Genomic DNA, 54,131 nt, shown 5'->3' with positions numbered 1-54,131 from the left:
TCGTGCAGTCGTTCGAGACGGGCAACCTGCGCGAGCTCGACCGCCTGACGAAGGTCGACCTCGCGCAGCTCGTCAGCAGCTCCGGAGCCCCCTACGACCTCGTCGCCGCGGGCGACCCGCGCACCTACGCCGACCTGGTCACGCGCACCGGCCTGCGCGAGATCGCACGGTACGCCGACGGCGTCGGGCTCGAGAAGAACGTCATGATCCCGCGGCGTGCCGACGGGACGCTCGGCGCACCGACGTCGGTCATCCGCGACGCGCACCGCGCGGGGCTGGAGGTCCACGGATGGACCTTCCGGGCGGAGAACCAGTTCCTGCCCGCGGAGCACCGCTCGAGCGCCGACCCGACCGCCCACGGGGACCTCGCCGGCGAGGTCCAGGTCTTCCTCGACGCGGGCATGGACGGGTTCTTCACCGACCAGCCCGACCTCGGGGTCGCTGCCGTGCACGACCGCTGACACCCCCGCAGGTCCGTCCTTCGCCGCCCTTTCACACGTCCTCCTGCTGGTTCGGCGCACGCATCCACGCCGCACCCTTTACCCTCAGACCGTGCCAACGACCGCCCCCGCCTCGTCGTCCCCGCGCTCGCGGCCCCGCGCGCCGCAGACGACGCACTCCCGGAAGGGCGGGGAGGACAAGCCCTCCGGCGGCCCGCACCACGCGCGCGCCCTGCGCTCGCACCGCGTCGCGCGGGCCGTCGGGCTCGTCCTCACCGGGGCGCTCGTGTTCGTCGCTGTGGGTGCCGGAGCCGTGTACCTCGACCTCAAGTCGAAGATCACCGTGAGCGACGTGTCGGGCCTCGTCGTCGGAGGACCGACGGTCGAGCCGCCCAAGGACCCGTCCGACCCGTTCGCCGGCAAGTCGCTCAACATCCTCGTCATGGGCACGGACTACCGCGACGCGGAGAACGCCGCGATCGCGGGCGAGGAGGAGGGCATGCGGTCGGACACGACGTTCATCGTGCACGTGTCCGGCGACCGCACGCGCATGGAGGTCGTCTCCATCCCGCGCGACTCGCTCGTCGACCTCCCGGCGTGCAACCTCCCCGACGGGTCGATGTCGTCCCCGCGGCGCAACACGATGTTCAACGAGGCCTTCCAGATCGGGTCGGGCGGGGTCGACGACATGACGTATGCCGCCGCGTGCACGATCACCGCGGTGCAGGACCTGACCGGCGTGCCGATCACCAACCACGTCGTCGTCAAGATGACCGGGGTCATCGGCGTCGTCGACGCGATCAACGGTGTGACGATGTGCTTCCCGGAGCCCGTCAAGGAGAGCCCGCGGTACGGCACCCTGGACCTTCCCGCCGGAGAGCACACGCTCAACGGCCACGAGGCGATCAGCTTCCTGCGCGCCCGGCACGGCACGGGCATGGGGCTCGAGATGGGGTCCGACCTCACGCGCATCGCGCGCCAGCAGGCGTTCATCGACTCGGCCGTGCGCGAGCTGCTGTCCCAGAACATCATCACCAACTCGCCCCAGCTCTACGGGGTCATCGAGGCCGTGCTCGGCTCGATCAGCGCGGACCCCACCATCGCGGACCCGACGGCGCTCGCGGGCCTCGCGTTCAGCCTGCGGGCCATCAAGCCCTCCGAGGTCGTCTTCACCCAGGTGCCCGTCGTCGAGGCGGCGAGCGACCGCAACCGCGTCGAGTGGACGTCGGAGGCCGACGCGATCTGGCAGCGGCTCATCGACGACACGCCCGCGCCCGGCCACGAGCCCGTCGACCCGCGCGACGACGCGACGGCGCCCGCGGGCGGCACGACCGACCCGGCGACGGGGACCGACCCCGGCACGACCGACCCGGGGGCGGGCACGACCGATCCTGGGACGACCGATCCAGGGACGACGGACCCGGGCACGACGCCCGAGACCCCGGTCGAGGAGCTGCAGCCCGGCGTCTGCGGCTGAGCCGGCCGGCCCGCCCGAGCGTGTCGAGCGCGCTTCCGCGGGTGCTCTGAGACCCGGTCAGGCGCGGGGCGCCTCGCTGAGACGGGAGAGTCGTCCCACCGCCTCGCGCAGCACGTCGTCACGCTTGACGAAGGTGAACCGCACGCGCGAGGCGAGCGCACGGGCCGTCGTCGACCCCGGCGCGCAGAACGCGCTCACGGGGACGGCGACGACGCCCGCGAGGGCGGGCAGCTCGCGGCACAGGGCGGTGCCGTCCTCGAAGCCGAGCGGCGCGCCGTCGGCGATGACGAAGTACGTGCCCTGCGGCACGACGACGTCGAACCCGGCCCGGACCAGGCCCTCGCACAGCAGGTCCCGACGCGCGGCGAGCGAGTCCGCCAGTGCGCGCGGGGTCTCGTCGTCGGACAGCGCGTCGGCGATCGCGGGCTGGAACGGCGCGCCCGACGTGTAGGTGAGGAACTGCTTGACCGTCCGGACGGCCGTGACGAGCGGCTCCGGCCCGTGCAGCCAGCCGACCTTCCAGCCGGTGAAGGAGAACGTCTTGCCGGCCGAGGAGATCGTGATCGTGCGCTGCCGCATCCCGGGCAGGGTCGCGATCGGCACGTGCCGGGCGTCGTCGAACGTCAGGTGCTCGTAGACCTCGTCCGTGACGACGACCGCGTCGTGGCGGCGCGCGACGGCCGCGATCGCGTCGAGCTCGTCGAGGTCGAGCACCGTGCCCGTCGGGTTGTGGGGCGAGTTCACCAGGATGAGGCGCGTGCGGTCGGTGACGGCCGCGCGCAGGGCGTCGAGGTCGAGGCGGAAGCGCTCCGGGCCGGGCACGAGGGGGACGGTGACGTGGTTTGCCCCCGCGAGCGCGATGCACGCGGCGTGGGAGTCGTAGAACGGCTCGAGCGTCACGACGTCGTCCCCCGGGCCGGCCAGCGCGAGGATCGTCGCGGCGAGGGCCTCCGTCGCGCCCGTGGTCACCAGGACCTCGGACTCCGGGTCGGGGTCCAGCCCGTAGTGCCGGTACTGGTGGCTCGCGATCGCGTTGCGCAGCTCGAGGATGCCCGGACCCGGCGGGTACTGGTTGTGGCCCTCCTCGATCGCGCGGACCGCCGCGTGCTTGACCGTCGCCGGGCCGTCGACGTCCGGGAAGCCCTGCCCCAGGTTGATGGCCCCCGTGCGGTGCGCGAGGGCGGTCATCTCGGCGAAGACCGTCGCCGCCACCGCGCCGTCCGCCCCGAGGAGGCCGGTAGCGCGGGCGGCGGCCTGCCAGCGGCCGGGCGGGAGGTCGGTCATGACCCGACCCTAGCCGTGCGCGCGCCCACGATGTGGGACGCCGCGAGCGGGTTCCCGGTGGGTGCGTGCCGTGATCCCGAGGCTCCCGCCGCCGGTGTCCACAGGGCACTGCCGCGAGACGCGCGGATGCCCTACTCTCTCGGTCAGGTCTTTCGGTCCGGCGGGGCAGCCGGCCAGCAGAGCAGGGGGAATGCTCGACATGTCTACGGACACGCACGCCGTCGGCGTGCTCGAGGGCGAGGTGCGCGAGCTCGTCCGGCGGCGCGGGGTGGACCCCGTGCGGGACCGGGCGGCGGTTGACGAGCTCGTCCGCGAGGCGGTCGCCGACTACGAGACGCGCAGCGCGCTCGGCGCCGTCGTGCCGCTCGCTGACCCGACGGCGGCGGGCCGCGCGGTGGTCGACTCCGTGGCCGGCCTCGGACCGCTCCAGCCCTACCTCGACGACCCGGAGATCGAGGAGATCTGGATCAACGCGCCCTCGCAGGTGTTCGTCGCGCGGGGTGGTCGGTCCGAGCTCACGACGACGATCCTCACCGCCGAGCAGGTGCGCGACCTCGTCGAGCAGATGCTGCGCTCGTCCGGTCGTCGGCTGGACCTGTCCAGCCCGTTCGTCGACGCCTCGCTGCCCGGCGGCGAGCGGCTCCACGTGGTCATCCCGGACGTCACGCGCACCGCCTGGGCGGTCAACATCCGCAAGCACGTGGTCCGCGCGTCGCACCTCGACGACCTCGTGCGCCTCGGGTCGCTCACCCCGCAGGCGGCGGCGTTCCTCGACGCCTCGGTCCGCGCCGGGCTGAACATCCTCGTCGCGGGCGCCACCCAGGCGGGCAAGACGACGATGCTCAACGCCCTCGCGGGCTCGGTGCCGCCCACGCAGCGCGTCGTCACGTGCGAGGAGGTGTTCGAGCTCCGGTTCGCCGTGCGAGACGTCGTGTCCATGCAGTGTCGTCAGCCGAGCCTGGAGGGGACCGGCGAGATCCCCCTGCGACGCCTCGTCAAGGAGGCGCTGCGGATGCGCCCGGACCGGATCGTCATCGGTGAGGTCCGCGAGGCGGAGAGCTTCGACCTCCTCGTCGCGTTGAACGCCGGAGTTCCCGGGATGTGCACCGTGCACGCGAACTCGGCCCGCGAGGCGATCACCAAGATGTGCACGCTGCCGCTGCTGGCGGGCGAGAACGTCTCCGACCGCTTCGTGGTGCCGACCGTCGCGTCCGCGATCGACCTCGTCGTCCACCTCGGCGTCGACGTCGACGGGCGGAGGGTGGTGCGCGAGGTTCTGGGGGTCACGGGGCGGGTCGAGCAGGGCGTGGTGGAGGCCGCGGAGATCTTCGTCCGCACCGGGGACCGCCTGGTGCGGGCCGACGGGTTCCCGCCCGGCGCGGACCGGTTCGCGCGTGCCGGGATCGACCTGGCGGCCGTGCTGCACACCGAGCGGGCGCCCGTCGCGGACGCCTCGACGTGGTCGGGGGCGAGCTGACGTGGGCGTGGTCGTGGGGTTCCTGCTCGGAGCGGGCCTGTTCTGCGTCTGGTGGTCGTTCTGGATGCCGGGTCCGCCCCGGGAGCGCCGTACGGACGGCTGGGCGGCGCGCACCCAGGACCTCCTCGTACAGGCGGGCGCGCCCTCCGTGACGCCCGGCGCTCTGGTGACGACGAGTGCGGGCGTGGGGCTCGTGGTCCTCCTCGTCGCGACGGTCCTCGCGGGGTCGGTGACGATCGCCGCGTGCTTCGGGGCGATCGCCGCGTCGCTGCCGGTGCTCCTCGTGCGCTCCCGCGCCCGACGCCGGAGGGCGCGGCTGCGCGACGTGTGGCCCGAGGTGCTGGACCACCTCGCCTCCGGCGTCCGCGCTGGCCTGTCGCTGCCCGAGGCCGTCGGACAGCTGGGCGAGCGTGGTCCGGCGGAGCTGCGGGAACCGTTCGCCCGGTTCGCGGTGGACTACCGCGCTTCGGGGCGCTTCGGGGACTGTCTGGACCGGCTCAAGGATCGCCTCGCGGACCCGGTGGCCGATCGCATCGTGGAGTCGCTGCGGCTGACGCGCGACGTGGGCGGGACGGACCTGGGGCGGCTCCTGCGCACTCTCTCGGCGTTCCTGCGGGAGGACGCGCGGACCCGCGGCGAGCTCGAGGCGCGCCAGTCCTGGACGGTGAACGGCGCGCGGCTCGCCGTCGCGGGCCCCTGGGTGGTGCTCGGGTTCCTGGCGTCACGGCCCGAGACGGCGGCGGCCTACAACTCGCTGACGGGGGCGCTCGTCCTCGGCGTCGGAGCCGCCTGCTCGGCCGCGGCGTACCAGCTCATGCTGCGGATCGGGCGCCTGCCCGAGGAGGAGAGGGTGCTGCGATGAGCGTGCTCGACGTATCACTGACGGGTGCCGCGATCGGGGCGCTCGGCGGGGTGGGGGTGCTGCTCGTTGCGGCCGGCGTCCGCGGTCGTGCGATCCGGCTCGACGAGCGCCTCGCGCCCTACCTGCGGACCCACGACAAGACGTCGGTGCTCCTTCGCGACCAGCCGACCTGGACGCCGTTCCCGACGGTCGAGCGCCTGGTCGCGCCGGTGCTCGCCGACGCCGGCCGGGGCCTCGAGCGGCTCGGCTCCACGTCCTCCGACGTCCGCCGCCGGATCGAGCGCGCGGGTCGTCGTCAGAGCGTCGAGCAGTTCCGTGCACGCCAGGTCGTGTGGGGCGTCGTCGGGCTCGCGCTGGGCACGTTGTTCGCGATCGTCCTCGCCACGACGCGAGGCTCGTCCGTCGTGCTCCTCGTGCTCCTCGCGCTGCTGTGCGGGGTGGGAGGAGTCCTCGCCTGCGACCACGCCCTGACCCGTGCGGTGCGACGCCGCGAGCAGCGCATGCTCGCGGAGTTCCCGACCGTCGCCGAGCTTCTCGCCCTTGCGGTGAACGCCGGCGAGGGTCCGGTCGCGGCGCTCGAGCGGGTCGCGACGGCGGCCCGCGGGGAGCTCTCGAGCGAGCTGCGCGCGACCCTGGCGTCGGTGCGCTCCGGCACACCCCTCGCGCGGGCGCTCGAGCAGCTCGCCGACCGGACGGCCCTGCCGAGCCTCACCCGCTTCGCGGAGGGAGTCGCCGTCGCGGTGGAGCGCGGGACCCCGCTCGCCGACGTCCTGCGCGCCCAGGCGCAGGACGTGCGCGAGTCCGGGCGTCGCGCACTCATGGAGGCGGGCGGCAAGAAGGAGGTGGCGATGATGATCCCGGTCGTCTTCCTCATCCTCCCCGTGACCGTGGTCTTGACGACCGTTCGCAAAGATCATCCTGTCGTGGCGGGGTGGGTCTGAGCAAGAGGCCCTGAGGGCTCATCTCCCGCGGATCGGGCTCTCGAGCCACGCCTCGAGGATGGGGCGCTCGAACGGCCCGGCCGCCGAGATTCTTCTGGAGAGGTGTCTATCGAGCTCCTGGAGTACCCAAGCGTCGAAGGCGTTCTTAACCGTCTGGACGTCGGGGCCGGGAACGCTCTTAGGTCCTGGAACGAACTGGGAGTGCGGCAACTCGGGGCCGAAGAAGCTCGACGGGTTCAGTTCGTCGAAGTACTGCCGCGCGAGGTCGGTGCCGCAGAGAAGACTGACGACCAAGAGGTGGTGCACCGAGAAGAGCGAGAGTCGATACCAGACGTCCCCCTCTGGGACAGGAAGTCGAGTGGTGCGAGTTGAGATCCGCCATGTTTCAGGGACTTCGATCCGAAGTGTCCAGGTCCAGATGTTCCGCAGTGGATCATCGTTCATGACGGCCGTTGCGAGGTCCTCCGGCCGAACAGCCGGGTCCGACTTCCACGCGTCGAACACGATAGCTGTCTTCGCTGCCCAGCGGTGGAGGTCGTGCCGTACCGAGGGCGAGGGCGCTAGATGTCGAGTCTGCAAGCGCCCACCCGGCGTGGGTCTGGCGGCGTTCGAGAGCTCTGACTTCGCTGTGGCCTCGAGGACGGACATCCAGCCGTTGTTGCAGGACTCGCAGACAACGCGCGCGGTGACCCCGAAGTGCGGACCGACTTTCCGGGACGTGTAGCGCTTCACCTTGCCCGTGTGTGGATCGACCACACGCCCTTGACTGAAGATCGGGCCTCGGGGCGGCCCGCTCAGCCCGCGCCAGTGTTCTGCAATCACGTGCTCGGCGCTGATACTTGCGGTTGAGCCGCAGAAGACACATGGCTGCTTGGGTGCGCTCATTCCCAGACTCCCACCACCGACACGTCGGCCCCCCGACGTTCTTTGCGTCGTGACACGATCGCGACCACGAGGTCGCGCAGGGTCTTCGAGATCTCAGGTGGGGAGAGTTCGTCCCAGTCCTCGAGGAGCTGCGCCGCGATGGCCGTGTAGTCCGCGGTCAGCGCGGCTCGCTCGTACTTGCGCAGAGACTCCCGGGCGTCGCGCTGTTCGGCTGCCAGGTGGTCCCTCGCGGCCGCGTAGGCGCCTTCTGGGACCAGCCCCTTCGCCCGGTCCACCGTGAGGCGCTCAAGCGCCCTCTCGGCCTCGTCGTGCATGCGTAGCAGCCGGGCACGCTCGACGTCCTCGGCCGCGGTTCGGGTACCGGCTCGCGCGGCGTGCTCGTCGACGAGCTGGCCGACGGTCGGGAGCCAGGCGAGAACGGCGTCCTCAACGCGCGAGTACAGGATGCTGGCTGGCGCGGTGCACTCGCGGTTCGCGCACCGCATGCGGGGGCTCTGGTCCTTCTGCCGGTGCAGTGCCATCCGGTACCCGCACGCGGCGCACCGGGGAACGCCGGACATCGCGCTGACCGCGGACACGAGACGCGGCGCGAGGGTCTTGCGGCCCTCGCGGGCGGCGACCGTCGCGCGCCAGATCGACTCGTCGATGATCGCCTCGTGCGCGCCCAGGATGTAGACGTGCCGAGGGCACTCGCGCGTCACCTGGTGCCGTTCGGTGCACGCGGGGTCGTGCACCCTCAGGTAGCCGGCGGCGAAGCCGTTCGTGAGGTACTGACCGACGCCGCGGTGGGTCCAGGGCTTCTTGCTCCGTGGCGACTCGATGCCGAGGTCCCGCAGCCACTTCGAGAGGGCGCCGAGCCCGGCTCCGTCGACGTAGCGGCGGTAGAGCTCGCGCACGACGTCGGCGGTCTCAGGGTCGGGGGAGTAGGTCTTGCTCGCGGGGTCGTAGAGGTACCCCAGACGTGGGGACCCATTGTGCGGGAGGCCGAGCTTGCGCCGTCGGGCGTGGGTCTCGCGCCACGTGTCGCCGATGCGGTCGGACTCGAACGCGGCCATCTCAGCGAGCATGCCGCGGGTGAAGCGTCCGGTCGAGGTCGTGGTGTCGACGGTCTCGGTCGAGGACTCGAGCCGCCCGCCAGCGCCCTCGACTCGGTCGACGGCGACGGCCCAATCGCGGCGGTTGCGCGCGAGCCGGGACCACTTCCACACCACGATGACGTCGGCGTCGCGCGCCTCGACCAGCGCGAGCGTTCGCTGGACGGCAGGCCGGTCCCACGTGCGCCCGGAGATCCCGGGGTCGGAGAGCACGTCGACGACGTCGTAGCCCATCCGTGCCGCGTACTCGCGGCACGACGCCTCTTGCAGCTCGAGAGAAATCGAGTCCTCGCGCGACTTCGACTGCCGCAGGTACACCACGGCGCGCGGCGGCTGGTCGGGGACGACCCGCAGGTTCGGCCTCACGCCCACTCCGAGGCGGCGCGCTGCTCCTGCTGCTCGATGAGGCTAGGTCCCTTCGCTGCGGCGTCGGCGACGGCTCGAAGCCGCGCGAGGCCGGGCGCTCGTCGGCGGTCGCGCTCGTCGGTGAGTGCGTCGAACGCGAGCACGATGGCGCGTGGGCACCCTGGCTCTTGCACCTTGGCGTAGTGCTCGCGCCAACGGGAGTGCAGCTCATCGTCGGGCAGCGCGGCAAGGTCCTCAGTCATGCGATGTCTCGCTTCCGGGTGGTCGGGGCGATCCCCCACGGCGTCGGGTAGGCGACTGGTGCGACGCGGCGCAGGACAACATCGCGCAGCGCCTGGACGATCGGCGTTGTGACCTCGAGTTCGCGCGCGATCGCGCCGACGTGACCGTCGTAGAGCTTCTCGGCGAGCGCGTACTCGTCGGGACGGATCAGCAGACGCGCGGCGTAGGCGTCGGCTTGGCGCTCGTCGCGCACGACGTCGTGGGCGGCGGACCAGTCGTGGTTGTGGTGCCAGTGACCCATCTCGTGCGCGAGCGCGACCTTGCGCACGATCGCGCTCTTGCGTTCGTTGATGAGAACGAGCCCAGACCGGCGGACCTCGCCGGTGCGGCGCCCGAGATTCGCGAACTTCACGTGCAGGCCCATTTCCGACGCTGCGGCGAGCAGCTCGTCCCAGGTCACGGTTCCTCCTGCTGCGCCTCGACCTCTGCATCGTCGTCGCGATCCATCGCCGCCAGCACGTAGTCGCCGGCGTTGGCCCGGCGCTCGGCCTCGCCGAAGAGGTCGAAGACGTCGAGCCCGAGAGCGCTCGCAATGACTTCCGCTTCGCCGACCGTCGAGGCCGGACGCTCCCCGCGGAGGATGATGCCGAGCCGGTTCGCCGACATCCCCGTCTTCTCGGCGAGCACGCGACGCGTCGTGCCACTTTCCGCGACCGCGCCGGCGAGCACCTGCGCCAGCGCGCGGTCGATCGGATGCATGGGCTTCGAGGTCAGGGCCATGTGGTGACTGTACCCATTTCGGTTCACTTGGGGAAGTGGGGTTGACCGCGAACCCAAATCGGTCCATAGTCGGGACATGACCACGAACCGATTTGGGTCCAGCGCCATCGACAGGGCGCTGGCTGCCGAGGTCCGCGCGGAGATCGCCCGCCGCCCGGACCTCAGCGTCGCGGGCCTCGCAGACTCGCTCGGCATCCGTCGCGCCACGCTCTCGGAGCGCGTGAACGGTCGGGTCGCCTTCACCTACTCGCAGTTGCGGCTCGTTGCTGAGGCGATCGGGCTCACGGTGCGCGAGCTGGATACCCGCGCGAAGTACCAGCTCGCCCGTGAGGCTTCGGGCACGTCGGCGGTGTCGGCGTGAGCGCCGTCGAGCCGGGGCCGTTTCCGTCGCGGTCGTGGCCGGGGATGGCCTCCACGCCGCGCACGAAGGAGGCGGCCTGCCGCCTCGCGGGGGAGCGGATCGCCGCCGCTCGACGGCGCCGCGACTCCCTCTCGGTCGAAGAGGCTGCGCGCGAGGCCTGGCACCCATGTCACCGCCTCACGGTCGAGCAGCTCGAGGACAAGATCCGCGCCTCGCGTGAGCGCCGCGCCGAGGCGGCCCGGGTTGCGAGGAGCGCGTCGTGAGTGCCCCGCTGATCGAGCGCGTGCCGTTCGGACTGCGCGACGGCCTCGAGCCCGCCGCCGAGCCCGTCACTGCGCAGCTGGCGACCCGCACGCGCCGCGTCCTCACGGACGACGAGGCCGCGTCGCTCTCCGGCGCTGGCCGGTACAACGCGCAGCAGCGCGCCGAGCTGCTCGCCGAGGTCGGCGATGCGCTCCTTGCCGCGCTCGAGGGCGGCGTCGTCGCCCCCTAGCCACCACCCTGCCGCGGCGCTCGCGGCCCGTGCTCTGCCAGGAAAGGACCAGACCGTGAACCCGTTCATGTGGATCGTGTGGGGCGTCGTCGCTCTGCTGTTGCTGCTCGTCGTGTTCGTCGTGCTCGCCGTCTTGCTGGCGCTTGTCACGCCGTGCGCGGCAGTCGTCGTCGCGCTGTTCGAGGACGTGCGCGCCCGGTGGCGTTGGCGCCTCATCCGTCGCTCGGCGCATCGGCGCGCGCTCGCTGACGACCACGAGCTCGTCGTGCGTGGCGCGACGTTCTGGGCGGTGCCCGACCGGGGCGGCGAGCCTGAGCTGCTGCGCCCGGCGTGGGCTCCGGTGCGAGGCGACGAAATGGCGGTCGTGGACGCGACGACGGATCACGGACGTGCCCTGTGAGCGGGCACCTGCGCGTCGTCGGGGACGACGTGGCCGAGCTGCTGCCGTACCCGGCGGACGAGGTGTCGAACTCGCTCGTCGAGCTGGACTCGGCGGAGGCGACGGTGCTCGCGGCGGCCCCGGCCGCGGCGGCGCGGGCCCACACGGCGGACCGGTTGGCGGCGGCGTACATCGCGGCGGCGGACGTCTACCGGCGCCCGGCGGAGCCGCTCGCGTACCGCGAGTGGATGGCGGCGTCGGACGCGGCGGCGAACGAGCTGCGCGAGGCCGAGGAGGCCTACCGCGAGGCGTGGTCGTCGTGACGGCCGCGAGGTGGCGGTGCGCACGGTGCGGCCGCTACCTCCACGCCCGGGCCGTCGTGCTGACGGCAGCCGGGATCCCGAAGAGCAGGTGCCAGGAGTGCGGCCCGGTGGTCGCGCTGTACGTGAGGGGACACGAGGTGACGAACGAGAAGACGGCCGGGCAGGAGCAGTCGCTCCTTGCGCTGCCGCAGGTCTCGCACGAGACGTTCCTGCGCATCGTGGACTCGGTGCCCGCCGGGACGGAGGTCACGGTCAACACGCTGCGCGCACGGCTCGACGCAGCGGAGGTCCCGGAGCGTGCCCGCGGCGGCCTGTTCTCGAAGGCGACGAAGGCCCGCCTCCTCGAGCCGGTGTGGGTCGGGGAGGGTGACGACCGCACGCCGAAGACGGCCGCGTCGTCCGGCCCGTCCGCGCACCTGGCTCGGGTGCGCGTGTACGTGCGCACGACGACGCGCATGCACGAGGTGTCGACGTGACGCGGCCCAGCGCGGCGGACGAGCACGCCGCGAACATGCGCGCCCTCGCCCGGCCGGGCTCCCTCGTCGACGTCCCGCGCGGTGCCCGTTGCTCCGAGCACGACGTCCGCCTCACCTCGGTCGGCGCGTGCGGCTCGTGCATCGCCAACCACCACGCGGGCGAGCACGTCGGCAAGCCGTGCCGGACGTGCTCCCGCTGCTACCCGACCCCGATCCCCGCGATCACGCACCATACCCACGCAGACAGGACCGCACCATGACCACCACCACACAGGCCCCGCCCGCCGGCCGTAGCGCGAGGAGCGACGCCGGCGCGCCGTACACCAACCGTCGCGCGTCGCGCGGCGTCTTCGACCCGCAGGCGTGGGCGCCGAGCTCGGCGTGCCGGCGTGCTGACGTCGACCCCGAGCTGTTCTTCCACCCCGAGGGCGAGACGGGCAGGGCCCGTCGAACCCGGGAGTCCGACGCCAAGAAGGTCTGCGCCGACTGCCCCGTCCGTGCCCTCTGCCTCGACTACGCGCTTGAGCGGCGCGAGCAGTACGGCGTGTGGGGCGGCACGGGCGAGGAGGAGCGCGCCGCGCTGCTGCGCGTGCGCCGTGGCCCGCGCGAGGGCAAGAAGCCGGGCGGCGCGAAGCCGCTCCCGGTCACCCAGGACGACGTCGAGACGATCCGTCGCATGCACGGCGAGGGCCGCAACCAGCGCGAGATCGCCGATCACCTCGGCTGGTCCTACGCCCGCATGCCACGGGCGATGCAGAGCCTCGGGATCAGCGCCCGCGCGGCGGTGTCGGCATGAGCGCGGCCACGGTCACGGACCTGTTCTGCGGGGCGGGCGGGTCGTCGACGGGCATGGTGCAGATCCCGGGCGTGCAGGTCGTGATCGCTGCGAACCACTGGTCGCTCGCGATCGAGACGCACAACCAGAACCACCCGGACACGGACCACGCCGCGGTCGACCTGCACCAGGAGGACCCGCGGTACTTCCCGCGCACGGATGTCCTGTGGGCATCGCCGGAGTGCACGAAGTGGTCGCAGGCGAACGGGTCGAAGCCGCTCCCCGCGATCGAGGAGGGCCTGTTCGAGGACCCGCTGTCCGCCGAGGCCGCGATCCGCTCCCGACTGCTGATGTTCGACGTGCTCCGCTTCGCCGAGCACCACCGCTACCGGGCGATGATCATCGAGAACGTCGTCGACATCGCGACCCAGGCGAAGTACCGCCTCGCCTGGTACGAGTGGCGCCAGCAGCTCCGCGCGCTCGGCTACCGCTTCCGCGTCGTCTCGCTCAACTCGATGCACGCCCAGACGTTCGGCCTGCCCGCGCCGCAGTCCCGCGACCGGATCTACATCGTGTGCTGGCGCGAGGGCGAGCGCGCCCCCGACGTCGAGCGCATCCTGCGCCCGTCCGCGTACTGCCCGAAGTGCGACGAGCTGATCCGGGCGACGCAGTCCTGGAAGAACGGCAAGACGGTCGGCCGCTACCGCCAGACCTACCTGTACACGCACGCCCGGTGCGGGACCGTCGTCGAGCCCGCGTGGCTCCCCGCTGCGGCCGCGATCGACTGGTCCATCCCGGGCGAGCGGATCGGGGACCGTCTCAAGCCGAAGACCCGCGCCCGGATCGCGGCGGGGATCGCCCGGTACTGGGGCCCGATCCACATCGAGGCGCTCGGCAACCAGTACGACGCCGCGGACCCGAAGCACCCCCAGCACGGCGACCCCAACGCGTACTACCGCGCCTGGTCCGTCGACGACGTGATCCGCACCCTCCACACCCAGGAGACGAAGGGCCTCGCCGTCCCGGTCGAGGGCCGCGACGGCAAGACCGCGTGGCCGCTCGACGTGCCGATGCGCACCCAGACGACCCGGCTCGAGACCGGGCTCGCGCACACTCCGCTCGTCGACAAGATGTACGGCACCGGCGTCGCGCACCCCGTCACCGACCCGTTCGGCACCATTACCGCAGGCGGCAACCACCACGGCCTCGCGCAGCACCCCGACCCGTTCATCCTCGACCGCCGGTTCGAGTACCGCGCCCGCTCGATCCATGACCCGCTGTCGACGATCACCGCGAACGACACGACGAAGGCGCTCGTCGCGCCCTACTACGGCTCCGCGACCCACGCGAAGCCCGTCGACGAGCCGCTCGGCACGCTGACCACGGTCGACCGGTACGCGCTCGTGCACCGGCACAACACCGGCGGCGCGGAGATGACGACCCCGGTGTTCGAGGAGCTGCGCACCCTGACCGCGGCCGGTCACCAGTCACTCCTGCAGCAGCCCGGCCCGCGCGACGGCCGCCGCACCGTCACCGCCGCGGACCTGCGCGCGGCGGAGGAGCTCGTGCCCGAGGTCCTGTTCCGCATGTTCCGCCCGCACGAGGTAGCCGCCGGCATGGCCTTCCCGTCGGACTACCGGTGGGATGCGACCGACCCGAAGACCGGGCGGGCCGCGTCGAACCGCGACCTCGTGAAGATGGCCGGGAACGCCGTCACCCCGCCCGCCGCGCGCGACCTCGTCGCGACCGTCGTCGAGGCGCTGACTGGAGAGGCAGCGACCCCGTGACAAAGCGCTCATCGGAGCCAGCCCAGACTGCCGTTGTCGAGCAGAACTGCCACCGTGAAGCCGATTTCCCGCAATTGTTCCGCCAATCGAGGGGTCCGGTTCTCGGAGAGAACAATGACAAACTTCGCCTCGGGTTGGGCCTCCTTCGCGCGGGCTGCCAGGTTGATTATCACTCTAATCGACTGCGCTGTAATCGAGCGGCGAAACTCGGCGATCTCCACAACTGTTCCGCTGTCGTTTCTCGCGATGGCGTCGAACATCGATTGCTGAGGGCCGTCTCCGCCGAACACAACGTTAAGACCCCGTCCGGCCGCGTCTCTTGCATAGGCTGCGGCCGCTTCGGACTCAGCATTCTCGACTCGCACGGCCACAGCTTGTTCGGTCGCCGTGCCTGTGTTGAAGACTGCGATCCCGGCAGCTGCGAGGCTGAGCAGACTGACGATGATCGGCACCCAGAGTCCGCCGAGATACCAAGCAACTGCCGCAGCTCCAGCGAATATAAGCGCGAGGAATGCCCAGCCTGCGATCCGCAGCGAGAGGAAGATCCCTCTCTTCGTGCGCGCCCGTGCTCGCTCCTCATCGGCCACTTCCGCGGCTATCAGTTGTGTCAACGCGGCACTGAGGTGGGCGTCGTTCACTTCCTCCCGAACCTCGAGATAGGCCTTGAGGCGCCGCACTCGACGCGATTCAGGGCCGAACAGTGCTGCCTGGCTGACCACCGCCACAGCCAGCCCGGCAATTCCCGCCACCACCTCTTCCCACATGGGCCGGAGCGTACCGCGAACCCGGTACGGCGGGGGAGGTGCAACCCGGGTGACAGCTCGGGCCGCGGCCGAAGAACCCAACACCATCGAGAAGGGAACCCAGCAATGACGAGACTCTCGTCGGGCCTGCCGAAGGAGACCTCCGGGAACGGCCTGTCCGCGATCGCGCGGGACCTGGTCGTGAACCCGATGAACCGGCACGTCATGATCGCCGTCGTCGACTGCTCGAAGATCACGACGGACACGTCGACGGGCCTCATGGAGCCGACGGCACGCGTGCTGCGGATCGAGCGGGTCGCGCCCCAGGATGCGGAGACGGCGGAGCGTCTGGTGCGCCGCGCGCTTGAGCACCGTCTCGGTGACACGGTTCTGCCGATCGATCTCGAGCAGGACATCGAGGAGTGGTTCGGCAAGGGCTTCAAGCTGGACCCGGAGACGGGTGTCCTCACCCCGAAGGACGAGGAGCCCGACGACGCCGGGGAGGGTTCGAGCTTCCTGCGTGACGGGTCCGGGTTCTTCCCGGGCCGCCCCGCCGAGTCCGACGCCGAGCCCGATCCCGAGACCGACGACGGCGAGGAGCGCACCGTCGCGGACGCAGTGCGCGACGCGCTGCGCAGCGTCGAAGACCTCCCCCTCGTGCGCGAGGCGGCCGAGCTCGTCATCACGTCCCAGTTCGCGTCTACCTCGATGCTGCAGCGCAAACTCCGCGTCGGGTTCGCGAAGGCCGGCTACCTCATGGACGTCCTCGAACAGCTCGGGTTCGTCGGCCCCTCGCAGGGCACGAAGGCACGCGACGTGCTCTACGAGCCGGGCCGTCTCGCCGAGGCGCTCGCGGCGGTCGACGCCCGGTTCGGGGAGGCGTGAGCGATGCCGATCACGAACGACCCCACGGGCCGCGTCTCGACGTGCGCGCACTGCGACAAGAAGGTCGAGGAGGCGCGCCTCATGAAGGGGATCCGCTCGCGCACGGTGGACGTTGCCGGGCGGCTCGTCACGACGACGTCCCACGGAATCCTCGTCTGGCGCACCGTCGACCGCGGCCACGGCTCCGCGGTGTGCCCCGACGTCGAGTCCGGCCGGCACGAGCCGACGCGCATCACGTACCGGTCCGTGCACGCGCCCGCCGAGCCGGAGACGCCGGACGACGAGGACCCGGACGGCGGTGCCGCCGCGTGAGGACGTGGACGCCGGCCGAGTACCACGCGGACGTCGCGGCAGGCATGAAGGAGGACGCGCTGCAGGCACAGGTGATCGCGGTCGCGCGTGACCTCGGCTTCCTCGTCTACCACACGCACGACTCCCGCAAGTCCGAGCGCGGCTGGCCCGACCTCGTCCTCGTCCACCCGACCCGCGGTCGCTTGCTGTACCGCGAGCTCAAGCAGCAGAAGCGCTACCCGACCCCGGAGCAACGCAAGTGGCTCGCCGCCCTCGCCGCGACCGGAGCCGACGTCGGCGTCTGGCGCCCGCTCGACATCCTCGAGCGACGCGTCCACGCCGAGCTCCAAGCACCCCAGCCCACCCTGACCTCGAAGGAGCCCTCATGACCATCGACGACGGCCGCACGGTCGAGTACCGCGGGATCCGCTTCCGCACCGTCGGGAAGGGCATCCGGCACTGCCAGACGTGCTTGCGCATCACCTACGACTACATCTCGCACGCGGCCAGGCACCTGACCGGTGTCGGGGACGTCGGCTGGCCCGCCGTCTCGCCACTCGAACCTGGAACTACGGCGCTCGAGGTCCAGGTTGCGCCCACAACCTTGACGATCCCGGCCGAGGTCGACCAGCTCCCGGCGCGCGCGGTCATCCGCGACGCCGCTGGCACGGTCGCCGAGAACGCCGACGGGCCGTACCCCTGGCTCACGACCGGCTTCTCCGAGTCCTGGCCGTCGGACGCGTTCACCTACCCGGTCACCGTGCTCTGGCCCCTCGGCGCTCGCGGCGATGGGGGTGCGTGATGGCGACCGGGTGGCGGACCGAAGGCGGCGAGGTGCACGCCGTGGCGAAGACGTTCTGGCTCGAGCTCGGGGACCTTCGCGCGATCGTGCGGCGCGCCGACGAGCTCAGCCTCGCGGACACGGCCGATGTGTACGTGGGCGGGGTCGAAAAGAGCACGGTGTTCGTCGGTCTCGCGACGGTGAAGGAGATCCGCGTGCGCGAGGTGGCGTACACGAAGCACCAGCCCGAGGCAGGCGCATGAGCGCGAGACAGGCGCCCCCGGCCCGCCGGCCGCGGCGCGGGCAGAAGCTCACGATCCCGGCCCGCGCGATGACCTACGTCGTCGTGTGGGACGCGTTCAACGTGGTCAAGGTCGGGCGCGCGTGGAAGCGGTACAGGCTCAAGGGCCTGACGGACACGGGCGGCCGCGTGCTGATCCTGCAGCGCGACACGGAGGACGTCGTCGAGTGGGCGGTGCTGACGATGCTGCGCGCGCACCCCGATGTCGTCCGGCCTGCGTTCGCGAACGCCGAGGAGTCGCTCGGCTTCTTGCCGCACGGCCGTGGGTGGACCGAGTGCTTCGTCTACGCCCCGGGTCAGTACGAGGCCATGCGTGACCTGATCTTCCGAGGACTGGTGAATGGTGACCGAATCCAAGCCCGACGCGCCCGCCACGCCGCCGCGGGCGTCGTCGAGCGGCCCGTCGCGGCTGTTCACGGACCCGCGGCTCCTGGCGCTGCCGGAGCGGACGAGGTTGACGGCGCTGGGCCTGTGGCACCAGCACGTCGACGCGTCGGGGCTCGGCCCGGCAGACCCGACGATGGTGCGCGAGTCGGTGTGGCCGGCGAGCGTGAGCGTGACCGACGACGACGTCCTGGACGACGTCGTCGAGCTCGGGGACGCGGGCTGGCTGGTGCTCGTCGACGGGCCGCGCGGGCTCGCGCTGCTGCAGCTCGCGGATTGGCCTTCCACCGCGCCCCCAGCATCAGCATCAACCGCCCAACTCGGACATTCGGCCTCGAGAGTAGTGGGAGGGGAGGAAGGAAGGAGAGGAGGGCAGGAGGCGGCGCCCCAACCCAGACCCTCCGGACCTGTCCCGCTCTCCGCGACTCTCGCCGTCCTCGCAGCGATGCCCGAGCCCTCACCCTTCTGCAGCCAGCACCAGCCGTGGGGATCCGACGAGAAGTGCGGCCCGTGCGGTGGCGCCCGCAAGCGACACGACCTGTGGTCCCAGGCGAACAAGGAGCCCCGATGAAGATGAACCTGCCGAAGTGCCTCGCCCGGGGGACGAACGACCAGGGCCGCCCGCGGTGCGGCAAGTCGTGCCCGCCAGGGATGTTCGTCTGCGGCGACTGCGCGAACGAGCTCACGATCCGGCTGCTGCAGGCCGGCCTCGTCGCTCGTGCGCTCGACGACGCCTACCTCAAGCAGCAGCGGTTCGACGCGGTCGGCTTCTCGACTGCCGACCCGGACGAGTCACCGGTCCCGTTCAACGAGCACGCCGCGGAGGTCGCCGCCGAGCTCGGCACGACGCTGCTCGAGGCGGCGGACTACATCGCGAAGGCGTCGGGCATGTTCCGTCCTCTCGACACCCCGAAGGCACTCGGCCGGTGGCTCGCGCTGAAGGTCTCGTGGATGCGGGCCCAGCCTACCGGGCCCGACATGGTCCAGCACCTGACCCGGATCCTGACCCGGGCCGAGCGGGCCATCGACCGCGCCGGCGACCTGCGCTTCGTCGGCCCGTGCGGCGGCACCTACCTCGACGACGACGGCCTCGCGGTCGAGTGCACCGAGGACCTCTACGCGAATAGCTGGGACCACGAGGTTGCGTGCCGGTCCTGCGGCGCGACGTACCCGATCAAGGACCGGCGCACGTGGCTCCTCGGCCAGGCCGCCGACATGCTCATGCCCCGCACCGAGCTCTCCCGCGCGCTCGCCGGCTGGGGCGTCAGCGTCACGACGAAGCAGCTCGAGCACTGGGCTGCGCGCGGCCGGCTCGCGTCGAAGGGCTACACGGCGACCCTGCCCTCCCGCCCGCTGTACCGGTTGGGCGACGTGCTCGACGTCGTCCAAGCCAACGCGGAGCGGAGCCGAGTCGCATGACAAGACGCACGTTGAACTTCACGGGCGAACCGGCGTGTCGTAGCCCACATTTAGGATCACGACATGACTGAGAACACTCAAGAGCTCCGCGACGCAGTCGCCGACGCGCAGCAGCAGATCACCGAACGCGAGTCGGACGTCCGTGACTGCATCTCGTCGTGGCGTCGCGAGTTCGTCGCGGCCGTCGAACCCGCGATGCTGAACCAGGCACGCAGGTACTTCGAGGAGTTCCCCGTCGTGGCCAAGACGCTCGACGCTGACGGCGTGAAGCGGCTCAAGGGCACCGTGCGCGCGAACGCCGCTCGGGTCGCAGAGGACGCTTCGGCGAGGATCACCCTCGAGAGAATCGATGCCTCGCATCAACTCATCGCGGACTTCCGGCTCGACCTTCTCCGCCACGTCGCCAAGGCGATGGCAGAGTCGCTCCAGCCGACCTTCACGTGGAACAACTGGTTCGACGAGCATCAGCGTGCCGCGATGCCTCATGCCCACTTCGACGACGTCGAAGAGCTGGACGCGTACCAGAGGCTCAGCAAGACGCTTAACGAGCTCAGAGCCGCGCAAGCCCAGCACAGCGAACTGCAAACTCGGCTCGACCGTGCCGAGGCGCTCGATCTGTGGGACAGCCCTGAACCGTAGCCACCTGCCATCTCGGGTGACACGTCTACCCCCGTCTGACTGGCGTTCTCGCTGGTCTGGGGACTACTGTGTGCTTCAGTGAGTCGTAGTGGCTCCAAGGGCCCGCTCTCCGTCGGAGGCGGGCCTTTGTGCTGCCCGGGCCGGATCGGTTCGGGTGCAGGCCGTCCGCGGTGACGCGGTGCTGACCGACGGCCCCTGGTCCGGGCCCTGCGCGTCGAGCGGCCCGACGTCGTCGGTCTCAACTCTTCCGCCACGGGAGGTGCACGTGCCGTGCATCGACTGCGGTCGTCCCGGTGTCCGCTCTCGCTGCTCGAGCTGCACGCGCTCGCGGCGCGGCACGACGACCGAGCGAGGCTACGGCCACGCCTATCAGGTGGAGCGAGCCGCGGTCCTCGCTGAGGCGACGCACTGCTCGATCTGCGAGGAGCCCTTCACCGAGGACAACCCGGCGACCGGTGGTCACCTCGTCGCGATCCGCGACGGCGGCAGCCTGGCCGACGGCATCGGCCCGCACTGCCGACGGTGCAACTACGGGTGGCGCCGCACGGGCGCGTGACCATCGTCTGACCGTCCGCAAAATCGGACATAGCCACCCGGGGGTGGGCAAAAAGTCGGGCCGGAGACCACCTCGCCTGACCCGCGCCCAAGGCACGCACGCACGCTCAGGTTGGCGCGTTTTTTGTCCCGATTCGGATTGTTCTAGGCCGGTTCGGTCGGCGTCGCGGAGCGGGGTGAGCGACGGTGCCCGGTCCGCCGAAGACCCCGCTCGAGGAGCGTCGCCGCAAGGGCCGCTCGGCTGGGCGGGACTCCGGCGGCCGCCCGCTGCCCGAGCCGGAGAACGTCGTCACGCTGCGCGGCGTCGAGGGCCGTCTGCCCGAGGTCCCGGCCACGGTCCAGGAGGACGGCCCCGGCGCGGTGCGCTGGGAACGGATCTGGCGCGACGCGTCGTGGCTCTCGCCCTCGACGGACATCGACGTCATCACGCGCCTGTGCGAGGCCGAGGACCTCTACGCCGGGATGACGAAGGCGCTCGCGGACCAGGGGTTCTACGTCACAGGCTCCCAGGGCCAGCTCCGGCCGAACCCGCTGCTGACTCAGCTGCGCGCGACGGCGGCGCAGATCCTGCAGCTCGAGCGCGAGTGCGGCCTGACCCCGTCATCGCGCGGCTCGCTCGGCGTGGCCGAGGTGAAGCCGCAGTCGGAGAACCCGCTGACCGCGATCCTCGAGCGCGCCGCGAACCGCGGCCGGACGGCGTCCGGTGGCCGCTAACCCCTGGGCGGGCCCGCGTCCGCGGTGGCTGACGCCGGTCACGCCCGCCGAAATGCGCCGCGGCGACGGCGACCTGTACGCGGACCTGATCGACGCGACGTGCCGGATCACGAAGGACTCCCTCGCCGGCGGCGTAGGCGAGCTGCTGCGGATGCGCCCCTGGCAGCGTCAGCTCCTGCGACGCGTGTGGGCCCGCCGCGCGGACGGGTACCTCAAGCACCGCACCGCGCTGGTCGGGATCCCGCGCAAGAACGGCAAGTCGGAGATCGGCGCGGGCCTGGCCGTCGGGAATCTGCTCCTCGGTCCGCTCGGTGGCGAGATCTACTCGTGCGCCGGCGACAAGGAGCAGGCGTCGATCATCTTCAAGACCGCGAAGCGGATGGTCGAGATGGACCCGCACCTGTCTGACGTCATCAAGGTCTACTCGAAGGTGCTCGAGGTGCCCGCGACGGGCACGGTCTACAAGGCGGTCTCGGCCGAGGCGTACACCAAGGAGGGGCTCAACCCCTCGCTCGTGCTGTTCGACGAGCTCCACGTCCAGCCGAACCGCGAGCTGTGGAACGTCATGCAGCTCGCCCAGGGCGCCCGGCCCGAGCCGCTCATGGTCGCGATCACCACCGCGGGGGTGCGCACCGACCGCACCGGCCTGGACTCGATCTGCTACGCGCTGTACCAGCACGGCGTCGAGGTCGCGCAGAAGATCATCGACGACCCCACGTTCTTCATGGCGTGGTGGGAGCCGCGCGCTGGGGTCCAGGCGCCGCACGACTCGCCCGCGACGTGGCGTGAGTCCAACCCCGCCTACGGTGACCTCGTCGCGGAGGCTGACTTCCTGTCGGTCGTGCGCCGCACGCAGGAGAACGAGTTCCGGATCAAGCGCACGAACCAGTGGGTGGCCTCCGGCAAGGTCTGGCTCCCGCACGGCGCGTGGGAGTCGATCTCCGACCGCGACCGGTACCCGGGCGGGCCGCCCGACGGCACCCGCGTCGTGATTGGGTTTGACGGGTCCAAGACCGGGGACACGACGGCGCTGATCGGTGTGACGGTCGAGGAGCGGCCGCACATCTTCGTGGTCGGGATCTGGGAGCGCGACCCGTTCGACCCGGCGTGGCGCATCCCGCGCGCCGAGGTGAAGAACGCGGTCCGTGAGGCAAACACCCGCTGGGACGTCGTCGAGTCGCCGTGGGACGAGTTCCTGTGGCAGGACGCCGCAACGGAGCTCGCCGAGGAGGGCGTTCCCGTCGAGGGGTACCCCCAGACCCCGGAGCGCATGGGCAAGGCGACACAGAAGTTCTACGAGCACGTCGTCTCGAAGCTCGCCACGCACGACGGCGACCCGGTCCTGGCCCGGCACATCCGCGACGCGACCCCGAAGCCGACGTCGCAGGGCTTCGCCCGCATCGTCAAGGAGAACCCCGACTCCCCGCGTCGCATCGACGGCGCGGTGACGGCCATCTTCACGCTCGATCGGGCCCTGTGGTGGGCCTCGCAGAAGCCGGACGACGGCCCGAACATCTGGTGAAGGGGGACCCGTGGCGGTAGCGCTCTTCCTCGTCGGCCTGGCCGCGATCGTGCTGGGCATCGGCGGCCTCGCCGGCATCTGGTGGGCGCTGCTCACGCTCGGGGTCGTGCTCGTCGCGCTCGCCGTGCTCACCGAGGTCGGCGGCCGCGGCGACAAGGCGCCGGAGACGAAGGGCGCGAAGCCGTGAGGGCCCTGTCGGCGCTCGCGAGCATGGCCGCCCGCGGGTTCTCGCTCGAGGACCCGTCCCAGCCGCTGACCGGCGGCGCGCTGCTGTCCCAGCTGGACGACCCGACGCAGCTGTGGGGCGGGGAGCGCATCGCGGACCCGATGCGGATCGGCGCTGCGCTGCGCTGCGTGCAGATCCTGTCCTCGGGAGTTGCCGGGTGCCCGCTGCAGGTTCGCGACCGGGCGACCTCGCAGCAGATCGTGGTCCCGGCCCTCGCGAAGCGGCGAGCGGGCACCACGCCGTTCGAGATGTGGGAGACGGTCGTCGCGCACATCGCCCTGTGGGGCAACGCGTTCCTGCGCAAGATCTACACCGCCGACGGGCGTCTGATCGACCTGCAGCCGATCCACCCCGCCCGCGTCACGATCCACGTCGAGGACGGCACCGACCTCGGCCTGCTCTACACCAAGGCGTTCGTCGTCGACGGCCGCCGCGACGACCCGCTCACCGAGCACGACGTCCTGCACATCCCGAACCTGTCCCTGGACGGGGTCCAGGGCATGTCCGTGATCGGGAACATGCGCCGCACGTTTGGCCTGGCGACCGAGGCCGAGAAGCTCGCAGCACGCCTGTACGAGAAGGGCTTCCTCACCTCGGGGTTCATCACCACCGCGGACTCGCTCGACAACGAGAAGGCCACGATCCTCAAGGACCGGTGGCGCGCGAAGCTCGCCGGCACGGACAACGCCTACGAGGTCGCGATCCTCGACAAGGGCGCCAAGTGGGAACAGCTCACGATGAACCCCGTCGACGCGCAGTTCCTCGAGACCCGCAAGTTCCAGACGACCGAGATCGCCCGGATCTTCGGCGTGCCCGGCTGGATCATCAACGACCAGGAGAAGTCCACGGCCTGGGGCTCGGGCATGGAGCAGCAGTTCATCGCGTTCGTCGTCATCACGCTCAAGCCGTACTTCAACCGCATCGAGCAGCGCGTCGCCCGCGAGGTCATCGACCCCGAGGTGCAGAAGGCCGAGTTCAAGGTCGAGGGCCTTCTGCGCGGCGACTCGCGCGCTCGGGCCGCGTTCTACGCCTCCGGCATCCAGCACGGCTGGCTCACGCCGAACGAGCCCCGCGAGCTCGAGGACCTCCCGCCCGTGCCGTGGGGCGACGAGCCCTACCGCCCGTACAACGAGCCCGCGAACGCGAACGCGCGCGCCGGCGACGACGACCAGCCAGGAGGCGACGATGACGACGACGCTGACGCGTGAGACCGCACGCGCCGCGGGGGCGAGCACCCTGCTCGAGCGGCGCACGCGGGCGCTCGCGGACACCGACGCACGCCTCGTGCGTGCCGAATCCGACGACGAGCCGCGCCGGTTCACCGGGCACGCCGCGGTGTTCAACTCGCGGACCGCGATCGGGAACCCGCTCAAGTGGGGGTTCTACGAGGAGATCGCGACTGGCGCGTTCGACAAGACCCTCGCCGAGGGCGACGCCCGGTTCCTCGTCGACCACGACACGCGCCTGCTCGTCGCCCGGGTCTCGGCCGGAGACCTGCGCCTTTCCACGGACTCCGTCGGGCTCGCGGTCGACTCCGACCTCGACGACGAGCTGTCCTACGTCCGCGACCTGACCCGCAACCTCGAGAAGCGCCGCATCACGGGCATGAGCTTCGGGTTCTACGTCGTGCGCGACGAGTGGACCGAGGTCGAGGTCGAGGTGACCGAGCCCGACGGCAAGACGACGACCGAGACGGCCTACCTGCGCACGATCACCGAGGTGCGATTGCTCGAGGTGTCCGCGGTGACGTTCCCCGCCTACGAGGACACCGACGCCGGTCTTCGCAAGATGGCCGACGAGGTCCGCGCCGCGCGCGGGCTGCCCACCAACTCTCCTCCCGCCTCGGAGGAGGCCCGTCCCGCGCCGGCCGACGCCACCCGGGACACCACCAGCGACCCCGCGCCGGCTGAGACCACCCGGGGCTTCGAGAGGCAGGACGAGCGTGCCCGCGCGCTCGCGATCCGCTACCGGCTCCCGCAGCGGTAGCAGCCCCACCCCACACTCACCGGCCGCATGCGGCCCAGCCCGGAAGGAACCACCATGACGGACAACGCCCGCCTGCGTCGGCTGCGCGAGGAGCGCGCGAACGCCTGGTCGCAGGCCCAGGACATCCAGGCGCGCCGTGAGCGCGCCGGGTACGAGCCGACCGACGAGGACGGCGAGACGTACACCCGCTCCCTCGACGACGTCGAGCGTCTCGGACGCGAGATCGAGGAGGAGGAGCGCACCGAGCGCATCCGGGCCGTCATGGACGCGCCCGCGCCGTCCGCCCGCTCGACGAACCCGATCTCGGGCGCGGGCGAGCCCGACGACATCTCGGACGAGTACCGCACCGCGTTCGACCACTACCTGCGCGACGGCATGTCGGGCATCGCGCCGGACGAGCAGAAGCTGCTCCGTCAGGGCTTCGTCCCCACCAGCGAGGGCCGCGCGCAGGCGGCGGGCACCCCGGCGGCTGGCGGCTACACCGTCCCGCAGGAGTTCCTCGCGCGGATGATCGAGACGCTCAAGGCGTTCGGCGGCATCCTGTCCGTGGTCGACGTGATCAACACCGCCACGGGCGCCGAGATCGTCTGGCCGACGAACAACGACACGGGGAACGTCGGCGCGATCCTCGCGGAGAACACCGCCGTCACCGAGCAGGACCTCACGTTCGACCAGGGCCAGCTCGGCGCGTACATGTACACCTCGAAGCTGGTGCGGGTCTCGATCCAGCTCCTGCAGGACTCCGCGTTCAACCTGAACGCGTGGCTCCCGGTCAAGCTCGGCGAGCGCATCGGCCGCGCCGGGGCCGCGCACTTCGCCACCGGCACCGGCACCGGCCAGCCCCAGGGCCTGGTCACCGGGCTCACGCAGGGTGTCGAGTCCGCCACTGCGGGCAAGGTCGGCTACGACGACCTCGTCGACCTCGAGCACACCGTCGACCCCGCCTACCGGCAGAGCCCGACCGTCCGGTACGCCCTGTCCGACAGCGCGCTGCGCGAGCTGCGCAAGATCAAGGACACCCAGGGCCGCCCGCTCTGGGTCCCGGCGATCGCGGGCGGCGTGCCGTCCACGATCAACGGCTACGCCTACACGATCGACAACTCGCTCCCGGTCTTCGCCGCGGACGCGAAGCCGATCGTGTTCGGCGACCTCAAGGCCGCCTACGTCGCCCGCATCGTGAACGGCGCCCAGACGCTGCGTCTCGCGGAGCGCTACGCCGAGTTCCTGCAGGTCGGGTTCCTCGGCTTCCAGCGCCTGGACGGCATCGTCCAGGACACCTCCGCGGCCGCCGTCCTCACGGTCCAGGGCGCGTGACCATTCGCGGGGGCGGGGTGAGCCCCGCCCCCGCCCCCGCGAGCTCCACCCAGCACCACCACCACGCACGAGGAAGGACCCCGTCATGACCGGAACGAAGCGCACCACCGCCGCGAAGGCGCCCCAGACGCCGGAGGACGCCGCCACGGCGCCCGCCACGCCCGAGGACACCGCCCCGGTGGTGCAGACCCCGGAGGCCGCGCGCGACGTCGTCGCGGTCCCGTCGCTGCGCGCCGACGGTACGCCCGACCAGACGGCCGGGTACGTCGCGCTCGTCGCCGACGTCGACGCGACCGCCGACGGTAAGGGCGAGTAGTCCCATGCCCGAGTCCCCGAGCGGCCCGTTCGTCACGCTCTCCGAGTTCGCGAACCACATCAACGCGCCGTCCTACGCGACGGACGACAAGTGGAAGACGAAGCTGCAGGAGACCCTCGACGCCGCGCTCGAGAGCGTCGAGGAGAAGGTCGGGCCGCTCGGGGACGCCACGCGCACCGAGCGCGTCTACGCGACGGGCCGCTCCCTCGTGCTCGGCGCGACGCACCTCGAGTCGGTCACCGCCGTCGTCGACCCACACGGCAGCACGGTGACGATCAACGAGAACACCGACGTCAACCACCTGTCGGGCATCGTCGAGATCCCGCGCGCGACGAAGGGCTCGTGGCACGTCACGTACCGCACCGTGCAGGACAAGGCGTCGCTGCGCATGGCCGTGAAGATCATCGGCGAGCACCTGTGGGAGACCCAGCGCGGATCCCGCGAGGGACCCCGCGGCGCGATGATGGGCCAGGCAGCGTCCGACGGCGACGGCCACCTGCGCGGGTTCGCGATCCCGCGCCGCGCTGCCCAGCTCATCGAGCCGTTCGCGAAGCTCCCCGGGATCGCCTGATGCTGCCCGCCACGACCCGCGTCCCCGAGGCGATCGACGCCCTGGTCGAGCTCCTGGCCGACGTCACCGGGATCCAGGTCACCGACGGCGCATACATCGGCGAGCTCGCCGACGAAGCGATGTGCGTCGGCCTCACCGAGGGACCCGACCGCCCCGGCTACACCGTCGGCGTGCGCCGTCAGGAAGGCCTCGGCCGACCTCGGCTGCGCGAGGAGATCACCGTGCGGTGCCTCCTGTCGCTCGTCACCGGGGAGAACGACGTCAAGCCGCTGCGTGACCGCGCCGGGACCCTGCTCGGCAAGATCTCCGAGGCGCTCGCGGACGACGCGCGCCGCCCCGGCGTGTGGGACCGCGCGCTGCTCGGGGCGGACCTCGAGTGGATCCCGGTCCTGTCCCCGAAGGGCGCGACCCTCGCGGTCCTGTTCGAGATCGACGGCACGAGCCTGCTGTGAGCCAGGACGCCAGCGCCTACGGCACCGGCATCGACTACGCCGACGTCCGGCTGCTGCACAAGCAGATCACGCAGATCCCCAAGGAGTTCCAGCGTCAGGCCCGCCCGCTACTGCGCACCGCGGGCCAGCAGATCCTGCGCGACGCGGCGATGCGCGCCTCGTCCTGGTCCTCACGGATCCCGCACTCCCTGTCGCTCGTCGTGTCATTCGCCGAGCGGCGACCCGGGGTCCGGATCCGCGCCTCGCTCGCCGTCGCGCCGCACGCCCGCGTCTACGAGGGGATGCTCGACAACTCGTTCCGCCACCCCGTGTTCGGCGGCGACTACTGGGTCGACCAGCGCGCCCGCCCGTACCTCCTGCCCGCCGTCCGGATGGGGCAGCACTACGTGATCGAGGCGGCCGTCGAGGCCGTCAACGAGGCCGCGCGCCGCGCGGGCCTCGCCTGACCGGTCCCAACACCGAACCGAGGAGAGCGCCATGCGCAAGCCCGCGAAGATCCACCACCCCGGCCTCGAGCAGGAGGTCACCGTCGACGAGCGCGCCGTCCCGATCTGGGAGCGCTCCGGCTGGAAGCCCGGCCCGCTCCCCGAGCCCGGCGCCGACCAGCCGACCAGCGACGGCGAGCCGGGCGAGGAGCCCGCGCCCGACGAACCGCCCGCGGAGACCGCCCCGAAGGCGGCCCGGGCGGGCAAGCCCAAGACCCCGGCGGCCCCGCCGGCCACCCCGGACGCCTAGGCCGCGGGCCACGTCCTCCCACCGAGAAGCAAGGAGCTGAACATGGTTGCGCTGCCCGCCACCGACCGGTTCTTCCAGCCGGAGATCTCGAAGGTGCTGTTCGCCCTCGCGATCGCCAACCCTGCCGCGATCACCCGCGCCGAGATCACCGCTGCGACGGACCTCACGAACGAGATCGCGGACATGTCCGGCTGGAACGTCGCGTCCAGCCAGATCAACACCCCCGACCTCGGGAACCGGTTCGTCTCGACGATCACCGGCCGCACCCAGGCCGACAACTCGACGCTCACCGTCTACGCCGACCTCACCGGCGACGACGCCCGCAAGGTCCTGCCGCGCGGCACGAAGGGCTTCCTGATCTTCGCCGACGGCGGGGACGTCGAGGACCAGCCCTGCGACATCTTCCCGATCGAGGTCGCCTCGGTCGGCAAGGTCCGCTCCACGGGCGACCAGGCGTTCCAGCTGACGATCGGCTTCGCGATCAAGAAGCCGCCGTTCGAGGACGTCCCCCTCCCGGCCGCCGCATGAGCCTGCGCGACCGGCTCGCCGCGAAGCGACGCCGCACCCTCGTCGTCCCCGTCCAGGTCGAGGACGACACGACCCAGCGGGCCGACGCCGAGTCCGCGCGGCGCGCCCTGCTCGTCGCGTCGCTCGGCGAGGACACCACCCCCGAGGTCAAGCAGGCCGCGCAGGACGCCGTGGACGCCGCCGAGGCGGCGCTCGCGGCGACCCGCGAGGACGTCGTCTTCCAGGCCCTGGCCCCCGACGACGCCGAGCGAATCATGTCCGAGCACACCGGAGAGGACGGCAGGGTCGTCGAGTCGACGATCCTGCCCGTCCTCGCCGCCGCGTGCGCGGCCGATCCCGACCTGCAGGACGAGTCGTGGTGGTCCGAGCAGCTCGACGGCGGGTCCTGGGCCCTCGGCGAGCGCGACGGCCTGTACCGCGACCTGCTCGACCTCAACCTCTCCCGACCCCGGCCCGGCACCCCAAAAGGCTGAGCCAGGACGGTCTCCTCGCGGCCCGCATGGCCTACTGCGGGCCGCGAGGAATCCCCCTCACCACCTTCCTCGCCTGGGACGAGACCGACCAGGACGCCGCTCTGGCCTGGCAGAGCTACGAGGCCCGCCGCTGCCGCTCATGCGGTCACCACCCCGACGAGCCACCTCGTCACCCCCACATCGACGTGTGCTCCGACTGCGTCCAGCTCGAACGCGCACGCAACACCGACGACGCGAAGGTCCCCGGCGCGCACGTCCACCTCGCCGCCGGCACCGCGAAGACGTGCCCCCGCTGCCAAGCCGAGATCGAGGCCAACAGACCAAGGGGGTGAGACACCGTGTCGACCAACCCCCGCGACGTCAACGTCAACGTCTCGATGAACCCGAAGACCTACGTCGACGGCGCTGACAAGGTCTCCCTCGCGACCAAGCGCATGCTGCGCGAGCAGGAGGCCGCCGACCGCAAGTTCCGCGCCCTCGCCACGGCGCAGGGCTCTGCCCAGCGCGAGGACGAGGCCCGCCAGCAGGCGCTCGCGGACGCGGTCGCGAAGGCGGAGCGGGAGAAGCAGGACGCCTACGACGCGACGGGCAAGGTCCTTCTCGCCGGGTCCGCGGCGATCGTGACCGGTCTCGGGTTCGCCGCGAAGGCCGCCTCGGACTGGGAGTCTGCGTGGGCGGGGGTCGTGAAGACGACCGACGCGACCGAGGAGCAGCTGCCCGCGCTCGAGCAGGGTCTGCGCGACCTCACGAAGGTCCTGCCCGCCTCGCACGCCGAGATCGCGGCCGTCGCCGAGGCGGCCGGGCAGCTCGGCGTCAAGAGCGCCGATGTCGTCGGGTTCACGAAGGTCATGATCGACCTCGGCGAGGCGACGAACCTCACCAGCGACGAGGCCGCGACCGCGCTCGCGCAGCTGATGAACATCATGCAGACCGCGCCCGCGGACGTGTCCCGGCTCGGCGCGACGCTCGTCGCCCTCGGCAACAACGGCGCGTCCACCGAGCGCGACATCATGAACCTCGGCCTGCGCCTGGCCGGCGCCTCCCGGGTCGCGCGGATCTCCGAAGCCGACATGCTCGCGATCGCGAACGCCATGTCGTCCGTCGGGATCGAGGCCGAGGCCGGCGGCACCGCCATGTCGATGGTCATCACGAAGCTCGCGAACACCGTGCGCGCCGGAGGGCGCGACCTCGAAGCGTTCGCGTCCGTGTCCGGCATGACCGCCGAGCAGTTCGCCGCCGCCTGGCGCGAACGGCCCGCCGTCGCGCTCGACGCGTTCACCACCGGCCTCGGTCGCATGAATGACTCCGGCGGCGACGTATTCGGCACCCTCACCGACCTGGGCTTCACCGGCGAACGGATCCGCGACACCCTGCTGCGCCTCGCCGGGTCCGGCGACCTGCTCACCGAGAGCCTCGACATCGCGAACACTGCGTGGGAGGAGAACAACGCCCTCGTCGAGGAGGCCGGGAAGCGGTACGCCACGACCCAGTCGCGCGTGTCGATCGCGAAGAACCAGCTCAGCGAGGTCGGGATCGAGCTCGGCGAAGTCCTGCTGCCCGCCCTCGCGAACACCGCCGACGCCGTCGCCGATCTCCTCGGCTGGTTCGCGGCCCTGCCCCAGCCCGTCAAGGACAGCGTCACGATCCTCGGCGGCGTCGCCGCGGCCGCGGGCGTCGCCGGGGCCGCGTTCCTCATGCTGCCCCCGCGCATCGCCGCCGCCCGCGCCTCCCTCGCAGTCCTCAACCGCGAGCTGCCCCGCACCACGACCACCCTCGGACGCGTCTCCAAGGCCGCAGGCATCGCCGGTGCAGCCCTGGCCGCGCTCGCCATCGTCAGCGCCGCGACCACGAAGGACGTCTCCCTCGGCGCCGCCGAGATGGAAGAGCGCGTCCGCGGCCTCGCCTCGTCCAAGGACGTCGTCGGCGACCTCTTCGGCGACCTCGTCCCCAAGGACTCCGACCTGCAGCGCGGCAAGGACTTCGCCGCGTTCCTGCACGACATGGCCGAGCCCGGCGCATGGAAGTCGCTCGGCGCGAGCATCAGCGACGCCGGCGTCACCGTCACCCGGTTCTTCGGCGACGACACCGCGAAGTGGGGCGAGCTCAAGACCCGGCTCGACGAAGTCGGAGACTCGATCGCTTCCCTCGCGACCAGCGGCGACCTCACCACCGCGCAGAAGTCGTTCAAGGCGCTCGCGGACGAGGCGGGCGGGACCGAGGAAGCGACGTCGGACCTGCTCAAGACGATGCCCGCCTACCGTGACGCGCTCATCGCGCAGGCGTCCGCGGCGAAGCTCTCGATGGACGAGACGACGCTGCTCAAGCTCGCGACGGGCGACCTCGTGCTCACCCAGCAGGAGGTCGAGGCCGCGGTGGCCGCGGCGGACGAGCAGATGGCGACCCACGCCGCGACGCTCGGCATGACGAAGGAGGCCTACGAGGAGCTCCTCAAGGCCGTCCAGGCCCAGCGCGACGCGTGGTCGGAAGCAGCAGCCGGGTTCGTCGACATCAACGGCACCTACACGTCGATGCTCGAGGACCGCAAGGCCGCCGACGAAGAGGCCGCGCGCAAGACCGCAGAGGCACGCGGCGAGGAGGGCGACGCCTGGAAGAACTACGTCACCGACGTCAAGGTCAACCTCGACGAGTACCTCGCCGAGCTGCAGCGCCAGGCCGAGGCGCAGGCCGCGTGGAAGAGCAACATGCTCTCCCTCGTCGGGCAGGTCAGCGACGGCACGCTGGACTACCTCGCGCGGCTCGGGCCGGAGGGTGCACCGCTCGTGCAGGCACTCGTCGACGGATCGGTCGAGCAGCTCCAGGAGTTCGATCGCCTCGGGACCCTCGCGATGGCGGACGCGCACACCAACTGGGTACTCGAAGCCGAGAAGGCCAGGCCACTCCTCGAGCGGGTCATGGCCGACCACGGCGAGGCCGCCGCCGAGTCGCTGAAAGCGGCGCTCGCGGCTGGAGAGACGACGGTTGCGGACGCTGCAGCGCGGCTCGGGTATGCGCTCGAGGAGAACGTCCCCGGCGAGTACGACATCACCGTCGCGCTCGACGGGTCGGACGCCGCGGCGCAGCTGCAGACGCTGCTCGCGGAGATCGACTCCTCGGACGGCATGGTCACGATCTACGCGGACGACCAGGAGTCGATGCGGACGCTCGATGACGTCACCGCGCAGATCAACGAGGCCGACGGCACCGTCACTATCTTCGGGAACGACGGCAAGGCGATCACGACCCTCAAGGACTACAAGTCCACGGTCGACGCCTCGTCGGGAACGGTCGTGATCCGCGGGAACGACGCGTCCGGTCGGGCGACGACGGTCACGCTCACGAACTGGGTTGACGGCCAGGGCGCGGCGATCGACGTCGGCGCGGACACGTCGTCCGCCCGGTCGACGGTCACCGCGTTCGTGCAGGAGTTCAACGGCCGCCGCATCCCGATCTACTTCGACGCGAAGCAGGGCACGCAGATCAACCAGGTCGGGTACAACTCGATGGCCCAGGCCAACGGTGGTGTCGTCGACTACTTCGCGAACGGGTCGGAGAACCATGTCGCGCAGATTGCGCCGGCCGGGTCGTGGCGGGTCTGGGGAGAGCCGGAGACCGGGGGCGAGGCGTACATCCCGCTGTCCCCGTTCAAGCGCACGCGCTCGGAGGAGATCTTCGCCGAGGTCGCGAACCGGTTCGGGTACGACATCGCGAAGCGGAACCAGAACCCTTCCGCACCGGCGGCTCAGTACGCCGCCAGCCCTGCGCAGTGGGCGCCGCCCCCGCAGGCCGCGGTCGCCGTCACCGCGACGGCGCAGTTCACCGACGCTCAGGTCGCTGTCCTGGCCGCGGCGTTCGCGCGGGGCGCTGGCGCCATGATCGGGGCGAACGGCGCTGCGCAGGATCGTGCGGCCGAGTACACCGGGGAGTGGTGAGCATGCCGACGTCTCCGGACGGGATCCTTGAGGCCGCGTTCGACGCTGGGCAGAACCTCGTGCGGCTCACGGTCGATGGCGGGATGTGGCCGGACCCGGTGTCCTGGCTGCTGATCACGCGCGCGTCGGCGGGCGTGGCGACCGAGCCCGTGCGCACGGCGAACACCGTGCGCGCGGCCGGCGGGTGGTGGCTCGGCGTGGACGACGCGGCGCCGATGGACACCTCGTGCACGTACACGGTCACGGGGTACAGCGAGGGCGGCGAGATCGTCGCGACCGCGTCGGTCGTCGTCGAGACAGTCGGCGCGCTGTGGGGCCTGTGGCTAAAGGCGCCCGGGCGCCCCCAGCTCACGTGCCGCGCCGTGTTCCGCGGCGTCGGGGACCGTTCGTCCCCGACGCAGGGCGGCGTGTACCAGGTGCCCGGCGGCGGATCGGTGCCCCAGTGGTCGGGTGTCGACACCGACCAGCTGACGATCGAGGTCGCGACGGAGTCCGCCGCGGAGACGGCCCGGCTCGACGCGCTCCTGCGCGCGGAGCGGGTTCTGCTCATCCAGTCCGGGCAGCCGGAAGAAATCCCGTCGGGCTACTACTACGTCGCGGTGAAGTCCCGCTCCAACCCGGCCCAGCTCCGCAGCGACGAAGAGCCCTACCGCGTCACTGACCTCGCGCTCACCGCGACGTCCGCGCCGGCGGGAGAGGGGCAGGGGTACACGGGCACGACCTACGAGACGGTGCGCCAGACCTACGCGACCTACGCCGACGTGCTGGCGGGCAACGCGACGTACTTCGACGTGCAGCAGGGGGTGTGACGTGTGGGCGGTCTCTGACGCGTACCGCAGCGCGGTGCCCCGCCCGCACCAGAAGATCTTCCGCGCGACCGTCACCAAGGGCGGCGTGCCGCTGTACGGGGGTCGTGCGCTGCCCGTGACGGGCGGGAGCATCACGGTGTCCTCGCGGTCGCACGTGCGCCGCACCTGCGACCTAACGATCGCGCCCCGTCTGCCTGGTGCACTGTTCCGCGACGAGCCGGCGCTCCCGGTCACCCGGACCGGGGTCGAGCCGCTGGGGACAGACGGGCAGGAGATCACGGTCCGCTCCGGGCTCGTGTACGCCGGCGGCAGGACGGAGTGGGTTCCGCTCGGGGTGTTCCGCGTCGACGAAGCGGCCGGGTCGCTCCTGAGCCGCACGGGGGTGCGGGTCTCGGGTGTCTCCCGGGAGGCGTGGGTGATCGACGACCGTTTCGCGGCGCCGCGAACGCTGGCCGGGCCGTCGGCGGTCGCGATCATCCGGGACCTGATCCTGGAGTCGTTCTCCGCGGCGGAGGTCGCGGTCACCACGCGCCAGGACCGGCGGGTGGGTCCGACCGTGGTGGAGCGCGACCGGTGGGACGAGGGTGTGGCGCGCCTGGCCGAGTCGATCGGGTGCGTCGCCTACGCCGACCCGACGGGCCGCTTCGTGATCGCCGACGCCCCCACCCTCGCGAGCTCGCCGGTGTGGCGGTTCCAGGCGGGGCCCGGTGGGGTGCTGCTGGACGCGGCCGGGCGCCGCACCCGCGACCCCGTGTCGAACAGGTTCGTGGTCACGGGCAGCACGCCCGCGGGCGCGGACGCCCCGGTGCGCGGCGTCGCGACGGACACGTCCCCGACGTCGCCGACGCGGTTCGGGGACCCGTCCACGGGGGCGTGGGGCCGCAAGACGCGGTTCATGGCGATCCCGTCCCTGACGTCGTCGAGGCAGTGTCAGCGGGTCGCGTGGGCGCAGCTCGCGAAGGTCGTCGGCGCGGGCACGACGCTGGACCTGACGTCGGTGCCGCTGGACGCGCTCGAGGGCGGGGACGTGGTCGACGTCGTGACGGACCACGAGCGGGTCGTCCAGACGATCAGCCGGCACGTGGTCGACGACCTCACGATCCCGCTCGTCGCTGGCGGGACCTTCCGCGCCTCGACGCGCGACCTCGGGGAGGTGGCATGACGTCCCCCGCCGCGGTGCGCCGCATGATCGACGCCCACCGGAACCCGCTACCCCGGATCGGGGTCGTGACCGCGATCGCGTCGACGACCGTCACGGTGACGTTCGCGGACGGGTCCACGACCCCGACCTTGCAGTACGCGACCGCCTACGTCCCGGCGGTCGGGGACCAGGTGCTGGTCATCCCGACGACGTCGGCGTGGGTCGTGCAGGGCAAGGTCTCCGCGGCCCCGACACTGGTGGCCGACGAGGAGATCGTCGTCGCGTCGACGTCGGGCTGGTTCCTCGACCGCCGCGTGAACTTCGGTCCGTTGCCGCGCGACTGGACCCGGTACGACAACCCGGGCCCGCTCACAGGCTGGGCGCAGGGTCGTCAGATCCTGCCGATCGGTGCCGTCGGGGAGACCGTCGCTCAGCAGATGGTCGACCGCGCCACGATCGGGTACTACGGGTCGCTCGCCGCGCGGGTGCCGTCCGGGTCGACGATCACCGGGGTGTCGGCCCTGTGGCGCCGCGTCGGCACCGGAGCGCCCGAGCCCGCGCTCGTCTCGCCCGTGCTGTACGGGCACGCCTACACCCCAGGGTCCCCGCCCCCGGCCGCCGCCCCGTCCTTCCCGGGCGGGTTCGGCCCGTACCGGTTCCCGCCCGTCGCGATGGGCGAGACGGCCCGCCTCGCGCTGCCCTCCAGCCTCGTCACGGCCTGGCTCGCCGGGACCGTGACCGGCCTCGCGATCTGGTCCGACCAGACCGCGGACGCGCTCAACGTCGACGCCCGGCCCGCCGACGTCGCCATCACCTATACCCCACCCGCCTAGGAGGCCGCGTGGACGACATCGCAGGGGGCGGCGAGCTCGTGCTCGCCGATGACGTATCACCGGTCCCGGTACCGCAGGAGCCGATCCCCGTGGACCCCAGCACCCCGCCCTCGGACGTGATCCGTGCCCTCGGATACGACCCCGACGAGATCCAGTCCGTGGTGATCACCGCGACGCACGTCGTCGCGGTCGCCGCGGACTACCCCGAGCCGCAGACCCTCGAGGAGGCCTGACATGCCCGCGCCCGACACGATCCAGGGCATCGACCTGCCGACCTACGACGACCCGCCCGCGATCCCGGACGACGTCGCCCTGATCTGGTACGCCATGATCAGCCGCGGCGTGCCGCGCTTCTCCAACACCGCCGCGCGCGACGCGGCGTACCCGTCGCCGACGACCGGCCAACTCGCGTGGGTCAACGGTCTCGGCCTGACCCTCTTCGCCGGGACGCTGCCGTGGCGGGTGCTCTACGCGGTCGACGCGCCCACCGCGAGGTTCGAGCGCGCCAGCGCGTCCGACCAGTCGTTCTCCGCGACCGGCGACACCGTCCTCGTGTCCGGCACCGCCAACCTGCCGCCCGGCCGGTACCGCGTCGAGGGCGCCGCGATCCTGTACGCCGCGACCGCGATCCCCGGACGCATCTTCATCACCGTCGGCAGCTCCACGGTCCGCTTCCGGTACGACGTCGCCGGCGGCTCCCTCGCCTCCGGCGTCCCGGCGTGGCTCATCACCGACCACCCCGGCGGCCCCATGACGATCGCCCTCGGCTACGCCAAGTCCTCGGCGACCAACCCGCTCACCGTCACCGGCGCGGGCTCGGGGATCACGTTCGTCCAGGCCGAGCGAGTCGGCCCGTGAGCCACGCCCGCGCCCTGTGGGGCAAGGTGCAGGAGCCGAAGGTCGTGACCTGCCTGCACTGGGTCGCCTACCTCGTCGCTCTCGGCGTCGGGATCTCCGCGCTCGTCGACCCGCCGTCGTCGGTGGCCGGCGAGCTCGGCCCGCTCCTCACGACGATCTGGGCTGCCTTCTTCATCCTCGGCGGCGCGCTCGGCGTGTTCGCGACCTTGCCCGGGATCTGGTGGCTCGAACGGGCCGCGGTCATCGCCTGCGGCACCGGGCTCACGGTCTGGGTCATGGTCACCGTCGTTCTCGAGCTCACGATCCCCGACGGCAACCGGTGGCCCCAAGCCGGCGCGCTGACAATCCTCGCGCTGCTCCTCGCCGTGCGCTGGTTCCGGATCCGCCGCTACGCCTACGACCCCGAACCACCCGTCACCCGCCGGCACGACTGAGAGGCGGGGCCTTGATCGACCTCACCACCGCCCAGGCCTGGGCCGCGCTCATCGTCGCAGTCGGCGGCGGCGCACTCGTCCCCACCATCACCAAGGGCCTGACGGCGTGGCTGTCGGGCGCGGCCTCGCGCGAGCGGGGCCGCAACGCAGGCCTCGTGCGCCAACGCGACGACGCCTACGCCCGGCTGCGCACCGCAGAGACCGAGCGCGATGACGCCTACCGGCAACGCCGCCTCTACGCCGAGCACTCCTCCGCACTGCGCGGCTGGCTCCTCGAGCTCGGCGTCCCACGCGAAGAGCTCGACCGCCGCGCCCCCTGGCCCCGCGCCTAGCACCCTCACCACCAGCTCGACGGCCCGGACCGGCCTACTCCCCGGCCCGGGCCGTCGCCATGCCCCGAAGGAGGACCACCGTGAGCACCGACCCCAGCACCGAGCGCGACGACCTCGACTGGTCGCGCGAGCGGGACGGGCGCATGCGCGACGCCGCGACCGCGGACGACGCCGTGCCGACCCGCCCCTACGACCCCGACCAGGACGACGACTGATGCCCCGCATCACCCGCCTCCCCGCGGCGCTCGCTGCCCGCGGGCTGACCGTCGAGCTCGTCGACGGGTGGCAGACCCGCGGCAGCGCGGACTTCGACCCCGAGGGCGCGGTCTGCCACTGGACCGCCGGTGCCCGCACCGGGGACCGGCCCTCGCTCAAGGTCGTGCGCGACGGCCGCGCGGGCCTGCCCGGCCCGCTCGCGAACGTGTTCCTCGCCCGCTCCGGCGTCGCCGTCGTGGTGGCCGCGGGGCGCGCGAACCACGCCGGCGAGGGCGGCTGGCGCGGCCTGACCGGGAACCACTCCGTGTGGGGCACCGAGGCCGAGTCCGCCGGGGACGGCGACTGGACCGACGCCCAGCGGTGGGCCTACCCGCGCATCAACGCCGCGTTCTGCGACCTGTCCGGCTTCGGCCCCGACATGGTGTGCGGCCACTCCGAGTGGGCCCCCGACCGAAAGATCGACATCCGCGACTGGGACATGGCGCGCATGCGTCGCGAGGTCGCGGCCGTACTCCGAGGAGACGACATGGCCCTGACCAACACCGACCTCAACGCGTTCCTGAACGCACGGTTCGACATCACCCAGAACGGCAAGACGCGCAGCGTCACCATCCGCGACGCCCTCGCCGCCGTGTTCTTCTACGGCGACCGCGTCGTCGCCGACGTCGCGGCCGTCCCCGGAGACGTGTGGGACCACCGGCTCCCGCACACCCTCGCCAAGGACACCGCGGGCCAGCCCCAGCAGATCACGGCCGGCGACTTCCAGCGGTACGAGCCCGCCGAGCACGCTGCGACCCGCATCGCGATCGAGAAGGCCGTCACCGAAGCCGTCTCGAAGATCCCCGGCACCGACCCCGACGTCGTGCGCCAGCTCGTCGCCGAGGGCGTCGCCGACGGCATCGCGTCCATCGAGACCACCGTCACCGTCAAGAAGGGCTGACCCACCGTGACCACCACGTCCACCCAGCAGACCTACCCCGCGCGCGCCTCGTGGCGCACCGCGGTGCAGAACGCCCTGTCCGTCGTGCTCGTGCTCGGGGTCGTCGCCCCGATCGTCGCGGCGATCCTGTCCGACGAGCTCGGGGAGTACCTGCCCGACCGGTGGCTCGCGTGGGTCGTGGCCGCGGGCGCGGTCCTCGCGGCCGTCTCGGCGGCGCTGGCCCGGATCATGGCGATCCCCGCCGTCGACGCCTGGCTTCGCCACCTCGGCCTCTCCTCGACCCCGAAGGTCGTCGAGCCCGACGACGACGGTGTCCACGACATCACGTCCATCGTCGACACGTCCGCCCCCGCCGGCTACGAAGTGCCCGAGGTGAGCGCTGCCAAGGACGAGGTCGCCGAGGCCATCCGTGACCTGCTCGAGTACCACGACGTCGACATCGAGACCGCCTACGGAACGAGCGCGGGCCCGATCAGCGCAGCCGACAAGATCGTCGAGCACCTCCTCAAGCTCGGCTGGCGCCCGACCTCCTGACCGGTCCTGCCAGGCGAACGCGCCCCCGTCCTCCTCCGGGAGGGCGGGGGCGCTTCGTCGTCTGCCCTGAGTGTTTCACCCGGTGCAAGCTCGGGCTCTGCACGGCGCGTCGGCAATAATGCGGCGCATGTACATGCGCACGGGGGACGGGCGATGACGCTCTACGGGTTCCGCCTACACACGATCGAGCTGACCGAGGGCCGGTCGCGAACGAAGCTGGCGATCACCTCGGAGGGGCTGGATCGCTTCCTCCCCGAGGGGGTCTCGTCACCACAGGCGCTGGTCGCGGCCCGGCTTCGCGCGATGCAGGGCACGATGTTCATCCGGGATGCGACGTACAAGGCGATCGGCGAGCCGGTTCGGGATGCTGCGGACTGGCCGGAGCGGACACCGTGCCTCCGGATCGACAGCGTCGCCGAGGAAGCGAACCGCATCGAGGTGGGTGTCACCTACGGCCGGAAGGGCGCGTACCCGACGGCGATGCGGTTCCAGGGCGGAGAGGACATCTCGCTCGACGACGCTGCCGCCGCACGTGGGTACCGTGTCCTGCTGTACTTCCCTCGCGCCGGGGACCGTGCCGTCATGGTCTCTGAGGTTGTCGGACGCACGCACGTCGGGCAGGCGCTCATGCAGCGGCTCTCGGTCGAGAACGCTGCAGCAGCCGCGCTGACGAAGGGTGATGGGGAGACGGTGGACCCGTGGCTCCGGTTCGTGCCCCGCGGCATGTTCGACGAGTCCCGGATCGCTGAGGTCCTCGAAGAGGGCGCGATTGAAGGGCTGACCCTGAAGCGCCACGCGGCGCAGAGCTCGGGCGTTCGTCGTACCAAGGATCTCGTGCTCACCCAGAACGGGCTGCCGGAGTCCAAGCGCGGCCAGGCGAAGAAGCTCGTCGCGAAGTGGGTCAAGAAGTCGCTCGGCATCGCCGACCTGTCGGCCGATGAGCGCAGCGTCGGCGCGCTCCTCGAGTTCGTCGATGTCGACGACGGCGCCGTCGCGGACATCGGCTTCACCGACGGCTCGTTCCGCTTCAGCGAGCACGGCAAGTCCCAGAGCCTCGGCCCGACGAACCTCGAGAAGATCCTGATGTACCCGACCGGCGACCAGCGCCTCTCCACGCCAGATCTCCACGGCTTCGCGGTCAAGCGCCTCCGCCCCCTGACGGAGAGTCTGACCCTCCCGATAGAGTTCGTGTGACAGATGGAGGTGGTGGAACGTGCTCGACCGACTGCTGCCAGGCGACATCTTCAGGGCCCACTGGAAGGCGCTGAGCGACTACACGTCACGCAAGCCCGTCCCCGACAAGGCCACGAGGGCGGTCGTCGTCGCCCTACCGGTCGGCGCGTTCGTGGCGTCGCTGGTCTTCGACTTCACCTTGCAGATCCCTGAGGGTGTTCTCGCCGCACTTGCCCTGCTCGCAGGGGGCTTCCTGACGGCCTTCACCCATCTCTCGCCGGTTCGGGTCCACCTCGCGGAGCGTGAGGACACGTGGGGGGATGCTGAGCGGTTCGACCGAGACGCCATCGACGAGACGTCTGCACACCTGTTGGCCGGTGCCTACGTCGCGGGCATCGCGACCGTCGCGCTCGTGCTCGGCATGAACTTCGGCGCGGGTGAGGAAGAGAACACGATCGTCGGGTTCTGGGCCGCGCTCTCGGCCGGGCTGATGACCTACGTCGTGCTGATCTTCCTGATCACGCTGCCGCGCCTGTACCAGGCCTACGCGAAGTATGCGAAGGTCCGCGCAGCCCTCGACGGGACACACCGCAGCAAGCTCTAGGACGGTTTGAGGCCTACGGCCCCCGCTCCTCCCACGTGGGAGGGGCGGGGGCGCTTCGTCGTGCGCGGAGGGGGTCCGGCTCGTTCGGTCCGCCTAGGCTCTCGCTCATGGAGACCTACGTGTACTCGACGATCCCTGATGACCGTGCCGACATGGACGGGGTCGTCAACCTTGAGACCGACTCCGACGAGTCGGCGGTGCTGCTCCTGGGAGCGCACATCAAGGCGGGCAACGCGTCGCCGCGCGGGCCCTTCACGCTCGTGCAGGGTAAGCGCGTCGTCCGGCGCTTCGAGGGGCCGGCGGACCCCGGTCTCGCGGTGCTCTAGTTCGAACGCGCGTTCGAACCGGTGCGACACTGGGCACGTGGAAGAGGTCCGGTGGCCCGGCTGGGTCGAGCTCGGACGGGGCCGGTGGCTCAAGGTGCCACCGCGACGGTGTCCGGCGTGCGCGTCCGCGTGGGGCGTCGTCCGGGACCGTCCGGGCGAGAGGTTCGTCCGGTGCGGGTGCGGACAGCCGTTCTGGCACACGCTCTGGGAGTGTCCGGTGTGCGGGGCGATCGCCGCGGAGGGGTGCGCCGACGTCGGCCGGTGGCAGTCCCACACGACGCCCGTCGGCGCGGAGCCCTCGCGGCGATGGTCCGTCCGTCCGCGGACGGGCGGCTAGGGTGCGGGGCATGAGGCCCTCCCGTGCGCGCGCCGTCCTCCTCGTCCTTGCCTCAGCGGTTGTGCTGTCGTCGTGTTCGTCGGTGGTCACCGTCGAGGAAGAGCCGCCCGCGACGGAGACGTCAACCGACGACGTCTCCATCGAGGAGCTTCAGACTGCTCTTGGCTGCACCGAGGGCGACGACGACCCGTCCACCCCGTCGGAGCACGCAGGCGCGGACGTTTACCAGTGCACCCCGGACACGTCCGTCGTGACGTTCGACTCCGAGGGTGCCAAGGTGCTCTACGTCGATTCGGTCTCATCGGCGATCGCGGAGCGCGGGACAGGAGATCGTCAGGTTGTCGGCGACGGGCTCTGGTCCGTCTGGGGCGACAGCAACGACGTCATCGCCGCAGCGATCGACCTCGGCGGGGAACTAACCGACTAGACCGCGAGCAGGACGGCGCCCGTGTCCGGTGTCCGGGTGTCCGCCCGTCGTGCGCGAGCCTCGGTGACGACGGAGCAAACGACCGTCCGGCCGAGGCCGAGCTTGTCGGCGATCGCGCGCCCTGACATGTCCGTCGTCAGGGCGAGACGGACGATCTCCTCGCGGTGTTCGGCCACGCGTCCGCGCGCCGCCGTCCGCGTCCGTGCGCCGTCCGGGTGTCCGCTGTCCGTCCGGGAGTCCGCCGCCTCGGTGTCCACGGCATGCAGCTCGGGCGCGCGCTTGACGACGAGCGCGACAGGCGCGAGGTCGCTGACGACGGCGGGAGCGTCCGCCTGTCCGGCGCTCGCTGCGGCCGTCTTGGTGTCCGCGTCCGTCTGCGCGCGGGTGGCCGGTCGGGCGATCATGCGGTCGGCGATCTCGTGGCAGCCGAGGAGGGAGCCGATCGGGAAGAGTCCGGCGAGTACCGCGCCGACGAAGCCCTCCCACCCGCCGGGGCCCGCGGACCACGCGTGCGCCGCGTTCGCGGACGCCGAGACGGCCGTCCAGAGCGCCACCCACGTCCAGGGCCGGACGGTGCTCTCGTGCCGCGCACGGGCTGCCAGGGCGCTGTAGGTGTAGACGAGGATCGCGCCGTCGATGAACGCCGGCACGAGGGGAGCGAGCTCGCGCGGGACGGCGGCCCAGGGTGCGAGGGCGGACAGCCCGGCGAAGGACAGCGTGAAGCTGATCGCGACGAGCGCGGACGTGGCGAGCATCGCGAGGATGAGCGCGCCGCGGGTGTCGGGGTTGATCCGGGCGGACGTCGTCGGGCGGGGCGTGGTGGTCATGGCGGTGGTCCTCTCGTGCGTGGTGGTGGTCAGCGGGCGGTGCGGGCCGCGGCGATCGCGGCGCGGACGTCGGCGATGGTCTCGGCCTGCGGGGGAGCGGCGGTGTGGGCGGCGTCGTCTTCGGCGAACAGGTCGCGGGTGGTGGTCGTCGGGCGGTCGATCGTCCGGGCTGCGGGTGGGGGTGTCGGGCCGGTCTGTGCGAGGGCGGTGAGGCGGTAGCGCAGCAGGCCGGGCCCGCGGGCGCCGGTCCAGTCCTGGGCGGCGAGCTCGCGGGCGACGTCGTCGGGCGTCCACCCGGCGGCGCGCAGCTCACGGCCGTGCTTGCGTGCCGCCGTGGCCGCCAGGCCGCGGGCGAGGGGGTGAGTGCGGATCTCCTCCACCACCCCGTCGAGCAGCGCGTCCCGCTCGCCGGCGACGTCCTCGACGACGGCGAGCGACCTGGTGGGGGGATGGGGCAGGGGATAGGACAGGGGATCCGGCACGCCTCGCGACACCCTTTCGTCGCGAGGCGACCCGAGTTCGTCGCGAGCCGACACCTGTCGCGGCGCTCGCGGCTCGTGCTCCTGGTGCTCGACGACGTCGACGTCGTCGACCTGGTCGTCGTGCTCGAGCTCGGCGACGGCGCCGGGCACGGTGAGCGCGTAGCGGGTCGTGGCGCCGCGCACGCCCGCCGAGGTGAGGGTGAGCCACCCGGCGTCGCGCAGGCGCCGCACGGCGGCCGTCGTGGCGGTCCTGCCAAGGCTCGTGCGGGCCTGGAGGCGCTCGGACGCGACCCACACCCGCAGCGGGCCGTTGGATGCGTGGTCGGCGTAGGCGAGCGCGACCAGCTTGTCTGTCGCGCCGAGGCTGGAGGTCCACACAGCGTCGCGCCACGCGTTCACATGGCGGCGTGCGGGCGACGTTGCGTCGCCCGTCGGGTGGGGGAGGTCACTGCTAGCGTGTGCAAGAGCCATCTCGGAATGTCCGTTCCTTGGTGGTCAGGCCCCGATCGGTGTTCGCGCACCGGCCGGGGCCGTTCTTCTGTTGTCACTCGGTCATTTGCCCTCTTCTGAACCGTCGTGTTTGCCGTGTACCCGTCCCTCGCCACGCTGCGGCTCGGGTTCTGAGCGGGCAGCACCCGGGGCGCGCACAGCTCACGTACGACACGACCGACGACAGACGAACGAGGGAGAACCATGCAGGGGTCGGGACGCAGGACGCCGTGGGCACGGCGAGCGGGGCGCGAGGCGCTCGGACGTCTGGTGCGCGGAGACGCGGAACGGGGCGACGTCCCGGGGTGGGTGCTCATCACGTTGATGACGGCGGGACTCGTCATCGCGTTGTGGGCGGTCGCGGGCCCGGCGCTGACGCAGGCCTTCAGCGACGCGATCTCGAGCGTGGGCGCTCCCTGAGGTGGCGCACGGAGACGGCCGCGGTACGGGGCAGGAGGACCCCGAGCGCGGGTCCGCAGTGGTCGACTTCACCCTGGTGTCCGTCCTGGTGCTCGTGCTGTTCCTCGGTGTCGTCCAGGTGGCGCTCGCGGTCCACGTGCGGGCGACGCTGGTGGACTGCGCGGCCGAGGGCGCTCGGGTCGCCGGCCGCGCCGATCGCGGTCCCCAGGACGGGACCGCCCGGACGAGGGAGCTGATCACGGCCGCGCTCTCGCCCCGCTACGCCCAGGACGTCGTGGCACGGCAGACGGTCGTCGACGGCCTCCCGGTCGTCGAGGTCACGGTCGCGGCCCCGCTTCCCGTGGTGGGCCTCCTCGGTCCCGCGGGTGTCGTGACCGTCGAGGGGCACGCGCTCGAGGAGGCGCCGTGATCCGTCGGCCGCGGGTGCTGCTCGACCGGCTCACCGGCGGCGGGCAGCGGGCGGAGCGGGGGAGCGCGGTCGTGGAGTTCCTGGGCGTGGCCCTCGTGCTGCTGCTGCCGGTCGTGTACCTCGTGCTGACGGCCGGGCGGCTCCAGGCGGCCACGTTCGCGGTCGAGGGCGCCTCGCGGGAGGCTGCGCGGGCCTTCGTCACCGCGCCGTCCGCGGACGACGGTGCGCGGCTCGCCGAGGCGGCCGTCAGGCTCGCGCTCGACGACCAGGGCTTTCCGGCCGGTGCCGACGTGCTGACGATCTCGTGCTCCGCCACGCCCTGTCTCGAGCCCGGGTCCGAGGTCGTCGCGCGGGTGAAGTTCGAGGTGCCGCTGCCGCTCGTCCCGCCGTTCGTCCGCGCAGCGGTGCCTCTCTCGGTCCCGGTCGAGGCGCGGCACGTCGCGTCCGTCGACGAGTACGCCGCGAGGCGGCCGTGACGCGCGCGGGTCGTGACCCGTCGCGGCGGAGGGTTCCGTCGGACGGGTCGGAGGACGGGCGGATCATGCTCCTCACCACGGCGTTCGTCGCGTTCGCGCTGCTGCTGGTCACGGTCGTGGTGAGCGCGACGCAGGTGCACCTCGAGCGCAAGCGGCTGTACGAGCTCGCAGACGCGCTCGCTCTCACGGCAGCGGACTCGATGGCACCTGAGTCGTTCTACACGGGCGCCGCCACCGCACCGGTCGAGAGCGGCGTCCTGACGCTCACGGACTCCTCGATCCGGTCGGACGTCCAGGACTACCTCGCGCGGAATCCGGGGGCGCTCGACGGTCTCCACGACGTCGTGGTGACGGACGCGTCGACCGCGGACGGGCGCACCGCGACGGTGAGTCTCGCCGCGCGGTCACGACCCGCGATGATCAGCTGGGTGACCCAGGCGTGGAGTGATGGCATCATCGTGCGTGCAGAGTCACGTGCCAGAGCGTGGTGAGCACCTGTTGCTGTTCGACGACGAGCATCCAGGAAAGGGCGGTTCGCAACGACGCGTGAGCATGCTCCCGCGCCTTTGTTTACTTTCTTAACTTTGGATGGCCACTTCTGGTTGGGACCTGTCAAAACCCCAGGTTCGCCGCTATGGTGATCCGGTCCGACAACAACTCCAACGATGGAGAGCTACAACATGAACGCACGAGCAACGAAGAAGCTCGTCGCCGGGGGTGCCCTCGGTGCGATGCTCATCGGCACGGTCGCCCTCGCGTCCGCTGCCTCCGCAGACCAGGTGGGCGACGACCAGGGTGTCGACGTCTCGGTCGAGATCGAGTCGAACGTCGAGCCGGGCAACCTCGCCCTCTCGGTCGCCTCGAACGCGACCTCGCTCACCGAGCAGGACTCGACCGTCGACGGCACCCGCGAGTTCACGGGCACCCTGCCGGACGTCACCGTCACCGACACGCGCACCGAGGTCGCCGAGGGCGCGTACTGGTACGTCGTGGGCAGCGCCTCGGACTTCACCGGCGACGCCGGCACGATCGCGGCGTCGAACCTCGGCTGGGCGCCGTCGCTCGTCAGCGAGAGCGAGAGCGGCCTCGTCGAGGCGGGCGAGGGTGTCGACCCCGCGCTCGAGGGTGGCGAGGGTCTTGCCGAGCAGGACCTCCTCGTGTCGGCCTTCGACTCGGCCGAGGTCAACCCGGAGGGCTCCTGGACCGCGAACGCGGGCCTCACGCTCCGCACCGCCGAGGACGTCGCCGCCGGCGCCTACTCCTCGACGATCACGCTCTCCCTCTTCGAGGACTGAGCACACCCGGTCCTCGTGACCTGACGGTCGGCCACGGTCGACCGTCGACCGAGCAGTCCACGGCGGGCCGCTCCACTCGTCCGGCTCCAGGTCGGATCGGGTGGGCGGCCCGCCGTCGTACGGAGAGAGCACCTGCGTGAACCCTGCACCACACCTGAGCCACCGACCGCGCCGGTTCGCCCGTTGGTTCGCCGCGGCCGGCACGGTCCTCGTCGCGGCCCTCGCGCCCGCGCTACCGGCAGGTGCCGCGGCAGGCGGCACCCTGCCGTTCGACACCGAGGACGTCATCACCTGGGGGGTCAAGCCCGCGGACGCGGACGGGCCGGACGGACGCACTCGCGTCGAGCTGGTCCTCGACCCCGGGGCGTCGGCGTCCGAGCACCTCGCCGTGTCGAACTTCAGCGACGTTCCCGTGACCTTCTCGATCCAGGCTGCCGACGGGTACATCAACCCCAAGGGCCGGTTCAACATGCTGCCCTCCGACCGGGAGTCGACGGGAGCGGGGACGTGGATCGAGGTCCAGGACTCGGTCGAGGTGGCGCCCGACGCGACGGTCGTCGTGCCGTTCACCGTCGCCGTGCCGGACAACGCCACCCCTGGGGACCACGTCGCGGGCATCGCCGCGACGGTGAAGAGCACCGGCGAAGGAGAGGGCGGGACGAGCGTCGGCGTGGAGAGCCGCGTCGGCTTCCGCGTCTCGACGCGGGTCACGGGAGAGGTGCAGCCGCTCCTCGCCGTCGAGAACGTCAAGGCGTCCTACACGCCGTCGTGGAACCCGTTCGCGGCGGGCGACCTGACGGTCTCCTACGACGTCGCGAACGACGGCAACGTGCGCCTCGGCGCCGAGGGTGACGTCGCGACGACCGGCTTCTTCGGTGCGGTCTCCACCGACCGCTCGGCCGCGGACATCCCCGAGGTCCTGCCCGGCGGCTCGCAACGCTCTCGCGTCGAGACGTCGAACGTGTGGCCGCTCGGCCCGGTCCGCTCGACGATCACCGTGACGCCGACGACGGTGGACGACGACCAGGTCGACGCGCCGCTCGAGCCGGTCACCGTCACCGTGACGACCTGGGCCGTCCCGTGGCCGCAGCTCCTGCTCGTCGCGATCGTCGTCGTCCTGATCATCGGTGTCCGCGACGACCGCCGCCGTCGGCGCCAGCGCCTGGAGGCGATGCTCGCGAGGGCACGTGACGAGGGTCGCCAGCAGGCGGGCGGGAGCGAGCCCGCGGCGTCGGGCACGGCCGCGCCCTCGGCCAAGGGCGAGCCGAAGGCCTGACCGCCCCGCGCCGTCGGGCACGGGTCTCCCGGCCCGACGGCGCGGACCGCGCGCGGGGTCGCGTAACCTTGAACCTCGTGGCCACCATCGACTTTCCGACCGAGATCAAGGCGCTGCGCAGCACGCTCGAGTCCATCGAGAGCGTGAGCGACCCGGAGGTGCTGCGCGCGAAGATCGCGGACCTCTCGGAGAAGGCGTCGGCCCCCGACCTGTGGGACGACCCGGACGCCGCGCAGAAGGTGACGTCGGCGCTCTCCGCGGCGCAGTCCGAGCTGGAGCGGGTGAGGAAGCTCGGACAGCGCATCGACGACGTCGAGACCCTGGTCGAGATGGGCCAGGAGATGGAGGACGAGGACACCCTCGTCGAGGCGGAGACCGAGGTCGGGGCGATCCGCAAGGACCTCGACCAGCTCGAGGTCCGCACGCTCCTCGCCGGCGAGTACGACGCCCGCGAGGCCGTCGTGACGATCCGCGCGGGCGCGGGCGGCGTGGACGCGGCCGACTTCGCGGAGATGCTCCTGCGCATGTACCTGCGCTGGGCCGAGCGCCACGGCTACTCGACCACCGTGCTCGACACGTCCTACGCCGAGGAGGCGGGGCTCAAGTCGGCCACGTTCGAGGTGAAGGCGCCCTACGCGTTCGGCCACCTCTCGGTCGAGGCGGGCACGCACCGCCTCGTGCGCATCTCGCCGTTCGACAACCAGGGCCGGCGCCAGACGTCGTTCGCGGCCGTCGAGGTCATCCCGCTCATCGAGCAGACGGACTCGATCGAGATCCCGGAGTCGGAGATCAAGGTCGACGTCTTCCGCTCCTCGGGCCCGGGCGGACAGTCCGTCAACACGACGGACTCCGCGGTGCGCATGACGCACATCCCCACCGGGATCGTCGTGTCGATGCAGAACGAGAAGTCGCAGATCCAGAACCGCGCCGCCGCGCTGCGCGTCCTCCAGTCCCGCCTGCTGCTCGTGCGCCAGGAGGAGGAGAACGCGAAGAAGAAGGAGCTCGCGGGCGACATCAAGGCGAGCTGGGGAGACCAGATGCGCTCCTACGTGCTCCAGCCGTACCAGATGGTCAAGGACCTGCGCACCGAGCACGAGGTCGGCAACCCGTCGGCGGTGTTCGACGGCGACATCGACGACTTCATCGAGGCCGGGATCCGCTGGCGACGCGGGTCGCAGCAGGAGGCCTGACCCGGCGCGAGCCCACCCGGGCGGTTGATCCGAGCAACGGGTCGATGCGCCCGGGCGCGGCGTGTCCGCCCCGCCGGGCCGGAGACGCGTGCCTACCCTCGGGATCGTGCGACGAACCTCGTTCGTCCACGGATCGACCCCCGACCCGAGGAACGTGCCGCTGTGATCCGCTTCGAGAACGTCACCAAGGTCTACGCGCGCGGCGCGAGGCCGGCCGTCGACGACGTGTCGATGGAGGTTCGCCGCGGCGAGTTCGTCTTCCTCGTCGGCGCGTCGGGCTCCGGCAAGTCGACGTGCCTGCACCTCGTCCTGCGCGAGGAGCGCCCGACCAAGGGGAAGGTCTTCGTCGCGGGCCGCGACCTCGGGTCGATGTCGAGCTGGAACGTGCCCAAGCTGCGGCGACAGATCGGGGTCGTCTTCCAGGACTTCCGCCTCCTGCCGAACAAGACGGTGTTCGAGAACGTCGCGTTCGCGCTCCAAGTCATCGGCAAGCCGCGGCACACGATCGCGATCACGGTGCCCGAGACGCTCGAGATGGTGGGCCTCGCCGGCAAGGAGAAGCGGCGTCCGCACGAGCTCTCCGGCGGCGAGCAGCAGCGCGTCGCCATCGCGCGCGCCATGGTGAACCGGCCGCCCATCCTGCTCGCCGACGAGCCGACCGGGAACCTCGACCCCACGACGTCGCTCGGCATCATGCGCCTGCTCGACCGCATCAACCGCACCGGGACCACCGTCGTCATGGCGACGCACGACGAGGAGATCGTCAACCAGATGAGGCGCCGGGTCATCGAGCTCGACACCGGCACGCTCGTGCGCGACCAGGCGCACGGCGCCTACGGGGCCCGGGGGCAGGTCATCCCCGACCCGGACCGCACCGCCTCGGTCGCCACGACCGGGCCCACGACCGGGCCCACGGCCCGCACCACGACCGACACCGCACCGGAGTCGGCACCGACGACGGCCGTCCCTCGCGCGCAGCCGGCCGCGGCCCGGCCGGCCGCCGAGGAGGAGCCGGCCGAGCCGCCGTCGCGGCGCTCGGTGCGTCGCCACGTCGAGGCGACGGCGGGGGAGTGATCGGCGTGCGACTCCAGTTCATCCTCGCGGAGCTCGGCCAGGGCCTGCGGCGCAACGTCTCGATGACCGTCTCGGTCGTCCTCGTGACCTTCGTGTCGTTGACGTTCGTCGGCGCGTCCATGCTCCTCCAGGCGCAGATCGGCAAGCTCAAGGACGACTGGTACGACAAGGTCGAGGTGTCCGTCTTCCTGTGCCCGACCGGCTCGCCGTCGCCGACGTGCGCCGCGGGCGAGGCGACCCCGGACCAGATCGCCGCGCTCGAGGGCGTGTTCGAGTCCGAGCTCGCCGACGAGATCCAGACCGTGTACTTCGAGTCCAAGGACGACGCGTTCGCGGCGTTCCAGGAGCGGTACCCGGACGGCTACCTCGGCACGCAGCTCACCGTCGACGACATGCAGGCGTCCTTCCGGCTCAAGCTCACGAACCCGGAGAACTACGAGGTCGTCAACGACGTCGTCACCGGGCGCCCGGGGGTCGAGGTGGTCGAGGACCAGCGGCGCATCTTCGACTCGCTCTTCCTCGCGCTCAACCGTGCGTCGCTCCTCGCCGCCGGCCTCGCCGCGGTCATGCTCCTCGCCGCGGTGCTGCTCATCACGACGACGATCCGGCTCTCGGCGCTGAGCCGCCGCCGGGAGACCGGCATCATGCGGCTCGTCGGGGCGTCGAACCTGTTCATCCAGCTCCCGTTCCTCCTCGAGGGGGCGATCGCGGCCGTGCTCGGGGCGCTCCTCGCGGTCGGCGGGTTGTGGGTGGGGGTGAAGTACCTCGTCACCGACTGGTTGTCGCAGTCCGTGACGTGGGTGGCCTACGTCGACGAGTCGGACGTGCTCCGCATCGCGCCCGTCCTCGTCGGCATCGCGTTCCTGCTGGCGGCCGTGTCCTCGGTCGTCACGCTCAACCGGCACACGAGGGTGTGAGATGACCCGGGACCTCCGCCGCGCGACCGCGGCCCTGATCGCCACGACGATGCTCCTCGTGGGGGGTGTCGCGTCGGCCTCCGCCGACGACATCGACGACCGTCGCGCAGCGGCAGAACGGCGCCAGTCCGAGATCCTCGGCAACCGCGAGCAGCTCCAGTCCGAGCTCGAGGACACGGACGCCGAGCTCGCGCAGGCGGTCGTCGACCTCCAGGCGATCGAGGCGCGACTGCCCGTCGCCCAGGCCGAGCTGGACGCCGCCGAGGCCGAGGTCGAGCGGACCCAGCGCGAGGCGGAGCTGCTCGCCCAACGGCTCGAGGACGCGCTGGGGCAGGAGGCCGCGATCAGCGCCGAGATCGAGCGCGGCGCGACCGAGGTCGCCGACGCGAAGTCCAGCATCGCGGAGATGGCACGTCAGGCGTACCGCGGTCAGGGCGACGTGTCGAGCCTCGGCATCGTCACGGGCGCGCAGAGCACCGAGGAGTTCATCGAGGAGTACGCGGTCTCGTCGACGGCGGCGCGCAGCCAGTCCCGGTCGCTCCAGGACCTCCTCGAGGCCGAGTCGGTCGCCCGCAACCGGGAGGCCCGGCTGCAGGCGGTCCGTGAGACGGTCGCCGACCTGAAGAAGCAGGCCGACGAGAACCTCGTCGCCGCCGAGGCCGCGCGCAAGGCTGCGGCGGACCGCAAGGCCGAGGTCGAGCAGCTCATCGTCGACCAGCAGGCGAAGAAGGCGACGATCGAGTCGCGCAAGGCCGCGGCCGAGGCGAAGGTCGCCGAGAACGAGGCCGCGCAGCAGTCGTTGCAGCAGGAGATCAAGGGGATCATCGCCGAGCAGGCGGAGCGCGACCGCAAGGCCGCCGAGGAGGAGGCGCGGCGCCAGCAGCAGCAACAGTCTTCCGGCGGCGGCGGCGGCGGGTCGTCGGGCGGCGGTGGCGGCGGAGGAGGGGGTGGCGGGTCCTCGTCCGGGGGCGACCGGGGCAGCATCTCGAGCTTCCTGTCGTACCCGACCGCGGTGCCGCACGTGACGTCGAGCTACGGGATGCGGCTGCACCCGATCCTCGGGTACTACCGCCTGCACGCCGGGACCGACCTGCGCGCCTACTGCGGGACCCCGATCATGGCGGCCGGGCCCGGGACGGTCGTCCACGCCCAGTGGCGCAACGGCTTCGGTAACCAGGTGCTGATCAACCACGGCACGGTCGGCGGCAAGAACCTCATGACGAGCTACAACCACCTCACGCGCTTCGCGGTCTCCTCCGGACAGCAGGTCGAGAAGGGCAAGGTCATCGGCTACTCCGGCAACACCGGGTTGTCGGGGGCGTGCCACCTCCACTTCGAGGTGTACGTCAACGGGTCCACCATCGACCCGATGTCGGTCCTGGGCTGAGGGCGTCCGCCGAGCCCGGCCGGGTCGCGCGCCACGGCCCGACCCGCGGCGTCCGGCCGCGGGGGATAATCGGTACCGGACGTGGCCGGGCACCCGTACGCTGGTGCGCCGGCCGACGGCGGCCCCGCACCCGGCTCCCGCTCGGCGGGTCCGAGGCGGGGCCCCACGGGCGACGACACGACAGCGAAGGACGGTAGGACACGGATGGCGAAGGACACCGGCCGCAAGGTCGTCGCCAGCAACCGCAAGGCACGCCACGACTACGTGATCGAGGACGTGTACGAGGCGGGGATCGTCCTGTCGGGCACCGAGGTCAAGGCGCTGCGGATGGGGCGGGCCTCTCTCGTCGACGGCTACGTCGCTGTCGACCGGGGCGAGGCGTGGCTCGAGAACGTCCACATCCCCGAGTACACCGAGGGCACGTGGAACAACCACGCGCCGCGTCGCAAGCGCAAGCTGCTCCTGCACAAGGAGGAGATCCTGCGCCTCGAGTCCAAGACGCGCGAGAAGGGCCACACGATCGTGCCCCTCGCGCTGTACTTCCTCGACGGCCGGGCCAAGGTCGAGATCGCGCTCGCCCGCGGCAAGAAGGAGTACGACAAGCGGCAGGCCCTGCGCGAGAAGCAGGACAACCGCGAGGCGCAGCGCGCCATGCGGCAGCGCGAGGTGCGCTGAACCGCGGGCGCCTCCGGGCCGACGGCGGCCCCACCCGCTGGTGACGTCGTCGCCCTCGACGTACGGTCGAGGACGAGACGACGACCACGAACCTGGAGGCCCCATGGTCAAGCTCCGTCAGTACATCCCGCGCCTCGCGGCGGGCGCGTACATCCTCAACTCCGGCCTGAACAAGCGCGGCGCGGACGAGGCGACCGCGCAGGGGATCCACGGCATGGCGGCAGGGACGTACTCGTTCCTGGGGGACGTCGAGCCGAAGCAGTTCACCAAGGCGCTCTCGACCACGGAGATCGCGCTCGGCGCGGCGCTCGTCGCCCCGTTCGTCCCGACCGGGCTCGTGGCCGTGGGCCTGGGCGTCTTCTCGGCGGGGCTCGTGGGCATGTACCTGAAGACCCCGGGCATGACGCGCGAGGACGGGGTGCGGCCGACCGAGCAGGGCACCGGGCTCGCGAAGGACGTGTTCCTCCTCGGGATCGCGGGCGGTCTGCTCGTGGACGCCCTGAGCCGCAAGAAGTAGTCGCCGGCGTCGCGAGCCGGGCTGCGCCCGGGAGGTGCGGAAATATCGGTGCGGCGACCGACGTTCATCCCGTAGGCTTGTCCTGCTGAGCGAGGACCGGGTCCGCCCGGGAGCCGCGCAGTGATTGACAACTCCACAGGGGGTGATCGGTTTCGACGGTGGTCGTGCTTCGAGGAGAAGCGGGCCGAGGATGCAGGCTTATCTCGTTAACGATGTCTGCAAAACACAGGTGCCGATAACAAGCGCACCGACTTCGCCCTCGCCGCCTGAGCGAGCCCCGAAGTCCGTCAGCCCGAGCTAGCTCTCGACTCGGATCCTGGCGTCATCTAGAGAGCCACTGCTCGTAGTCCTCGTCATCGGGGCTGCGGGGACTTTTAGGTGACTGAGCCCGTCCGCATCTTGTCTGCGTGAGTGCGGGGGCCGAGAAAAACGACAGTAGACTGCGCCCGGAGAAGTCCTCGATCGGCGTCACCGGACCGGGGTTCGATTCCCCGCACCTCCACCCCTGCGGCGACGGCCCGCACCCCTCGAGGGTGCGGGCCTGTCT

General features: G+C 71.7%; 71 protein-coding genes, 1 other RNA gene and 1 pseudogene (1 of these 73 running past the window's edge). 64 read left to right on the top strand and 9 right to left on the bottom strand.

Annotation, left to right across the window (positions count from 1 at the left end; all coding sequences use genetic code 11):
* Window positions 1-461: the 3' portion of an esterase-like activity of phytase family protein gene (locus ACFVQZ_RS33595; protein ID WP_378234489.1), read on the top strand. Its footprint begins 1,804 nt before the window's first position; only the last 461 of its 2,265 coding nucleotides appear in the window; its start codon lies off the left edge, out of view; the stop codon is at window positions 459-461.
* 91 nt (window positions 462-552) lie between these two features.
* Entirely contained in the window at window positions 553-1,917 is a 1,365-nt protein-coding gene (locus tag ACFVQZ_RS33590) for an LCP family protein (RefSeq protein WP_378234488.1), read from the top strand.
* Window positions 1,918-1,974: 57 nt separating this feature from the next.
* On the opposite strand, the gene ACFVQZ_RS33585 is transcribed toward ACFVQZ_RS33590, so the two are convergent.
* Window positions 1,975-3,201, bottom strand: coding sequence for a pyridoxal phosphate-dependent aminotransferase (locus tag ACFVQZ_RS33585; protein WP_378234486.1), 1,227 nt, complete (start codon window positions 3,199-3,201; stop codon window positions 1,975-1,977).
* 199 nt (window positions 3,202-3,400) lie between these two features.
* Between ACFVQZ_RS33585 and ACFVQZ_RS33580 the strand changes: the two genes are divergently transcribed.
* From ACFVQZ_RS33580 to ACFVQZ_RS33570, 3 genes are read left to right on the top strand one after another with little or no spacing between them, the layout of a single operon-like run.
* Window positions 3,401-4,678, top strand: coding sequence for a CpaF family protein (locus ACFVQZ_RS33580; protein WP_378234530.1), 1,278 nt, complete (start codon window positions 3,401-3,403; stop codon window positions 4,676-4,678).
* Window position 4,679: 1 nt separating this feature from the next.
* Complete coding sequence (locus ACFVQZ_RS33575) at window positions 4,680-5,540, top strand: type II secretion system F family protein (RefSeq protein WP_378234485.1); 861 nt, start codon at window positions 4,680-4,682, stop codon at window positions 5,538-5,540.
* A complete protein-coding gene (locus ACFVQZ_RS33570) occupies window positions 5,537-6,481 on the top strand; it encodes a type II secretion system F family protein (protein WP_378234484.1) in 945 nt (314 codons plus the stop codon). Before ACFVQZ_RS33575 ends, ACFVQZ_RS33570 begins: the two co-directional genes overlap by 4 nt.
* An 18-nt stretch (window positions 6,482-6,499) precedes the next feature.
* Here ACFVQZ_RS33570 and ACFVQZ_RS33565 read toward each other — a convergent pair whose 3' ends face one another.
* The 5 genes from ACFVQZ_RS33565 to ACFVQZ_RS33545 all read right to left on the bottom strand — a co-directional run bounded on the left by ACFVQZ_RS33565 (window position 6,500) and on the right by ACFVQZ_RS33545 (window position 9,828).
* Entirely contained in the window at window positions 6,500-6,985 is a 486-nt protein-coding gene (locus ACFVQZ_RS33565; RefSeq protein WP_383628544.1) for a hypothetical protein, read from the bottom strand.
* A 377-nt stretch (window positions 6,986-7,362) separates the two neighbouring features.
* On the bottom strand, window positions 7,363-8,826 hold the full coding sequence (locus tag ACFVQZ_RS33560) for a recombinase family protein (RefSeq protein WP_378234747.1): 1,464 nt from the start codon (window positions 8,824-8,826) through the stop codon (window positions 7,363-7,365).
* A complete protein-coding gene (locus tag ACFVQZ_RS33555) occupies window positions 8,823-9,068 on the bottom strand; it encodes a hypothetical protein (RefSeq protein ID WP_378234746.1) in 246 nt (81 codons plus the stop codon). The genes ACFVQZ_RS33560 and ACFVQZ_RS33555 overlap by 4 nt, the downstream gene beginning before the upstream one ends.
* Window positions 9,065-9,508: an ImmA/IrrE family metallo-endopeptidase gene (locus ACFVQZ_RS33550; RefSeq protein WP_378234745.1), complete on the bottom strand. Its 444-nt coding sequence runs from the start codon at window positions 9,506-9,508 to the stop codon at window positions 9,065-9,067. The genes ACFVQZ_RS33555 and ACFVQZ_RS33550 overlap by 4 nt, the downstream gene beginning before the upstream one ends.
* Complete coding sequence (locus ACFVQZ_RS33545) at window positions 9,505-9,828, bottom strand: helix-turn-helix domain-containing protein (protein ID WP_378234744.1); 324 nt, start codon at window positions 9,826-9,828, stop codon at window positions 9,505-9,507. The genes ACFVQZ_RS33550 and ACFVQZ_RS33545 overlap by 4 nt, the downstream gene beginning before the upstream one ends.
* 76 nt (window positions 9,829-9,904) lie before the next feature.
* Here ACFVQZ_RS33545 and ACFVQZ_RS33540 point away from each other — a divergent pair, with 76 nt between their 5' ends.
* The 9 genes from ACFVQZ_RS33540 (at window position 9,905) to ACFVQZ_RS33500 (ending at window position 14,422) form a co-directional block, all read left to right on the top strand.
* On the top strand, window positions 9,905-10,189 hold the full coding sequence (locus ACFVQZ_RS33540; protein WP_378234743.1) for a helix-turn-helix domain-containing protein: 285 nt from the start codon (window positions 9,905-9,907) through the stop codon (window positions 10,187-10,189).
* Window positions 10,186-10,452, top strand: coding sequence for a hypothetical protein (locus ACFVQZ_RS33535; RefSeq protein ID WP_378234742.1), 267 nt, complete (start codon window positions 10,186-10,188; stop codon window positions 10,450-10,452). Before ACFVQZ_RS33540 ends, ACFVQZ_RS33535 begins: the two co-directional genes overlap by 4 nt.
* Window positions 10,449-10,682 carry a hypothetical protein gene (locus ACFVQZ_RS33530; protein WP_378234740.1) on the top strand — a complete coding sequence of 78 codons (234 nt, stop codon included), beginning with the start codon at window positions 10,449-10,451 and terminating at the stop codon, window positions 10,680-10,682. Before ACFVQZ_RS33535 ends, ACFVQZ_RS33530 begins: the two co-directional genes overlap by 4 nt.
* A gap of 55 nt (window positions 10,683-10,737) precedes the next feature.
* On the top strand, window positions 10,738-11,082 hold the full coding sequence (locus ACFVQZ_RS33525) for a hypothetical protein (RefSeq protein WP_378234739.1): 345 nt from the start codon (window positions 10,738-10,740) through the stop codon (window positions 11,080-11,082).
* Entirely contained in the window at window positions 11,079-11,384 is a 306-nt protein-coding gene (locus ACFVQZ_RS33520; RefSeq protein WP_378234738.1) for a hypothetical protein, read from the top strand. Before ACFVQZ_RS33525 ends, ACFVQZ_RS33520 begins: the two co-directional genes overlap by 4 nt.
* Before the next feature lie 137 nt (window positions 11,385-11,521).
* A complete protein-coding gene (locus tag ACFVQZ_RS33515) occupies window positions 11,522-11,860 on the top strand; it encodes a hypothetical protein (RefSeq protein WP_378234737.1) in 339 nt (112 codons plus the stop codon).
* Window positions 11,857-12,120 (top strand): hypothetical protein, encoded by a 264-nt coding sequence (locus ACFVQZ_RS33510; RefSeq protein ID WP_378234736.1) that lies wholly within the window; start codon window positions 11,857-11,859, stop codon window positions 12,118-12,120. The genes ACFVQZ_RS33515 and ACFVQZ_RS33510 overlap by 4 nt, the downstream gene beginning before the upstream one ends.
* Complete coding sequence (locus ACFVQZ_RS33505; RefSeq protein ID WP_378234735.1) at window positions 12,117-12,656, top strand: WhiB family transcriptional regulator; 540 nt, start codon at window positions 12,117-12,119, stop codon at window positions 12,654-12,656. Before ACFVQZ_RS33510 ends, ACFVQZ_RS33505 begins: the two co-directional genes overlap by 4 nt.
* Window positions 12,653-14,422, top strand: coding sequence for a DNA cytosine methyltransferase (locus tag ACFVQZ_RS33500; protein ID WP_378234734.1), 1,770 nt, complete (start codon window positions 12,653-12,655; stop codon window positions 14,420-14,422). Before ACFVQZ_RS33505 ends, ACFVQZ_RS33500 begins: the two co-directional genes overlap by 4 nt.
* An 8-nt stretch (window positions 14,423-14,430) precedes the next feature.
* On the opposite strand, the gene ACFVQZ_RS33495 is transcribed toward ACFVQZ_RS33500, so the two are convergent.
* The gene (locus ACFVQZ_RS33495) at window positions 14,431-15,186 is read right to left on the bottom strand and encodes a hypothetical protein (RefSeq protein WP_378234733.1); all 756 of its coding nucleotides are present in this window, start codon (window positions 15,184-15,186) and stop codon (window positions 14,431-14,433) included.
* A gap of 105 nt (window positions 15,187-15,291) precedes the next feature.
* On the opposite strand from ACFVQZ_RS33495, the gene ACFVQZ_RS33490 reads away from it, so the two are divergent.
* The 38 genes from ACFVQZ_RS33490 (at window position 15,292) to ACFVQZ_RS33305 (ending at window position 42,150) form a co-directional block, all read left to right on the top strand.
* Window positions 15,292-16,050, top strand: coding sequence for a DNA translocase FtsK (locus ACFVQZ_RS33490; protein ID WP_383628538.1), 759 nt, complete (start codon window positions 15,292-15,294; stop codon window positions 16,048-16,050).
* 3 nt (window positions 16,051-16,053) lie between these two features.
* Window positions 16,054-16,362, top strand: a complete 309-nt coding sequence (locus tag ACFVQZ_RS33485; RefSeq protein ID WP_378234732.1) for a hypothetical protein — start codon at window positions 16,054-16,056, stop codon at window positions 16,360-16,362.
* The gene (locus ACFVQZ_RS33480; protein WP_378234731.1) at window positions 16,359-16,730 is read left to right on the top strand and encodes a VRR-NUC domain-containing protein; all 372 of its coding nucleotides are present in this window, start codon (window positions 16,359-16,361) and stop codon (window positions 16,728-16,730) included. Before ACFVQZ_RS33485 ends, ACFVQZ_RS33480 begins: the two co-directional genes overlap by 4 nt.
* Complete coding sequence (locus ACFVQZ_RS33475) at window positions 16,727-17,143, top strand: hypothetical protein (RefSeq protein ID WP_378234730.1); 417 nt, start codon at window positions 16,727-16,729, stop codon at window positions 17,141-17,143. Before ACFVQZ_RS33480 ends, ACFVQZ_RS33475 begins: the two co-directional genes overlap by 4 nt.
* 41 nt (window positions 17,144-17,184) lie before the next feature.
* A complete protein-coding gene (locus ACFVQZ_RS33470; RefSeq protein ID WP_378234729.1) occupies window positions 17,185-17,385 on the top strand; it encodes a hypothetical protein in 201 nt (66 codons plus the stop codon).
* 378 nt (window positions 17,386-17,763) lie between these two features.
* Window positions 17,764-18,378, top strand: a complete 615-nt coding sequence (locus tag ACFVQZ_RS33465) for a hypothetical protein (RefSeq protein WP_378234728.1) — start codon at window positions 17,764-17,766, stop codon at window positions 18,376-18,378.
* Window positions 18,375-19,226 (top strand): hypothetical protein, encoded by an 852-nt coding sequence (locus ACFVQZ_RS33460; RefSeq protein ID WP_378234727.1) that lies wholly within the window; start codon window positions 18,375-18,377, stop codon window positions 19,224-19,226. The genes ACFVQZ_RS33465 and ACFVQZ_RS33460 overlap by 4 nt, the downstream gene beginning before the upstream one ends.
* Before the next feature lie 63 nt (window positions 19,227-19,289).
* Window positions 19,290-19,865 carry a hypothetical protein gene (locus ACFVQZ_RS33455; RefSeq protein ID WP_378234726.1) on the top strand — a complete coding sequence of 192 codons (576 nt, stop codon included), beginning with the start codon at window positions 19,290-19,292 and terminating at the stop codon, window positions 19,863-19,865.
* 373 nt (window positions 19,866-20,238) lie between these two features.
* A complete protein-coding gene (locus ACFVQZ_RS33450) occupies window positions 20,239-20,421 on the top strand; it encodes a hypothetical protein (RefSeq protein ID WP_378234725.1) in 183 nt (60 codons plus the stop codon).
* Window positions 20,422-20,606: 185 nt separating this feature from the next.
* Window positions 20,607-21,134: a phage terminase small subunit P27 family gene (locus ACFVQZ_RS33445; protein ID WP_378234724.1), complete on the top strand. Its 528-nt coding sequence runs from the start codon at window positions 20,607-20,609 to the stop codon at window positions 21,132-21,134.
* 52 nt (window positions 21,135-21,186) lie between these two features.
* Window positions 21,187-22,656 (top strand): terminase large subunit domain-containing protein, encoded by a 1,470-nt coding sequence (locus ACFVQZ_RS33440; protein WP_378234723.1) that lies wholly within the window; start codon window positions 21,187-21,189, stop codon window positions 22,654-22,656.
* Between the two features lie 10 nt (window positions 22,657-22,666).
* A complete protein-coding gene (locus tag ACFVQZ_RS33435) occupies window positions 22,667-22,843 on the top strand; it encodes a hypothetical protein (protein ID WP_378234722.1) in 177 nt (58 codons plus the stop codon).
* Window positions 22,840-24,090: a phage portal protein gene (locus ACFVQZ_RS33430; protein ID WP_378234721.1), complete on the top strand. Its 1,251-nt coding sequence runs from the start codon at window positions 22,840-22,842 to the stop codon at window positions 24,088-24,090. The genes ACFVQZ_RS33435 and ACFVQZ_RS33430 overlap by 4 nt, the downstream gene beginning before the upstream one ends.
* Window positions 24,068-24,868, top strand: a complete 801-nt coding sequence (locus ACFVQZ_RS33425; RefSeq protein ID WP_378234720.1) for an HK97 family phage prohead protease — start codon at window positions 24,068-24,070, stop codon at window positions 24,866-24,868. Before ACFVQZ_RS33430 ends, ACFVQZ_RS33425 begins: the two co-directional genes overlap by 23 nt.
* 54 nt (window positions 24,869-24,922) lie before the next feature.
* Window positions 24,923-26,182: a phage major capsid protein gene (locus tag ACFVQZ_RS33420; protein WP_378234718.1), complete on the top strand. Its 1,260-nt coding sequence runs from the start codon at window positions 24,923-24,925 to the stop codon at window positions 26,180-26,182.
* A gap of 85 nt (window positions 26,183-26,267) precedes the next feature.
* Entirely contained in the window at window positions 26,268-26,498 is a 231-nt protein-coding gene (locus ACFVQZ_RS33415) for a hypothetical protein (RefSeq protein WP_378234717.1), read from the top strand.
* Between the two features lie 4 nt (window positions 26,499-26,502).
* Complete coding sequence (locus ACFVQZ_RS33410; RefSeq protein ID WP_378234716.1) at window positions 26,503-27,069, top strand: hypothetical protein; 567 nt, start codon at window positions 26,503-26,505, stop codon at window positions 27,067-27,069.
* Window positions 27,069-27,521, top strand: a complete 453-nt coding sequence (locus ACFVQZ_RS33405; RefSeq protein ID WP_378234715.1) for a hypothetical protein — start codon at window positions 27,069-27,071, stop codon at window positions 27,519-27,521. Before ACFVQZ_RS33410 ends, ACFVQZ_RS33405 begins: the two co-directional genes overlap by 1 nt.
* Window positions 27,518-27,967 (top strand): hypothetical protein, encoded by a 450-nt coding sequence (locus tag ACFVQZ_RS33400; protein ID WP_378234714.1) that lies wholly within the window; start codon window positions 27,518-27,520, stop codon window positions 27,965-27,967. The genes ACFVQZ_RS33405 and ACFVQZ_RS33400 overlap by 4 nt, the downstream gene beginning before the upstream one ends.
* A 31-nt stretch (window positions 27,968-27,998) precedes the next feature.
* Entirely contained in the window at window positions 27,999-28,256 is a 258-nt protein-coding gene (locus ACFVQZ_RS33395) for a hypothetical protein (protein ID WP_378234712.1), read from the top strand.
* Between the two features lie 42 nt (window positions 28,257-28,298).
* Complete coding sequence (locus ACFVQZ_RS33390; RefSeq protein WP_378234711.1) at window positions 28,299-28,784, top strand: hypothetical protein; 486 nt, start codon at window positions 28,299-28,301, stop codon at window positions 28,782-28,784.
* Window positions 28,781-29,257 (top strand): hypothetical protein, encoded by a 477-nt coding sequence (locus ACFVQZ_RS33385; protein WP_378234710.1) that lies wholly within the window; start codon window positions 28,781-28,783, stop codon window positions 29,255-29,257. The genes ACFVQZ_RS33390 and ACFVQZ_RS33385 overlap by 4 nt, the downstream gene beginning before the upstream one ends.
* A 26-nt stretch (window positions 29,258-29,283) precedes the next feature.
* A complete protein-coding gene (locus ACFVQZ_RS33380; protein ID WP_383628530.1) occupies window positions 29,284-29,589 on the top strand; it encodes a hypothetical protein in 306 nt (101 codons plus the stop codon).
* A gap of 6 nt (window positions 29,590-29,595) precedes the next feature.
* A complete protein-coding gene (locus ACFVQZ_RS33375; protein WP_378234709.1) occupies window positions 29,596-33,186 on the top strand; it encodes a phage tail tape measure protein in 3,591 nt (1,196 codons plus the stop codon).
* Window positions 33,187-33,188: 2 nt separating this feature from the next.
* On the top strand, window positions 33,189-33,995 hold the full coding sequence (locus ACFVQZ_RS33370; RefSeq protein WP_378234708.1) for a hypothetical protein: 807 nt from the start codon (window positions 33,189-33,191) through the stop codon (window positions 33,993-33,995).
* Between the two features lies 1 nt (window position 33,996).
* Window positions 33,997-35,157: a DUF5047 domain-containing protein gene (locus ACFVQZ_RS33365; RefSeq protein ID WP_383628528.1), complete on the top strand. Its 1,161-nt coding sequence runs from the start codon at window positions 33,997-33,999 to the stop codon at window positions 35,155-35,157.
* Window positions 35,154-35,969 (top strand): hypothetical protein, encoded by an 816-nt coding sequence (locus ACFVQZ_RS33360; protein ID WP_378234706.1) that lies wholly within the window; start codon window positions 35,154-35,156, stop codon window positions 35,967-35,969. The genes ACFVQZ_RS33365 and ACFVQZ_RS33360 overlap by 4 nt, the downstream gene beginning before the upstream one ends.
* Window positions 35,970-35,977: 8 nt before the next feature.
* A complete protein-coding gene (locus ACFVQZ_RS33355; protein ID WP_378234705.1) occupies window positions 35,978-36,202 on the top strand; it encodes a hypothetical protein in 225 nt (74 codons plus the stop codon).
* 1 nt (window position 36,203) lies between these two features.
* Window positions 36,204-36,827: a hypothetical protein gene (locus ACFVQZ_RS33350; protein WP_378234704.1), complete on the top strand. Its 624-nt coding sequence runs from the start codon at window positions 36,204-36,206 to the stop codon at window positions 36,825-36,827.
* Window positions 36,824-37,261: a hypothetical protein gene (locus ACFVQZ_RS33345; RefSeq protein WP_378234703.1), complete on the top strand. Its 438-nt coding sequence runs from the start codon at window positions 36,824-36,826 to the stop codon at window positions 37,259-37,261. The genes ACFVQZ_RS33350 and ACFVQZ_RS33345 overlap by 4 nt, the downstream gene beginning before the upstream one ends.
* 11 nt (window positions 37,262-37,272) lie before the next feature.
* On the top strand, window positions 37,273-37,593 hold the full coding sequence (locus tag ACFVQZ_RS33340) for a hypothetical protein (protein WP_378234702.1): 321 nt from the start codon (window positions 37,273-37,275) through the stop codon (window positions 37,591-37,593).
* 80 nt (window positions 37,594-37,673) lie between these two features.
* Entirely contained in the window at window positions 37,674-37,808 is a 135-nt protein-coding gene (locus tag ACFVQZ_RS33335; RefSeq protein ID WP_275892131.1) for a hypothetical protein, read from the top strand.
* Window positions 37,808-38,749 carry an N-acetylmuramoyl-L-alanine amidase gene (locus tag ACFVQZ_RS33330; protein ID WP_378234701.1) on the top strand — a complete coding sequence of 314 codons (942 nt, stop codon included), beginning with the start codon at window positions 37,808-37,810 and terminating at the stop codon, window positions 38,747-38,749. The genes ACFVQZ_RS33335 and ACFVQZ_RS33330 overlap by 1 nt, the downstream gene beginning before the upstream one ends.
* Before the next feature lie 6 nt (window positions 38,750-38,755).
* Entirely contained in the window at window positions 38,756-39,283 is a 528-nt protein-coding gene (locus tag ACFVQZ_RS33325) for a hypothetical protein (RefSeq protein ID WP_378234700.1), read from the top strand.
* A 153-nt stretch (window positions 39,284-39,436) separates the two neighbouring features.
* Entirely contained in the window at window positions 39,437-40,477 is a 1,041-nt protein-coding gene (locus ACFVQZ_RS33320; protein WP_378234699.1) for a hypothetical protein, read from the top strand.
* A 19-nt stretch (window positions 40,478-40,496) separates the two neighbouring features.
* Window positions 40,497-41,060: a hypothetical protein gene (locus ACFVQZ_RS33315; protein ID WP_378234698.1), complete on the top strand. Its 564-nt coding sequence runs from the start codon at window positions 40,497-40,499 to the stop codon at window positions 41,058-41,060.
* A gap of 107 nt (window positions 41,061-41,167) precedes the next feature.
* Window positions 41,168-41,386, top strand: coding sequence for a hypothetical protein (locus tag ACFVQZ_RS33310; RefSeq protein WP_378234697.1), 219 nt, complete (start codon window positions 41,168-41,170; stop codon window positions 41,384-41,386).
* Window positions 41,387-41,733: 347 nt separating this feature from the next.
* On the top strand, window positions 41,734-42,150 hold the full coding sequence (locus tag ACFVQZ_RS33305; protein WP_378234696.1) for a hypothetical protein: 417 nt from the start codon (window positions 41,734-41,736) through the stop codon (window positions 42,148-42,150).
* On the opposite strand, the gene ACFVQZ_RS33300 is transcribed toward ACFVQZ_RS33305, so the two are convergent.
* On the bottom strand, window positions 42,147-42,977 hold the full coding sequence (locus tag ACFVQZ_RS33300) for a DUF2637 domain-containing protein (protein WP_378234695.1): 831 nt from the start codon (window positions 42,975-42,977) through the stop codon (window positions 42,147-42,149). The two genes, ACFVQZ_RS33305 and ACFVQZ_RS33300, sit on opposite strands and share 4 nt — an antisense overlap.
* A 29-nt stretch (window positions 42,978-43,006) precedes the next feature.
* Complete coding sequence (locus tag ACFVQZ_RS33295; RefSeq protein WP_378234694.1) at window positions 43,007-43,837, bottom strand: hypothetical protein; 831 nt, start codon at window positions 43,835-43,837, stop codon at window positions 43,007-43,009.
* Between the two features lie 532 nt (window positions 43,838-44,369).
* On the opposite strand from ACFVQZ_RS33295, the gene ACFVQZ_RS33290 reads away from it, so the two are divergent.
* The 12 genes and pseudogenes from ACFVQZ_RS33290 to ssrA all read left to right on the top strand — a co-directional run bounded on the left by ACFVQZ_RS33290 (window position 44,370) and on the right by ssrA (window position 54,089).
* Window positions 44,370-44,777 (top strand): TadE/TadG family type IV pilus assembly protein, encoded by a 408-nt coding sequence (locus tag ACFVQZ_RS33290; protein ID WP_383628523.1) that lies wholly within the window; start codon window positions 44,370-44,372, stop codon window positions 44,775-44,777.
* Window positions 44,774-45,253, top strand: a complete 480-nt coding sequence (locus tag ACFVQZ_RS33285) for a pilus assembly protein (RefSeq protein ID WP_378232041.1) — start codon at window positions 44,774-44,776, stop codon at window positions 45,251-45,253. The genes ACFVQZ_RS33290 and ACFVQZ_RS33285 overlap by 4 nt, the downstream gene beginning before the upstream one ends.
* Window positions 45,254-45,318: 65 nt before the next feature.
* A complete protein-coding gene (locus tag ACFVQZ_RS33280) occupies window positions 45,319-45,744 on the top strand; it encodes a hypothetical protein (protein ID WP_378232039.1) in 426 nt (141 codons plus the stop codon).
* Window positions 45,745-45,933: 189 nt separating this feature from the next.
* Complete coding sequence (locus ACFVQZ_RS33275; protein ID WP_378232037.1) at window positions 45,934-46,548, top strand: hypothetical protein; 615 nt, start codon at window positions 45,934-45,936, stop codon at window positions 46,546-46,548.
* 136 nt (window positions 46,549-46,684) lie between these two features.
* On the top strand, window positions 46,685-47,824 hold the full coding sequence (locus tag ACFVQZ_RS33270) for a hypothetical protein (RefSeq protein WP_378232035.1): 1,140 nt from the start codon (window positions 46,685-46,687) through the stop codon (window positions 47,822-47,824).
* A 77-nt stretch (window positions 47,825-47,901) separates the two neighbouring features.
* Complete coding sequence (prfB, locus tag ACFVQZ_RS33265; protein WP_378232033.1) at window positions 47,902-49,014, top strand: peptide chain release factor 2; 1,113 nt, start codon at window positions 47,902-47,904, stop codon at window positions 49,012-49,014.
* A gap of 162 nt (window positions 49,015-49,176) precedes the next feature.
* Window positions 49,177-49,854: pseudogene (ftsE, locus tag ACFVQZ_RS33260) on the top strand (cell division ATP-binding protein FtsE); the annotation flags it as partial.
* 239 nt (window positions 49,855-50,093) lie between these two features.
* Window positions 50,094-51,005: a permease-like cell division protein FtsX gene (gene ftsX / locus ACFVQZ_RS33255; RefSeq protein ID WP_378232029.1), complete on the top strand. Its 912-nt coding sequence runs from the start codon at window positions 50,094-50,096 to the stop codon at window positions 51,003-51,005.
* A gap of 1 nt (window position 51,006) precedes the next feature.
* Window positions 51,007-52,392, top strand: a complete 1,386-nt coding sequence (locus ACFVQZ_RS33250; protein WP_378232027.1) for a peptidoglycan DD-metalloendopeptidase family protein — start codon at window positions 51,007-51,009, stop codon at window positions 52,390-52,392.
* 204 nt (window positions 52,393-52,596) lie between these two features.
* Entirely contained in the window at window positions 52,597-53,067 is a 471-nt protein-coding gene (smpB, locus tag ACFVQZ_RS33245; protein WP_378232025.1) for an SsrA-binding protein SmpB, read from the top strand.
* A 103-nt stretch (window positions 53,068-53,170) separates the two neighbouring features.
* Entirely contained in the window at window positions 53,171-53,584 is a 414-nt protein-coding gene (locus tag ACFVQZ_RS33240; RefSeq protein WP_047234046.1) for a hypothetical protein, read from the top strand.
* 138 nt (window positions 53,585-53,722) lie between these two features.
* Window positions 53,723-54,089, top strand: a transfer-messenger RNA (tmRNA) gene (ssrA, locus tag ACFVQZ_RS33235).
* The last annotated feature ends 42 nt before the right edge of the window (window positions 54,090-54,131 follow it).

The organism is Streptomyces sp. NPDC057854 (assembly GCF_042797055.1).
In the GTDB taxonomy this organism is placed as follows: domain Bacteria; phylum Actinomycetota; class Actinomycetes; order Streptomycetales; family Streptomycetaceae; genus Streptomyces.
This window is presented reverse-complemented; position numbering and strand designations above follow the sequence as displayed.

Bases quoted from the DNA above. Each gene is read 5' to 3' on its own strand.
- ACFVQZ_RS33460 (WP_378234727.1), top strand. From the start codon at position 18,375: ATGAAGATGAACCTGCCGAAGTGCCTCGCCCGGGGGACGAACGACCAG.
- ACFVQZ_RS33485 (WP_378234732.1), top strand. From the start codon at position 16,054: ATGCCGATCACGAACGACCCCACGGGCCGCGTCTCGACGTGCGCGCAC.
- ACFVQZ_RS33240 (WP_047234046.1), top strand. From the start codon at position 53,171: ATGGTCAAGCTCCGTCAGTACATCCCGCGCCTCGCGGCGGGCGCGTAC.
- ACFVQZ_RS33500 (WP_378234734.1), top strand. From the start codon at position 12,653: ATGAGCGCGGCCACGGTCACGGACCTGTTCTGCGGGGCGGGCGGGTCG.
- ACFVQZ_RS33415 (WP_378234717.1), top strand. From the start codon at position 26,268: ATGACCGGAACGAAGCGCACCACCGCCGCGAAGGCGCCCCAGACGCCG.
- ACFVQZ_RS33395 (WP_378234712.1), top strand. From the start codon at position 27,999: ATGCGCAAGCCCGCGAAGATCCACCACCCCGGCCTCGAGCAGGAGGTC.
- ACFVQZ_RS33540 (WP_378234743.1), top strand. From the start codon at position 9,905: ATGACCACGAACCGATTTGGGTCCAGCGCCATCGACAGGGCGCTGGCT.
- ACFVQZ_RS33545 (WP_378234744.1), bottom strand. From the start codon at position 9,828: ATGGCCCTGACCTCGAAGCCCATGCATCCGATCGACCGCGCGCTGGCG.
- ACFVQZ_RS33425 (WP_378234720.1), top strand. From the start codon at position 24,068: ATGACGACGACGCTGACGCGTGAGACCGCACGCGCCGCGGGGGCGAGC.
- ACFVQZ_RS33585 (WP_378234486.1), bottom strand. From the start codon at position 3,201: ATGACCGACCTCCCGCCCGGCCGCTGGCAGGCCGCCGCCCGCGCTACC.
- ACFVQZ_RS33490 (WP_383628538.1), top strand. From the start codon at position 15,292: ATGACGAGACTCTCGTCGGGCCTGCCGAAGGAGACCTCCGGGAACGGC.
- ACFVQZ_RS33505 (WP_378234735.1), top strand. From the start codon at position 12,117: ATGACCACCACCACACAGGCCCCGCCCGCCGGCCGTAGCGCGAGGAGC.
- ACFVQZ_RS33555 (WP_378234746.1), bottom strand. From the start codon at position 9,068: ATGACTGAGGACCTTGCCGCGCTGCCCGACGATGAGCTGCACTCCCGT.
- ACFVQZ_RS33570 (WP_378234484.1), top strand. From the start codon at position 5,537: ATGAGCGTGCTCGACGTATCACTGACGGGTGCCGCGATCGGGGCGCTC.
- ACFVQZ_RS33360 (WP_378234706.1), top strand. From the start codon at position 35,154: ATGACGTCCCCCGCCGCGGTGCGCCGCATGATCGACGCCCACCGGAAC.
- ACFVQZ_RS33385 (WP_378234710.1), top strand. From the start codon at position 28,781: ATGAGCCTGCGCGACCGGCTCGCCGCGAAGCGACGCCGCACCCTCGTC.
- ACFVQZ_RS33330 (WP_378234701.1), top strand. From the start codon at position 37,808: ATGCCCCGCATCACCCGCCTCCCCGCGGCGCTCGCTGCCCGCGGGCTG.
- ACFVQZ_RS33300 (WP_378234695.1), bottom strand. From the start codon at position 42,977: ATGACCACCACGCCCCGCCCGACGACGTCCGCCCGGATCAACCCCGAC.
- ACFVQZ_RS33380 (WP_383628530.1), top strand. From the start codon at position 29,284: ATGGCCTACTGCGGGCCGCGAGGAATCCCCCTCACCACCTTCCTCGCC.
- ACFVQZ_RS33350 (WP_378234704.1), top strand. From the start codon at position 36,204: ATGCCCGCGCCCGACACGATCCAGGGCATCGACCTGCCGACCTACGAC.
- ACFVQZ_RS33370 (WP_378234708.1), top strand. From the start codon at position 33,189: ATGCCGACGTCTCCGGACGGGATCCTTGAGGCCGCGTTCGACGCTGGG.
- ACFVQZ_RS33320 (WP_378234699.1), top strand. From the start codon at position 39,437: ATGACGCTCTACGGGTTCCGCCTACACACGATCGAGCTGACCGAGGGC.
- ACFVQZ_RS33410 (WP_378234716.1), top strand. From the start codon at position 26,503: ATGCCCGAGTCCCCGAGCGGCCCGTTCGTCACGCTCTCCGAGTTCGCG.
- ACFVQZ_RS33310 (WP_378234697.1), top strand. From the start codon at position 41,168: ATGGAGACCTACGTGTACTCGACGATCCCTGATGACCGTGCCGACATG.
- ACFVQZ_RS33495 (WP_378234733.1), bottom strand. From the start codon at position 15,186: ATGTGGGAAGAGGTGGTGGCGGGAATTGCCGGGCTGGCTGTGGCGGTG.
- ACFVQZ_RS33420 (WP_378234718.1), top strand. From the start codon at position 24,923: ATGACGGACAACGCCCGCCTGCGTCGGCTGCGCGAGGAGCGCGCGAAC.
- ACFVQZ_RS33390 (WP_378234711.1), top strand. From the start codon at position 28,299: ATGGTTGCGCTGCCCGCCACCGACCGGTTCTTCCAGCCGGAGATCTCG.
- ACFVQZ_RS33580 (WP_378234530.1), top strand. From the start codon at position 3,401: ATGTCTACGGACACGCACGCCGTCGGCGTGCTCGAGGGCGAGGTGCGC.
- ACFVQZ_RS33465 (WP_378234728.1), top strand. From the start codon at position 17,764: ATGGTGACCGAATCCAAGCCCGACGCGCCCGCCACGCCGCCGCGGGCG.
- ACFVQZ_RS33455 (WP_378234726.1), top strand. From the start codon at position 19,290: ATGACTGAGAACACTCAAGAGCTCCGCGACGCAGTCGCCGACGCGCAG.
- ACFVQZ_RS33440 (WP_378234723.1), top strand. From the start codon at position 21,187: ATGCGCCGCGGCGACGGCGACCTGTACGCGGACCTGATCGACGCGACG.
- ACFVQZ_RS33275 (WP_378232037.1), top strand. From the start codon at position 45,934: ATGAACGCACGAGCAACGAAGAAGCTCGTCGCCGGGGGTGCCCTCGGT.
- ACFVQZ_RS33250 (WP_378232027.1), top strand. From the start codon at position 51,007: ATGACCCGGGACCTCCGCCGCGCGACCGCGGCCCTGATCGCCACGACG.
- smpB (WP_378232025.1), top strand. From the start codon at position 52,597: ATGGCGAAGGACACCGGCCGCAAGGTCGTCGCCAGCAACCGCAAGGCA.
- ACFVQZ_RS33280 (WP_378232039.1), top strand. From the start codon at position 45,319: ATGCTCCTCACCACGGCGTTCGTCGCGTTCGCGCTGCTGCTGGTCACG.
- ACFVQZ_RS33305 (WP_378234696.1), top strand. From the start codon at position 41,734: ATGAGGCCCTCCCGTGCGCGCGCCGTCCTCCTCGTCCTTGCCTCAGCG.
- ACFVQZ_RS33405 (WP_378234715.1), top strand. From the start codon at position 27,069: ATGCTGCCCGCCACGACCCGCGTCCCCGAGGCGATCGACGCCCTGGTC.
- ACFVQZ_RS33475 (WP_378234730.1), top strand. From the start codon at position 16,727: ATGACCATCGACGACGGCCGCACGGTCGAGTACCGCGGGATCCGCTTC.